At 41.0% G+C, this 47,592-nt stretch carries 44 protein-coding genes; 9 read left to right on the forward strand and 35 right to left on the reverse strand.

The window, feature by feature from the left end; genetic code table 11:
* Positions 1-71: 71 nt before the first annotated feature.
* Genes hemG through pepQ form a run of 4 tightly spaced genes read right to left on the reverse strand, consistent with a single transcriptional unit; the run spans position 72 to position 4,085 of the window.
* Positions 72-596 (reverse strand): menaquinone-dependent protoporphyrinogen IX dehydrogenase, encoded by a 525-nt coding sequence (gene hemG, locus PR725_RS17935; protein WP_109912565.1) that lies wholly within the window; start codon positions 594-596, stop codon positions 72-74.
* A 60-nt stretch (positions 597-656) separates the two neighbouring features.
* Positions 657-2,108, reverse strand: a complete 1,452-nt coding sequence (gene trkH, locus PR725_RS17940; RefSeq protein WP_004914863.1) for a Trk system potassium transporter TrkH — start codon at positions 2,106-2,108, stop codon at positions 657-659.
* 28 nt (positions 2,109-2,136) lie between these two features.
* Positions 2,137-2,751, reverse strand: a complete 615-nt coding sequence (locus PR725_RS17945; protein ID WP_109912567.1) for an IMPACT family protein — start codon at positions 2,749-2,751, stop codon at positions 2,137-2,139.
* A complete protein-coding gene (gene pepQ / locus PR725_RS17950; RefSeq protein WP_272569926.1) occupies positions 2,751-4,085 on the reverse strand; it encodes a Xaa-Pro dipeptidase in 1,335 nt (444 codons plus the stop codon). The genes PR725_RS17945 and pepQ overlap by 1 nt, the downstream gene beginning before the upstream one ends.
* Before the next feature lie 257 nt (positions 4,086-4,342).
* Between pepQ and fadB the strand changes: the two genes are divergently transcribed.
* Both fadB and fadA read left to right on the forward strand, forming a co-directional pair.
* On the forward strand, positions 4,343-6,535 hold the full coding sequence (gene fadB / locus PR725_RS17955; protein WP_109912569.1) for a fatty acid oxidation complex subunit alpha FadB: 2,193 nt from the start codon (positions 4,343-4,345) through the stop codon (positions 6,533-6,535).
* A 4-nt stretch (positions 6,536-6,539) separates the two neighbouring features.
* Complete coding sequence (fadA, locus tag PR725_RS17960; RefSeq protein WP_004914870.1) at positions 6,540-7,706, forward strand: acetyl-CoA C-acyltransferase FadA; 1,167 nt, start codon at positions 6,540-6,542, stop codon at positions 7,704-7,706.
* Positions 7,707-7,919: 213 nt separating this feature from the next.
* Here the strand turns inward: fadA and fre are convergent, their stop codons facing one another.
* From fre to pepE, 3 genes are all read right to left on the reverse strand, one after another.
* On the reverse strand, positions 7,920-8,621 hold the full coding sequence (gene fre, locus PR725_RS17965; RefSeq protein WP_004914872.1) for an NAD(P)H-flavin reductase: 702 nt from the start codon (positions 8,619-8,621) through the stop codon (positions 7,920-7,922).
* Positions 8,622-8,631: 10 nt separating this feature from the next.
* Positions 8,632-10,107 carry a 4-hydroxy-3-polyprenylbenzoate decarboxylase gene (gene ubiD, locus PR725_RS17970; protein ID WP_004914873.1) on the reverse strand — a complete coding sequence of 492 codons (1,476 nt, stop codon included), beginning with the start codon at positions 10,105-10,107 and terminating at the stop codon, positions 8,632-8,634.
* 112 nt (positions 10,108-10,219) lie between these two features.
* Entirely contained in the window at positions 10,220-10,945 is a 726-nt protein-coding gene (pepE, locus tag PR725_RS17975) for a dipeptidase PepE (RefSeq protein ID WP_109912570.1), read from the reverse strand.
* Positions 10,946-11,110: 165 nt separating this feature from the next.
* Here pepE and rfaH point away from each other — a divergent pair, with 165 nt between their 5' ends.
* The gene (rfaH, locus tag PR725_RS17980) at positions 11,111-11,605 is read left to right on the forward strand and encodes a transcription/translation regulatory transformer protein RfaH (RefSeq protein WP_272569927.1); all 495 of its coding nucleotides are present in this window, start codon (positions 11,111-11,113) and stop codon (positions 11,603-11,605) included.
* 76 nt (positions 11,606-11,681) lie between these two features.
* Here the strand turns inward: rfaH and tatC are convergent, their stop codons facing one another.
* From tatC to ltnD, 17 genes are all read right to left on the reverse strand, one after another.
* Complete coding sequence (gene tatC, locus PR725_RS17985; protein WP_109912571.1) at positions 11,682-12,449, reverse strand: Sec-independent protein translocase subunit TatC; 768 nt, start codon at positions 12,447-12,449, stop codon at positions 11,682-11,684.
* 3 nt (positions 12,450-12,452) lie between these two features.
* Positions 12,453-12,998, reverse strand: coding sequence for a Sec-independent protein translocase protein TatB (gene tatB, locus PR725_RS17990; RefSeq protein ID WP_004914882.1), 546 nt, complete (start codon positions 12,996-12,998; stop codon positions 12,453-12,455).
* A gap of 3 nt (positions 12,999-13,001) precedes the next feature.
* Entirely contained in the window at positions 13,002-13,283 is a 282-nt protein-coding gene (gene tatA / locus PR725_RS17995) for a twin-arginine translocase TatA/TatE family subunit (RefSeq protein ID WP_004260812.1), read from the reverse strand.
* Between the two features lie 113 nt (positions 13,284-13,396).
* Complete coding sequence (gene ubiB / locus PR725_RS18000; RefSeq protein WP_272569928.1) at positions 13,397-15,031, reverse strand: ubiquinone biosynthesis regulatory protein kinase UbiB; 1,635 nt, start codon at positions 15,029-15,031, stop codon at positions 13,397-13,399.
* Positions 15,018-15,671 (reverse strand): ubiquinone biosynthesis accessory factor UbiJ, encoded by a 654-nt coding sequence (locus tag PR725_RS18005; protein ID WP_004914888.1) that lies wholly within the window; start codon positions 15,669-15,671, stop codon positions 15,018-15,020. The genes ubiB and PR725_RS18005 overlap by 14 nt, the downstream gene beginning before the upstream one ends.
* Before the next feature lies 1 nt (position 15,672).
* Positions 15,673-16,428, reverse strand: coding sequence for a bifunctional demethylmenaquinone methyltransferase/2-methoxy-6-polyprenyl-1,4-benzoquinol methylase UbiE (ubiE, locus tag PR725_RS18010; RefSeq protein ID WP_047756010.1), 756 nt, complete (start codon positions 16,426-16,428; stop codon positions 15,673-15,675).
* A gap of 75 nt (positions 16,429-16,503) precedes the next feature.
* On the reverse strand, positions 16,504-17,859 hold the full coding sequence (gene rmuC, locus PR725_RS18015) for a DNA recombination protein RmuC (RefSeq protein ID WP_109912573.1): 1,356 nt from the start codon (positions 17,857-17,859) through the stop codon (positions 16,504-16,506).
* 107 nt (positions 17,860-17,966) lie between these two features.
* Positions 17,967-18,497, reverse strand: coding sequence for a DedA family protein (locus tag PR725_RS18020; protein WP_004914898.1), 531 nt, complete (start codon positions 18,495-18,497; stop codon positions 17,967-17,969).
* Between the two features lie 150 nt (positions 18,498-18,647).
* Positions 18,648-19,430: a tyrosine-protein phosphatase gene (locus tag PR725_RS18025; RefSeq protein ID WP_109912574.1), complete on the reverse strand. Its 783-nt coding sequence runs from the start codon at positions 19,428-19,430 to the stop codon at positions 18,648-18,650.
* A gap of 274 nt (positions 19,431-19,704) precedes the next feature.
* Positions 19,705-20,463, reverse strand: coding sequence for a uridine phosphorylase (gene udp, locus PR725_RS18030; RefSeq protein ID WP_004914901.1), 759 nt, complete (start codon positions 20,461-20,463; stop codon positions 19,705-19,707).
* A gap of 289 nt (positions 20,464-20,752) precedes the next feature.
* Entirely contained in the window at positions 20,753-22,129 is a 1,377-nt protein-coding gene (locus PR725_RS18035; protein WP_272569929.1) for a GntP family permease, read from the reverse strand.
* Positions 22,130-22,139: 10 nt separating this feature from the next.
* Positions 22,140-23,099: a D-erythronate dehydrogenase gene (denD, locus tag PR725_RS18040; RefSeq protein WP_004260834.1), complete on the reverse strand. Its 960-nt coding sequence runs from the start codon at positions 23,097-23,099 to the stop codon at positions 22,140-22,142.
* 63 nt (positions 23,100-23,162) lie between these two features.
* Positions 23,163-23,930, reverse strand: coding sequence for a DeoR/GlpR family DNA-binding transcription regulator (locus tag PR725_RS18045; protein ID WP_004914906.1), 768 nt, complete (start codon positions 23,928-23,930; stop codon positions 23,163-23,165).
* A gap of 12 nt (positions 23,931-23,942) precedes the next feature.
* A complete protein-coding gene (gene otnI / locus PR725_RS18050; RefSeq protein WP_272569930.1) occupies positions 23,943-24,722 on the reverse strand; it encodes a 2-oxo-tetronate isomerase in 780 nt (259 codons plus the stop codon).
* Between the two features lie 10 nt (positions 24,723-24,732).
* The gene (gene otnC / locus PR725_RS18055; protein WP_109912576.1) at positions 24,733-25,374 is read right to left on the reverse strand and encodes a 3-oxo-tetronate 4-phosphate decarboxylase; all 642 of its coding nucleotides are present in this window, start codon (positions 25,372-25,374) and stop codon (positions 24,733-24,735) included.
* Positions 25,367-26,644: a 3-oxo-tetronate kinase gene (gene otnK / locus PR725_RS18060; protein WP_110731420.1), complete on the reverse strand. Its 1,278-nt coding sequence runs from the start codon at positions 26,642-26,644 to the stop codon at positions 25,367-25,369. Before otnK ends, otnC begins: the two co-directional genes overlap by 8 nt.
* A complete protein-coding gene (ltnD, locus tag PR725_RS18065; protein WP_272569931.1) occupies positions 26,641-27,549 on the reverse strand; it encodes an L-threonate dehydrogenase in 909 nt (302 codons plus the stop codon). Before ltnD ends, otnK begins: the two co-directional genes overlap by 4 nt.
* A 382-nt stretch (positions 27,550-27,931) precedes the next feature.
* On the opposite strand from ltnD, the gene PR725_RS18070 reads away from it, so the two are divergent.
* Positions 27,932-28,321, forward strand: coding sequence for a YidB family protein (locus PR725_RS18070; protein WP_117163036.1), 390 nt, complete (start codon positions 27,932-27,934; stop codon positions 28,319-28,321).
* Positions 28,322-28,535: 214 nt separating this feature from the next.
* Here PR725_RS18070 and metE read toward each other — a convergent pair whose 3' ends face one another.
* The gene (gene metE, locus PR725_RS18075) at positions 28,536-30,809 is read right to left on the reverse strand and encodes a 5-methyltetrahydropteroyltriglutamate--homocysteine S-methyltransferase (protein ID WP_109912579.1); all 2,274 of its coding nucleotides are present in this window, start codon (positions 30,807-30,809) and stop codon (positions 28,536-28,538) included.
* A gap of 108 nt (positions 30,810-30,917) precedes the next feature.
* Between metE and metR the strand changes: the two genes are divergently transcribed.
* Complete coding sequence (metR, locus tag PR725_RS18080) at positions 30,918-31,874, forward strand: HTH-type transcriptional regulator MetR (protein ID WP_109912580.1); 957 nt, start codon at positions 30,918-30,920, stop codon at positions 31,872-31,874.
* Here metR and PR725_RS18085 read toward each other — a convergent pair.
* The 3 genes from PR725_RS18085 to PR725_RS18095 form a co-directional block, all read right to left on the reverse strand.
* Positions 31,759-32,658: a carboxylate/amino acid/amine transporter gene (locus PR725_RS18085; RefSeq protein WP_117163035.1), complete on the reverse strand. Its 900-nt coding sequence runs from the start codon at positions 32,656-32,658 to the stop codon at positions 31,759-31,761. The genes metR and PR725_RS18085 overlap by 116 nt on opposite strands.
* Positions 32,659-32,715: 57 nt before the next feature.
* On the reverse strand, positions 32,716-34,365 hold the full coding sequence (locus PR725_RS18090; RefSeq protein WP_004914931.1) for a Na+/H+ antiporter: 1,650 nt from the start codon (positions 34,363-34,365) through the stop codon (positions 32,716-32,718).
* 263 nt (positions 34,366-34,628) lie between these two features.
* Positions 34,629-35,975 carry an NCS2 family permease gene (locus PR725_RS18095; protein WP_004914933.1) on the reverse strand — a complete coding sequence of 449 codons (1,347 nt, stop codon included), beginning with the start codon at positions 35,973-35,975 and terminating at the stop codon, positions 34,629-34,631.
* Positions 35,976-36,589: 614 nt separating this feature from the next.
* On the opposite strand from PR725_RS18095, the gene PR725_RS18100 reads away from it, so the two are divergent.
* Positions 36,590-38,278, forward strand: coding sequence for a hypothetical protein (locus tag PR725_RS18100; RefSeq protein ID WP_211889431.1), 1,689 nt, complete (start codon positions 36,590-36,592; stop codon positions 38,276-38,278).
* 47 nt (positions 38,279-38,325) lie between these two features.
* Here the strand turns inward: PR725_RS18100 and PR725_RS18105 are convergent, their stop codons facing one another.
* Both PR725_RS18105 and PR725_RS18110 read right to left on the reverse strand, forming a co-directional pair.
* On the reverse strand, positions 38,326-39,609 hold the full coding sequence (locus PR725_RS18105) for an MFS transporter (RefSeq protein WP_109912624.1): 1,284 nt from the start codon (positions 39,607-39,609) through the stop codon (positions 38,326-38,328).
* Positions 39,610-39,703: 94 nt separating this feature from the next.
* Positions 39,704-40,456, reverse strand: coding sequence for a sulfite exporter TauE/SafE family protein (locus PR725_RS18110; RefSeq protein WP_004914942.1), 753 nt, complete (start codon positions 40,454-40,456; stop codon positions 39,704-39,706).
* Between the two features lie 211 nt (positions 40,457-40,667).
* Here PR725_RS18110 and PR725_RS18115 point away from each other — a divergent pair, with 211 nt between their 5' ends.
* Entirely contained in the window at positions 40,668-41,225 is a 558-nt protein-coding gene (locus PR725_RS18115; RefSeq protein ID WP_109912583.1) for a helix-turn-helix domain-containing protein, read from the forward strand.
* On the opposite strand, the gene PR725_RS18120 is transcribed toward PR725_RS18115, so the two are convergent.
* The 4 genes from PR725_RS18120 to ivbL all read right to left on the reverse strand — a co-directional run bounded on the left by PR725_RS18120 (position 41,222) and on the right by ivbL (position 44,255).
* Positions 41,222-41,884 carry a hypothetical protein gene (locus tag PR725_RS18120; RefSeq protein WP_272569932.1) on the reverse strand — a complete coding sequence of 221 codons (663 nt, stop codon included), beginning with the start codon at positions 41,882-41,884 and terminating at the stop codon, positions 41,222-41,224. The genes PR725_RS18115 and PR725_RS18120 overlap by 4 nt on opposite strands.
* 193 nt (positions 41,885-42,077) lie before the next feature.
* The gene (gene ilvN, locus PR725_RS18125; RefSeq protein WP_070927583.1) at positions 42,078-42,362 is read right to left on the reverse strand and encodes an acetolactate synthase small subunit; all 285 of its coding nucleotides are present in this window, start codon (positions 42,360-42,362) and stop codon (positions 42,078-42,080) included.
* 2 nt (positions 42,363-42,364) lie between these two features.
* Positions 42,365-44,062 (reverse strand): acetolactate synthase large subunit, encoded by a 1,698-nt coding sequence (ilvB, locus tag PR725_RS18130; protein WP_109912585.1) that lies wholly within the window; start codon positions 44,060-44,062, stop codon positions 42,365-42,367.
* A 103-nt stretch (positions 44,063-44,165) separates the two neighbouring features.
* Complete coding sequence (gene ivbL, locus PR725_RS18135) at positions 44,166-44,255, reverse strand: ilvB operon leader peptide IvbL (protein WP_109912586.1); 90 nt, start codon at positions 44,253-44,255, stop codon at positions 44,166-44,168.
* A gap of 333 nt (positions 44,256-44,588) precedes the next feature.
* Between ivbL and PR725_RS18140 the strand changes: the two genes are divergently transcribed.
* Both PR725_RS18140 and PR725_RS18145 read left to right on the forward strand, forming a co-directional pair.
* The gene (locus PR725_RS18140) at positions 44,589-45,761 is read left to right on the forward strand and encodes an MFS transporter (RefSeq protein ID WP_109912587.1); all 1,173 of its coding nucleotides are present in this window, start codon (positions 44,589-44,591) and stop codon (positions 45,759-45,761) included.
* Positions 45,762-46,000: 239 nt separating this feature from the next.
* On the forward strand, positions 46,001-46,408 hold the full coding sequence (locus tag PR725_RS18145; protein ID WP_117163030.1) for a helix-turn-helix domain-containing protein: 408 nt from the start codon (positions 46,001-46,003) through the stop codon (positions 46,406-46,408).
* Between the two features lie 273 nt (positions 46,409-46,681).
* On the opposite strand, the gene PR725_RS18150 is transcribed toward PR725_RS18145, so the two are convergent.
* Positions 46,682-47,203: a single-stranded DNA-binding protein gene (locus PR725_RS18150; protein ID WP_109912589.1), complete on the reverse strand. Its 522-nt coding sequence runs from the start codon at positions 47,201-47,203 to the stop codon at positions 46,682-46,684.
* Positions 47,204-47,592 lie beyond the last annotated feature (389 nt).

The raw sequence follows: 47,592 nt of genomic DNA on the forward strand, positions 1-47,592 counted from the left end.
GATTTATTTCATCAAGCGATGATTTATTAAACAAATCACACAAAATAACTACGTTTTGTTGAAATTGTGAACTACAAATCATCAAATTCAACTGTGAATTCAGCAACCTTTTCCCAGTTAGTATATTCAATCTCTGTTTTTGGATCGGTTGGGCCATCTGTCATTTTCATTATTAGACGAATCATCATTCTATCAAACCATGTATAACGTGGATAAAACAGCGCTCCGGCAAAAACAGACTTCAATGTAGGCTTCCAAGGACATGCTTCTAAAAATTTTCGCGTATATGCGTTGGTTTCTACCGTATTCTTGCCTTCTTTTCTTGCCGTCAAATTTACAGCAAAAAAACCCGTCTTCATTGAGTTCAATTGATTTTGATGAGAAAGCACGAAGCGTTGTAGTTTTTTATTGAAATGCCCATAACGAATGGATGCCCCTACTAATACTTTATCGTAGCCTGATAAATTAAGCTGTTGGTCAGTATTTAAATCACGAATATCACACTCACGACCTGAGTTTCTCAGTTGCTCCGCCATTTTTAGAATAATTTTTTTAGTTTGCCCATCCGTACTGGAGTGTAAAAGTAAGTAGCTCATTATTGTTCCTAAATTAATATCATTTCTATATAGGTAATATTATTTATTAATTGTACCCAACTATTCACGCCAAAAAGTGGGAGTCAGTAGCACTAATAAAGTGAAAACTTCCAAACGCCCAAATAACATCGTGACAACTAATATCCATTTGCCTGTAGGGTTCATCGTTGTGAAATTATCAGCCACAGTCCCTAACCCTGGCCCTAAGTTATTCAGTGTCGTTGCAATTGCTGAAAAAGCAGAGAATTCATCAACTCCTGTAGCAATCAGTAATAATAAGCTGACGACAAAGACCAGTGCATATGCAGAAAAGAAGCCCCAAACAGCTTCGATGATCCTTTCAGGTAATGCGCGTTGTCCTAATTTGATTGTGTAGACTGCATTTGGGTGAACTAGGCGCTTTAACTCACGCGAGCCTTGTAAGAAAAGTAACAATATACGAATAACTTTTAACCCACCACCTGTCGAGCCTGCACATCCACCAACGAATGCGGCGCACAATAGCAGCATAGGTAAAAAAAGAGGCCAACCAGAAAAGCTATCTGTCGTAAATCCAGCCGTTGTCGCCATGGACACGACTTGGAAGAATGCCTGATCAAGTGTTTGACCAAAGCTACTATAAACAGAATGGAACATAAGTACTAAGGTACAAATAACCACCAAGACAAACTGGAAGCTAATAAACATTCTAAATTCAGGATCGCGCCAATAAATCCCTAAACTACGTCCAGTTAATACTGCAAAGTGCAAACCGAAGTTACAACCAGAGATAATCAGGAAAATACCAATGATAGTGTTAATCGCAGGACTATTGAAATAACCAATACTAGCATCATGAGTTGAAAACCCACCAATAGCGATAGTCGAAAAGCTGTGAGAAATAGCATCAAAAACATCCATACCGGCTATCCATAGAGCAACCGCACAGGCAATGGTTAGCAGTACATAGATAAGCCATAATGTTTTTGCTGTTTCTGCAATACGAGGCCGCATTTTATTGTCTTTCAAAGGACCCGGCATTTCTGCACGATATAGCTGCATTCCCCCGACACCCAAAAGTGGTAAAATTGCAACGGCAAGTACAATAATCCCCATCCCCCCAAGCCATTGAAGCATCTGCCGATAAAATAAAATAGCTTTGGGTAGGGAATCAAGCCCTGTTAACGTTGTCGCACCTGTAGTCGTCAATCCTGAGAACGATTCAAAAAAAGCATCAGTTACCGAAAGATTAGGTCTTTCAGAAAAAATAAAAGGTAATGCCCCTACGCTTCCCAGTACCGTCCAAAATAAAACAACGATAAGAAAGCCTTCTTTTGCTTTCAGTTCGTGCCGGCTATTACGGGTTGGTAGCCACAAAAAAAGGCCAATTAGCAAAGCAGTAACAAAAGTCTGGCTAAAAGCTCGCCCTGCACCATCACGATAAATTAGCGCGACAATACCAGGAATAACCATGGTAAAAGAAAAGATGATGACAAGCAGCCCGACTATACGGGTTATTGCACGAAAATGCATTCGGCAGGTTCCTTGATAAAACTGTTTACTATTGTGATTCTGACGTGAGCGTTAAGGCTCCACGGCTTATATCGCGTAATTTATCATTGACTTCCTGCTCAAGAGTGGCAGGAATTGCAATTTGTAAAGAGACAGTTTCATTATAATCACTGTGTAAAACTGTGCCATTCACTTGGACAAGCAGTTGTTCAATCGCATTAATCAATGAATAGTCGCACACTAAATTAAAGATTTTTTGTGGTACTTTTGTCTTTGTTGGTAATATTTTTAATGCTTGCTGGGCACCATTTCCATAAGCTTTAACTAGCCCACCAGTGCCTAGTTTTATCCCACCAAAATAACGTACAACAACACAGGTAACCTCCCCTAGATTGCTACCTAATAGTTGCGCCATGATGGGTTTTCCTGCTGTTCCTGTCGGCTCTCCGTCATCAGAGAACCCCAATTTTTGTGAATCATCAGGCCGACCAGCAACAAATGCCCAGCAATGGTGCCGGGCATCTGGGTATTGAGCTTTAATCGATTGAATGTAATCTTTTGCCGCTTCAATACCATCTGTATGAGCTAAATACGTAATAAATTGGCTTTTTTTGATTTCTTCTGTAAAAGAAATGGTTTCAGCCGGTATTAAATAAGGTTTCATTAACGTAAATGTAAGTCTCGAGTCATATTCTCAATACGATTTGCATGGATCACGATATTATCTTCAATGCGGATTCCACCGTAAGGTTTGAAGAACTCGATTTTATCCCAATTAAAGTGTTGGCTGAACTCCCCATTTCTCCATTCAGATAACAGAGATTCAATAAAGTAGAGCCCAGGCTCAATAGTTAACACCATTTTAGGTTCTAAAACACGAGTACAACGCAAGAATGGATACATTTTAGGAGCTGCGAGATGAGTACCACTATCATCTTGCATAAAACCTGCAGCATCATGAACTTGTAACCCAAGTGGATGGCCTAAACCATGAGGTAAAAATGGCGTTGTTAAGCCACTTTCCACCATCGACCCTTCGCTAATATCTTTAACAATATCATGTTTAATCAGTATCTTAGCAATCCTATGATGCATATCCACGTGATAATCAGTATAGCGGACACCTGCCTTAATCGTATCAATTAAAGCAAGCTGCTCTGTGTTGACATCTGCAACCAATTCAGCAAATTCGTCTTTACCTTTCGCCGCATAAGTTCTCGTAATATCAGCAGCATAGCCATTATATTCAGCGCCTGCATCAATAAGAAAACTGCGTAATTCGTTCGGCACAGTTTGCTGTAGTTTCGTGTAATGTAATACCGCCGCATTTTCATTCAGCGCAACAATATTACCATAAGGCACATTGGTATCTCGATGACCGGTAGATTGTAAGTAACTGACATTAATATCAAATTCGCTCATACCTGCACGGAATGCTTCGAGAGCAGCGAGGTGCCCATTTACAGCCATTTTTTGAGCTTCTCGCATACAGTAAAGCTCATAATCTGTCTTATAAGAACGATGATAATGATAGTAATCTAAAACCGATTTGGGATTGATATTATGCAAAGAAATCCCTAAAGATTCTGCTCGTGCTGTTGCTGAGCCTATATAGGCAACATTTTCTTTTGATAAGCTTGCGAGAAGCGTTTTGATGTCATCCGCATTTTTTAAGTGGATTAGCTCAATATCTTTGGTCCAAAAACTGTTCGGTAGTGGCTCAACACTATGCCAATAGTCAACGGGGGAATAAAACCATAGCTTAGGCTTATTTATGCCATCAACTAATAACCATGAATGTGGAACATCGATAACAGGTACCCACGCTTTGAAATGAGGGTTAACTTTAAACGGATAGTCGCTATCATCAAGAAAGATGCGTAGGGGTTCACCTGAATGAATCAATATGGCATCTAATTTGCTGCGCTGTAAAACTTGCTGAGTTCTGTTTTGTAACGTTTTAATGTGTTCAGCGTAGAGTGCAGTCAGTTTTTCCATTTCCTTCAACCTTTCAGCATTAATTAGAAAAATTAAGCTTACCACGTTCTGTTATTAACGGATATGCACTCTGTTGCAAACCCTAATTAATTAATTGATATATAATACATTTATCATTTAAATCATTAATTATTTCACTTAATTGCTGTGACCAACCTTCCATTTTTGTCATTAATCATTTGCAATTAATTAACATTCTAGTCACACTCTTTTCATCTGGTCGTACCAGATAACACTACCACGTAGAGGAGAGCAGAATGCTTTATCAAAGTGACACTATCTATATTCAATGGTTGAAACAAGGGATTGCAGAACTGGTTTTTAACTCACCAGGGCCAATTAATAAATTGGACACCCACACCGTTGCTTCACTTGATGAAGCCGTGTCTGTTCTTGAGCAACAAACCGAGCTGCAAGGTGTAATTTTCCGTTCTGATAAACCCGCTTTTATTGTTGGCGCTGATATCAAAGAGTTTCTGTCACTCTTTGAAGCATCAAAAGAAACACTAAGTGATTGGTTACACTACGCTAACAGTATATTTAATCGTATTGAAGACCTGCCTGTTCCAACGATTTGCGCCATTAATGGCTATGCACTAGGTGGTGGTTGTGAATGTGTTTTATCCACTGATTTTCGTATCGCCTCCCCTGATGCCCGAATTGGGCTTCCTGAAACGAAACTTGGGATCATGCCTGGCTTTGGTGGGTCTGTTCGGCTACCTCGATTAATTGGTTTGGATAGCGCATTAGAAATTATTACTGCGGGTAAAGATATCGATGCCTCTCAAGCTTTAAAACTTGGCCTTATTGATGCCGTTGTTAATACAGAAGCTCTCGCACAATCAGCGCTACAACTCATTGAATCTGCAATCACCGGAGCCTTCAATTGGCAGCAAAAACGCCAACCTAAACTTAGCCCTCTGCAATTGAAACCTATTGAGCAAACGATGAGTTTCAATGTCGCTAAGGGAATGGTGTATAAGGTTGCAGGCAAACACTATCCAGCCCCTATGGCGGCTGTGAATACAATAGAAAAGGCAGCAAATTGTACCCGCGATGAGGCCCTGAAGCATGAAACAGCCGCATTTGTTCCTCTAGCGCATAGTGATGTTGCACGTGCGTTAGTGAGTATTTTTCTAAATGACCAACAAGTTAAGTCAAATAGTAAAAAGATCGCACAACGTATTGAGATTCCAACACATGCCACCGTATTAGGCGCAGGAATTATGGGCGGAGGCATTGCTTATCAGTCTGCCAGCAAAGGCGTACCTGTTTTAATGAAAGATATTAATGTTAAGTCATTAGAATTAGGGATTGAAGAGGCACAAAAGCTATTAAATAACCAATTTGAGCGTGGAAAAATTACAGCTGTAAAAATGGCGGCGACCTTATCATCTATTCATCCTTCATTATCTTACAATGGCATAGAAGATAGCCAAATCGTCGTTGAAGCCGTTGTTGAGAACCCTAAAGTCAAAGCTGCTGTATTAGCTGAAGTTGAGTCCTTAGTAACAAGTGAAACTATACTGGCTTCAAATACATCAACTATTCCAATTTCAACCCTCGCTAAATCACTAAAGCGCCCAGAAAACTTCTGCGGAATGCACTTTTTTAACCCTGTGCATCGAATGCCATTAGTCGAAATTATTCGCGGAGAACAAACTTCTGATAACACTGTTGCTAAGGTTGTTGCCTACGCCAATAAAATGGGGAAAACCCCTATTGTTGTCAATGACTGCCCTGGCTTCTTTGTTAACCGAGTACTTTTTCCTTACTTTGCTGGCTTTAACTTACTGTTACAAGATGGGGCTGACTTTAGAGAAATAGATAAAGTCATGGAAAAAGAGTTTGGCTGGCCAATGGGGCCCGCTTATCTTCTTGATGTGGTTGGTATTGATACTGCTTTTCATGCAGAACAAGTTATGGCTCAAGGTTTTCCTGAACGAATGGGAAAAAAAGGCAAAAATGCCATTGATGTGATGTATGAACAACAACGTTTTGGCCAAAAAAATGGCCACGGGTTTTATCAATATGAAAAAGATAAAAAAGGGAAACCGAAAAAAGTTGATGATCCGCGGACGGATGAACTACTTGCTACTATTTGCTCAACAAGACGCTCATTCACCAAAGAAGAAATTATTGCTCGAATGATGGCTCCAATGATCAACGAAGTTGTTCGTTGCTTAGAGGAAGGCATTATCCAAAGCCCTTCGGATGCAGATATTGCTTTAGTTTACGGTTTAGGCTTTCCACCATTTAGAGGGGGAGTATTCTGCTATTTAGATACCTTAGGTAGTCAATCTTACTTAAAAACAACGGAATCTTTGCAGCACTTGAGTCCTCTATATCACGCGCCTAGCGGCTTAAAAGAAAAAGCGGCTACCAATGCAAGATATTACCCACAGCCACCAGTAGTGGCGATTGATGTCAAAAAAGTTGCGAGAGGTTAATTCTATGGAAAATGTCGTCATTATTGATGGAATACGTACACCAATGGGCCGTTCAAAAGGTGGGGTATTTCGCCATGTTAGAGCTGAAGACCTTTCTGCGCACCTCATGAATGCGATTTTTGAACGTAATCCAAACTCAAGTAAAAAAGAATTGGATGACATCATCTGGGGTTGTGTTCAGCAAACACTAGAGCAAGGGTTTAATGTTGCTAAAAATGCAGCATTACTCACAGATATACCTCATACGGTTCCTGCCGTTACAGTAAATCGCCTTTGTGGTTCATCAATGCAAGCGATACATGATGCGAGCCGGTTAATTATGACAGGTGATGCAAAATCAGTACTCATTGGTGGAGTTGAGCATATGGGCCACGTCCCAATGACTCATGGTATAGATTTCAACCCTAAACTGACTTTACGTGTTGCTAAAGCCGCTGGAGCGATGGGATTAACCGCTGAAATGCTTGCCAAAATGTATAAAATTAGCCGAGAAGAGCAAGATGCATTTGCATTAAGGTCTCACCAACTTGCAGCTCTAGCAACGGAAAAAGGGAAGTTCAATAACGAGATCGTTCCAATTAGTGGCCATGATGCCACTGGTAACCTCATTTCGGTAAATTATGATGAAGTGATTCGCTTTGATGCAAGCCTTCAAGGTTTGGCTGCTCTTCGCCCCGCCTTCGATCCTGCTAGTGGTACAGTGACCGCAGGTAATTCATCTGCTCTATCTGATGGTGCATCTGCGATGCTGCTAGCCAGCGAAAGTTATGCCACACAGCAAGGCATTAAGCCTCGAGCTAAAATACGCTCAATGGCAGTTGTTGGCTGCGATCCATCGATCATGGGATTTGGCCCGGTGCCAGCAAGTGAACTCGCTTTAAAGCGCGCAGGACTAACTTTAAATGATATTGATATTATTGAATTAAATGAAGCTTTTGCAGCGCAATCTATTGCATGCTTAAAAGGCTTAAAGCTATCAGAAAATCAACTAGATGATAAAGTAAATCTCAGTGGTGGGGCCATTGCGCTAGGCCACCCTTTGGGATGCTCAGGAGCAAGAATTTCAACAGCATTGCTTAATCAATTAGAACAAAACGATAAACAATTTGGTTTAGCCACCATGTGCATCGGGTTCGGCCAAGGTATTGCTACAATTATTGAGCGTGTTTAACAATTTAGTTTTAGTTTTCGCAAACATTGTATTTTGTCGATGTTCCCGCCTAGTCAGGGGCGGTTTTTTTTTGCCTTTTTCTGGCCAAATAGCCACGAAAAATTTAAAGATTATCGATAGGCGGTAAGTGAATGAGACCCTAGGAGCATACAAAAGTATGTGACTAGGGCGAATGAGCGAAATCAACACCCCTACAATTTGAAGTAGGACGGGTTAAATGAATTCGTAAGCATCTCCAAAGAGTTGTTCTGCCTTAGCTCCTCGCTCACTACAAAACCGCTCTCTCGCTATTTTAGCCATTTCAAAGCGGCCTGCGATATAGATATCATGACTGGACAAATCACCAAAATCTTCTAATACTGCGCTCAGGACTGTTCCTGTTCTACCACGCCATAGTTCGTCTGGTTGCTCTACAACTGGAGTGATCTTCAAATTAGGGTAATTTTCACTGAGGGCCTGCAATTCACCAAGGTCATATAAGTGTTCCAATTGGCGCCCCCCCCAATAGAAAGTGATATCACGATCCGAGTTTTCAGCTAAAGCTGCAAGTAATACAGAGTGGGTATAGGAAAAACCGGTCCCACCTGCAATTAAGATCATTGCGTTACTGCTATTTTCCCGAAACCAAGCTTTACCGTGAGGAATGTCAATATTTATACGTTTCTGGTCTAAAATTCTATCCATGACAGCCATTGCGTATAAATTAATCTCAGAAGCACCAATATGTAATTCAATAGTTTCTTTATTATTCGGTGTAGAAGCCATTGAAAATGGTCGCTTATCTCTCTCATCCATCACGACCATTAAATATTGACCTGCTTTAAAATGAAAAGGACCATCTGGCAACAAAATCACCCGATAAACCGTATCCGTGATAGATTCAACAGATGTTACTTTACAGCTTAAAGTTGCCATGGTTTCCCTCTTATTTTGTGTCAAAAATATTTAACTGTTCCCAAATATCATCAATGCGAGATTTAACGCTCTCTGTCATTACAATAGGACGCCCCCACTCACGATCTGTCTCACCCGGCCATTTGTTGGTGGCATCAAGCCCCATTTTTGAGCCTAATCCTGATACAGGAGAAGCGAAGTCGAGATAATCTATGGGCGTATTTTCCATCATTACTGTGTCACGAGCAGGATCCATACGGGTTGTAATTGCCCAGATGACATCTTTCCAGTCTCGTGCATTAATATCATCATCACAAACAATAACAAACTTAGTGTACATGAATTGGCGCAGGTATGACCAGACTCCCATCATGACTCTTTTAGCATGTCCTGCATATTGTTTTTTCATTGTCACAACGGCAAGACGATACGAGCACCCTTCAGGAGGAAGATAAAAATCAACAATTTCAGGGAATTGTTTTTGAAGAATGGGAACAAGGACTTCGTTTAAGGCTTCCCCTAATACTGCGGGCTCATCTGGTGGCCTTCCCGTATAAGTTGAATGATAAATTGCATCACGACGCTGAGTCACATGAGTTACAGTAAATACTGGGAAATTATCTATTTCATTATAATAACCAGTATGGTCACCATAAGGGCCTTCAGGGGCCATTTCACCCGGTTCAATATACCCTTCTAAAATAATTTCAGCGCCAGCAGGAACTTCGAGGTCATTCGATATGCATTTAACAACCTCGGTTTTATTACCACGCAACAACCCCGCAAAAGCGTACTCTGATAATGTGTCAGGAACTGGTGTTACCGCACCTAAAATGGTCGCAGGATCTGCACCAAGGGCAACTGCAACAGGAAATTTTTCACCGGGATGTGCTTGGCACCATTCTTGAAAATCCAAAGCACCACCGCGATGAGATAGCCAACGCATAATAACTTTATTTTTTCCAAGAACTTGCTGACGATAAATACCTAAGTTTTGCCTTTCTTTATGTGGGCCTTTAGTCACCGTCAGACCCCATGTAATTAGAGGGGCAGCATCTTCTGGCCAACAATGCATAACAGGTATTTTTGTGAGATCAACGTCTTCACCTGCCCAAATTTGTTCCTGACAAGCCGCTGAGCTTAACCGTTTAGCTGGCATATTCAACACTTGTTTAAATTTTGGAAGCTTATCAAAAAGGTCACGGAAACCTTTCGGTGGATCAGGCTCTTTCAGAAACGCCAGTAATTTGCCTACTTCATGTAAAGCTTTTATATCTTCTTGCCCCATCCCCATCGCAACACGTTTAGTTGTTCCAAACAGGTTACACAAGACAGGCATGTTATAGCCTTTGGGATTTTCAAATAATAGGGCCGGTCCCCCTGCTCTTAGTGTACGATCTGCAATTTCTGTCATTTCCAAATAGGGGTCGACTTCCATTGTAATGCGTTTTAGCTCGCCTTGTTTTTCAAGTTGCGAGATGAAATCTCTAAGGTCACGGTATTTCATTATCTTCTTTTACTGTTACAGAGGGAGTCCCATTATAAGACGTCCGGCCAAGGTTACAAGTTACTGTCTAAAGCACTTAAAAATCAATCTTTTTCTGGTTTAGTATACCATTTTACTGGCAATCAAAAGGGACTAATTTTTCTAATAGTAATGTATTAAATTGCTCTGAGAATGTTTTATTATGCTGAAATAGTTTAAAACCTTCATCTTTTCCACTGAAATAATGAAGTTCATTACCTTTAATTTGTAACCCACTTCCTTCCCTGAGCGCAACAACAACTTCATGAGGATTAATCACACAAAATTCTTGTAATCGCTCATCACGAGTTTCTCCCATATGACCAGAGATGTGAGCATCAATATAATGAGGATTAATTTGTAATGGGAATAGCCCTAAAGATGGCATAATTGCTGCGTTACTCACAGGCATATCATTCGTAGTACGAATACTTGGTGTCGCTACATTACATCCTGCGCTCCAGCCGATATATGGCACGCCACGTTCACGAACTGCGCGTTGAATCGCAACGATCAACCCATTCTCATGTAGGCATTTATTCAACCACCAAGTATTGCCGCCACTTACAAGAATGCATTCTGCCTGCTCAATCGCGTCCACTGGACTAGAAAAATGCTCAATTGATGTAACTTTTATTCCCAACGCTTCGGAAAGCTGCTCTGCTCTTTCGTCATGTGAGCCACGAAGAACTGCATAAGGAACCAAAACCGCTGACTTTATGTTCTTACGAGCAATCATTTCTTTGATTCGAGGTAAAGCGTAGCTTAGCCATACAGGGTTGCCTGGTAGCTTGCCGTTACTCAACAAAAAGATATCCATTATGTCTCCTACTGATTTGGTTTTTGCATTACAGTTATCATAAGACTATATTCGATTAATATAGACTGATGAATATCAATGATATGGTGCTGTTATTCATTAGTCACATTGTTATGTCGTAATTTGTTATCATAAACATAGTTTTGTCAGATGGAATTCAAAAAAATGGAAAAATGGTATTTGCTTTATTGCAAACGAGGCCAAATTGAACGCGCTATGGAGCATTTAAATCGACAGAATGTTGTTTGTATGACGCCCATGACTGAAATGGAAAAAGTGGTTAGAGGAAAAAGAACGACTGTGCAAGAAGCTCTGTTTCCAAATTACTTATTTGTGAAATTTGATCATAATGAAATTCATACGACAACAATCCAGTCAACGAGAGGGGTCAGCCATTTTATTCGTTTTGGCAAATTGCCGACGGAAGTCCCTGAAGAGATTATTGAACTCCTACAACAAACCCCTATTAGTTATTCTGTCGCGCCAGATATACCAAAGCATGGTGACCAAGTGACTATTACCGAAGGTATTTTTGCGGGGGTGCAAGCTATTTTTGCTGAACCTAATGGTGAGTACCGTTCTATTCTTTTGCTGAATATTTTAAATAAAAGCGTCCCCAAAGTAGTTGATAATACACAGTTTAAAAAAAATACAGATTAAGCATTGAAGTAATAAAAAAGCCCTTCTTAGAGGGCTTTTCATCATTCTGTATTGAATAACGATAGGTTAACGCAAATTAGGACTCTTCTTTTTCTTCTTCCTCTACGCCTTCTTGTCGATTTCTACCTTTGCCAACATAGAAATTGGATAGTAAAACACCGAGCTCAAAGAGCAAATACATAGGAACAGCAAGTAAAGTTTGAGAGAGAACATCAGGCGGCGTTAAAAACATCCCAACGATAAATGCCCCGACTAAAATATAAGGACGTTTACGTTTTAGGGCTTCAGGTGTAGTGACGCCTGTCCAACACAGTAAAATAATTGCAATAGGGACTTCAAATGCAGCACCAAAAGCCATGAATAATGTCATGACGAAACTAAGGTATTTACTGATATCTGGGATAAAGTTAACGCTATCTGGGGTTGTTTTAACAAAGAAACCAAATGCGAGCGGAAAAACAACGAAGTAGGCAAATGCCATTCCCAAATAAAACAAGAAACTACTTGAAACAAGCAAAGGCAACATGAGTTTACGTTCATGCTTGTATAAGGCAGGTGCAATGAAAGCCCATATTTGATAGAGAATAACTGGGATCGATACAAAAACCGAAACCATCATTGTCAATTTAATTGGGGTAAAGAATGTAGACGCCACATCCGTCGCACTCATTTGCGAACCTACTGGCAGCTTATCAATCAAAGGAGCTGCAACCAGCCGATAGATATCATTTGAAAAATAAGCAAGCGCAGCAAAAACAATTAAAACTGTAATTAAACAGTTGAGTAGCCGTTTACGAAGTTCAATGAGGTGGCTAATAAGTGGTTGTGTATCATTTACAGCCATGTGTTATTTTTCACTTTCAGTTTGATTAGAGTTTTTTACATTAGCATCGAGTGATTCTACTGTTTTCACAGCGGCTGAATCTTCCGGTTTCTGCTCCTCCTCAACAACTGCCGCCATTTTAGCTGCATGTTCAGGGTTTGGATCAGACTCTTCAGGTTGCTGAGTATTATCTTTCGCTTCCTTTACAGCACTATCGTAACTGTCAGTGATCTCTTTTGCTTTGTTTAACTCTGTTTCAATATCATTAGTTGTCGCTTGGTAATCGCTTTTAAGCGATTGTGCCGCTGTACGCAGTTCTTCCATAGACTGCTTAAGTTCCGGAGAAAGCGCTTCTAAATTAGCTTTTTCTTCCACCTTTTTCAGCGTTTCTTGTAGCTCCTGCAGCTTTAATTCTTGCGATAACTCGTTTTGTACATTTGCAGCCATAGAGCGCATCGCACGGATCCACCCAGCGACAGTTCTCACTGCCACTGGTAACCGCTCAGGGCCTAATACAACGAGACCAATAACTGCAACAAGCAACAGTTCACTAAAACCTATGTCAAACACGGTTTAACCCTGCTCTTTGTTTTTGCTCTCAACTGGGCTTTCTTTCTTTTCAGCAGCCTGTTGTTCAGTAATATTTTTAGGTGCGAAGTCAGCATCTTGCTTTTCTTGTTCTGCTTTTGCTTTTTCGTCATCATTCATTGCTTTTTTAAAGCCTTTGAGTGACTCCCCCAAATCCGAGCCTAAAGAACGCAATTTTTTGGTGCCGAAAATTAAAATAATAAGCAAAGCAATGATAATGAGTTGCCAAGGACTACCGAAAGCAGCCATTGCAATAGTTGATTCCATTGTTAATACCTCTATAGTTTTGGGATCAATTGTTGTTAGATCTATTATATACAACCAACACAAAATACGGAAATGTTCACAGCCTTATAAACTTGTCGCAAAACAAAGTTTACTTAATTTCCGCCAGTTTTACACCAACCAAACAACCAAGACAGTGCTCCTGCCACCATAAACACAATACCAAACGGGGTGAGATTCGAAATAAGGAACATACTCCCACAGAGAATAAATGTGGCACCTATACCTAAAAGGTACTGAGATTTACGTTGTTTATTACGCTGACTTTTCAGTTGTTGCGTTAGTTGGTCTATGTTTGATTGTAAGTACTTATGTTGCCGTAATGCACCATAAATTAAATCAGGAATTTCAGGCATTTTTTCTGCCCAATACGGTGCCTTTTCTTTTAATGCTTGAGTAATTGCAGGTATCCCTACTTGGCTATGAACCCAATCCTCAAGGAATGGTTTTGCTGTTTTCCAGAGATCAAGCTGCGGGTAAAGCTGCCGACCTAACCCTTCAACATACAATAATGTTTTTTGTAATAATACCAACTGTGGCTGAACTTCCATGTTGAAACGACGTGCTGTATTAAATAAATTCAATAACACTTGCCCAAATGAAATTTCAGCCAATGGTTTTTCAAAAATAGGTTCACATACCGTACGGATAGCAAACTCAAAGTCTTCCACATTCGTGTCTGAAGGAACCCAGCCTGAGTCAACGTGTAGTTCTGCTACTTTGCGGTAATCACGATTAAAAAACGCAATAAAGTTTTCTGCCAAATAACGTTTGTCTTCTTTGTTCAATGAACCGACTATTCCACAGTCTATCCCTATGTATTGAGGATCTTCTGGATGATCGTAGCTAACAAAGATATTTCCTGGATGCATATCTGCATGGAAAAAACTGTCGCGAAAAACTTGTGTAAAGAAGACTTTAACACCACGCTCTGCCAGCAGTTTCATATTGGTTCCTTGCGCTTTAAGCGCAGCAATATCAGAAACTGGGATCCCGTAGATACGCTCCATGACCATCACATTTTCACGACAATAATCTGGATAGACCTCTGGCACATACAGCATGGCGCTGTTTTCAAAATTACGACGAAGCTGAATGGCATTTGCTGATTCACGGAGCAAATTAAGCTCATCAATCAACGTTTTTTCGTATTCACGCACGACTTCTTTTGGTCTTAACCGCCGCCCATCTGGCAACAACGGAACCCAATTGGCAATGCGGTACATTAATTTAATGTCAGCTTTAATAACTGGCAGAATATCAGGGCGAATAACTTTGATGACAACATCGTTGCCATTTTCTTTTAACGTTGCGGTATGAACCTGAGCAATAGATGCAGAAGCTAAAGCTTGTTCATCAAAATCATCAAACCATTGTTCTAAAGGGCCTTCGAGGGATTCTTCAATATAGCTTCGTGCCAGTTTGCCATCAAAACTCGCCACTTTGTCTTGCAATAGCGAAAGTTGATCTGCGATTGCGGGTGGGAAAAGATCTCGACGAGTCGATAGCATTTGGCCAAATTTGATCCAAACCGGCCCGAGTTCTTGTAGGGCGAGACGAAGCCTTTCACCTAATGCTTTGTCTTTATGCTTATTTCTGATCCAAAAGAAACCTAAGCGACCAATTCTTAATGGTAACGTTAGTTTAATTTTGGGGATTAACTCATCTAATCCGTAAGAGAGAAAAACCCGAATAATGAAGTAAAGTCGTTTTATTTCACCGGGTGTCATGCTTCTCCTCCAACTGGCTTAACCGTTGCTCAAGCGCACTCATTGAATATTCCACTTGCTCAACCTCATCACTAAAATGAGCGAGTTCAAGCTGGCTAGGTGCCATTTTCCATTCTTCAACAATGGCGTCTTTGATATACGTTTTTTGCCGTTTTACTAAATGAGATGCAAGACAAACACCTTTATTCAGGAACTTACTAAGGCCCTCTGCTGCAACATCACCAATGTAAGGAGACAGATAATGAGCAGGGTTCCAAATAGCTAAGTCAAGCAAAGAAGACCAGTGCTGTACAATTTGCATATCCCCTTCAATCACGATATCACCACGATTGATAAGTTGAGATAATTGCTGTTTGTCTTTCAATTTAACGAGCGTGAAGATGGATGTTTTAATGGTACAGTCCGCAGGCTCAACCCACTGGCTTAACACATCAACATGATTTTCAGCAAAAACGAGCGTCAACGTTTTATTCAGTTCTTTAAGTTCAATTGCCATAACTTTGCCTGCCAAACGCATCCTAGCTGGCTGTAGAACTTTTTCTTTGAACAACATGTGGTTAAGAGAGGTTTCCATCAATGCTGTGATCAAAGAATACAAAACTGTATTTTGGTTTTCGGTATGTGTTGATGGTGCTTCCATCTTAGAATTTAAACCCTTTATGCAATGCGACAATTCCACCTGTCATATTGGTGTAGGAAACCTGTTCAAACCCTGCATTTTCCATCATACCTTTTAGTGTTTCTTGGTTTGGATGCATGCGGATTGATTCAGCTAAATAGCGATAGCTATCGGGATCATTAACGATCGCTTGACCAATACGAGGGAGTATATGGAATGAATAGGCATCATAAGCTTTATTCAGTGGCTCAATAACTGGTTTTGAGAACTCTAATACCAATAAACGCCCACCTGGCTTCAACACTCGGAACATAGAGCGTAGCGCTTTGTCTTTATCAGTGACATTACGCAGACCAAAAGAGATAGTAATGCAGTCAAAATAGTTATCAGGGAATGGCAGCTCTTCCGCATTGGCTTGCACGTAATTAACATTACCGACAATACCAAGATCACGTAATTTCTCACGCCCCATTTTTAGCATTGAATCATTAATGTCTGCGAGTATGACTTCGCCTTTTTCGCCCACTAAACGTGAAAATTTAGCGGTTAAGTCACCCGTTCCACCCGCAAGGTCAAGTACTCGCTGATTACGACGTACTCCGCTCGCCTCAATGGTAAAACGCTTCCAAATACGATGAATACCAAATGACATCAAATCATTCATTAAGTCATATTTTGATGCTACTGAGTGAAAAACATTCGCTACTAGGCCAGCTTTATCTTCTTTGCCGACAGTACGGAAACCGAAATCAATGGTTTCTTTAGTTGGTTCAGTCATTTCTCTTATGCCTGCTTATCATTCAAACTTTTGTAGGAAGTGTAACAGTCTTTGAGCCAAAACCCTATCAGAAGTCTAAGATTCCGCACAATTAGGCGTCTCAGACCGCTCAACCAATTGAGGCGGGATAGGTTGCTTAATTTCGACCCCTAGCTCTTTAAAACTTTCCGCCTGGCTAATTAAATTTCCACGCCCTTGAGCAAGACGCTTCATTGCCGATAGGTAAGTATTATTTGCTTTATCAAGACTGGTGCCTAAAACCTGCATATCATCTACAAACAAACGCAGCTTGTCATACATTTTTGCTGCTCTATTTGCTATCTCCTGAGCATTTTGCCCTTGGCGTTCATACCGCCAAATATTATTAATCGTTCTCACTGCGACTAGCAATGTTGAAGGACAAACTAACATAATATTCTGTTTAATTCCTTCATCAAGTAACTCGGGAGCTTCTTTCAAAGCCAGTAAATACGCAGGTTCAATAGGGATAAACATTAAAACGTAATCCAGTGAACGAATTCCCGGTAACTGGTGGTAATCTTTACGACTCAACATACGCATGTGATTACGGATAGATGCCACATGATTTTTTAACGCTTGTTGCTGTTCATGTGGATCTTCGCTATTGAAGTAATGTTCATAGGAAACCAGCGACATTTTTGCATCAACAACCACATCTTTCCCTTCTGGAAGATGAATAATCACATCAGGTTGATAGCGGCTATTATAGCTTGTATTGATACTAACTTGAGTTTCAAATTCACTTCCCTCACGTAAACCTGAGACTTCGAGGATCCGAGTAAGAATGGTTTCCCCCCAGTTCCCTTGAATTTTGTTATCCCCTTTCAGTGCTCGTGTCAAGTTAACTGCCTCTTTGGTCATTTGATTATTGAGCTGCTGTAATTGCCGAATTTCATAGGCTAAAGTGTGACGCTCTTTGGCTTCCTCGCCAAAACTTTGTTGAACTTGCTGACGAAAACCTTCTAATTGCTCGCGAAAAGGTGACAACATCGCCAATAGGCTTTTTTGTTGTTGCTCAGATGCACGACGCTCATTTTGCTCAAAAATACGATTGGCTAAGTTTTCAAATTGTGCCGTCAGCCGTTGTTCACTATTTTGTAAAATACGCTGTTTTTCTTCGTTGGCTAGCTGGTTCTGTTCAAAACGAGTGATTACCTCGCGAAGCTCTGCTTCTTGTTCTCGGTTAATATCCCTTTGAGTACGCAGCTCTTGATCTAGCCTTTCGTATTCTTCTTTCCATTGCGCAAGGTGAATATTTTTTTCGTCACTTGCCGCAAGTTGGCGGTTGAGTTGTTGCAGTTCCTGATCTTTTTGCGTAATTTTTTGGGCAATAGAGAACCACGTTGCCAAGCCACCAACTAAAACGCCACTCAACGCACCAATAACAGCATATAAAAGAGAGGTATCCACGGTTAAATCCTTACTTTACAAAGTCTAGTGTAAGGTAATGGGATACTGTATAAGTGTCCAGAGGTAATTTAGCCATGGAAGAAAATTTTGCGAAGCGCTTCGCAAGCTTAGCCTATCCAGCTCGCAAACCATTTCAAGCCTAATGCCCCAGGCGCTAGAATACCAAATGCCCAAATCATCGCAGAAGCGATATTAGCGAGTTGGAAATGCCGTTGTGGCATGGCGCAAATCCCTGCAACCAAGGGAACAATGGCTCGCAAAGGCCCGAAGAAGCGCCCAAAGAAAATGCCCCAAATACCCCATCGGTCAAAGAAACGCTGCCCTTTATCAATCATTTGCGGGTTACGAGAAATCGGCCACATATGGCGTACATTTTCTTTGTAATGATAACCAAACCAATAAGAAAGCCAGTCCCCAAAGAAAGCGCCGAGTGCTGCTGCTAGCCATATTGGCCAGAAAGTAATATTACTTTCACCAATCAAAGCACCGAGCGCAAGTAAAATAACCGTTGCAGGTAACAGAAGCGACAAAAATGCCAGAGATTCCCCAAAAGCCAGAAAGAAAATAATAGGAAGCGCCCATACTTCATGTTCGCGTGTAAAGTCCGTCACTATGGTGACAATTTCATTGAGTGTCACGGTCAGTTCCTTTCATTAGGGGATAATCAGAATACTGTAACGAAAAAGTGGTAAATCAAAGTTAAACAAAGCAAAAACACCTTTGGGAAAACCGAGTTGTGGATAAAGAAAAACGGATTATCCGACAACTCATATTCCAATTAGAGCAACTTAGTCCAGAAACTGGCTTTGCAGTACTTCTCGTTGCTGCCTTCCTAAACCAAAATCTTTTTCTAGCCATTGGTCAACATTGCCATACTGGCTTTCAATACTGTTTAGTGCTGTTCTCAAGAAGTCTTCACGTACCGAATAGACATACTCAAATTTTTTCACGATGCTTTCGTCCATCGTTTTTGCATGCTCTTCAAGTAAGTGTTTGCGGTAAGGTGCAAGTGTTTCATTAGTCAGTAAGTAATCTTCCATTACGGTGTCTAAATCTGCACCTAAAGCAAATAACACCAATGCGGACCCGACGCCCGTACGGTCTTTTCCTACAGCACAGTGTTGTACTATGCCACCTTTTTCTGGTTGTTTGAGTAAATTGACCAATTGATGATAAGCGGGGTTGTTCAGTGGTAACAATTCATATAAACGAAACATAAAGGCTTGCGGATCAAATTGTTCCAATATCTCTGGCGTTAATTTATCTAAATTTGCGGTGACTTCTTTGGCTAACGGATTTGCTGGCGCATGCACATAATGCGCTCCTTGCCAAATGACATCAGGCTTATCTAAGATTTCAGCTTCATCACGATAGTCAATGATTTGGAAAAGATTTTGTGAACGCAAAACCGCTTCGTCTTCCTGTGTTAATCGGTCTAACGCACCGGAACGAAACAGGACACCGGGCTTAATTTTGCCACCGTTAGCAAGTTTTTTACCACCGAGATCACGAAAGTTAATACCGCCCTTCAAAGGCAGAACAGAAGGATGAAGATAAGGTGTTGTTGACATAATAATTCCTTTTCGCCCTATAGCTTTCATTCCAGTTAGCCATAAAATAAACGTAACCTGAATAATTTAAGGGCACATAATATTGATAATTGTTTTTATGACAATAACAGATCTAGCAAATAAGAGGATCAGAATATTTCCTGTAAATTGATTAGTAATTGCCAAATCTATCGAGGAAATAAAGAGAAATGAAAAGTGGATAAAGGGACTAAGCCCGCTTACTTTTTGTCCACAACCGAGTGAAAGTCAAGTAAACGGGCCAGTAAATCAGGGACTACAGTAAGCGGCGAGCAGCTTCAACCACAATACTTAATACGTTACCTTCCGTTTTCTTCAGTAACGCTTCATTTGGAATTTCTTGTTGGGTACGATTCACGATAACACCCGCAACCATACCAGCACGTAACCCTTTACTACTAGAACACATAGTCAGCAATGTGGCTGATTCCATTTCATAGTTCATTACGCCCATGTCTTGCCACTCTTTCATCGAACCTCTGAAATGACGCATCACACGGCCAGTATAGGTATCATAACGCTCTTGACCTGGGTAGAAGGTATCAGATGATGCAGTAACACCAACATGAACGGTCGCACCTGCATCTTTCGCTGCGGCATAAAGCGCATTAGTACAGTCAAAATCAGCAACAGCTGGGTATTCTAATGGTGCGAAGTGTTGGCTAGCACCGTCTAGGCGCACTGCCCCTGTTGTCACCAGAACATCACCGACATTGATATCTTCTTGGATTGCACCTGTTGTACCAATACGTAAGAAAGTACGGATACCAAGCTGTGCAAGTTCTTCAACTGCAATTGACGTTGATGGACCACCGATACCGGTTGAACAAACAATGACAGCTTTTCCGTCAAGCTCACCACGCCAAGAGGTGTATTCACGTAATGACGCAAGGTGTACAGGGTTATCCATCAGACGTGCAATTTTTTCAACACGGTTAGGATCCCCAGGAACAATCGCTACGGTCGCACCCTGTAAGTCACTTTTCTTTAAACCTAAGTGGAAAACGTCAGACATTTCAAACTCCTTTACACAATGGCATCATTAAATCAGTCAATACTGATTAATCGTTATTTGTAATATAGCGAGAAAACGATATTTTTTTAGTGATGAATATCACTTTTAATGAAAACAATAAAGGATTGATTTCATTATTTAGTGACTTGCATCACATAAATTCATGAATTTTATTTCTCTTTGAATTCCATTGCCATCAGTATAGATGAAAGTTTGGCATAACGACAAAAGCGCCCCTAATTGCTGGGCGCTTTGATTATTTGGCAGAACTAAAACTGATAACGCTATGTTAGAGAATTACATCAAGAACAAGGACACCAACTAGGCCTATCGCCCACGCAATGGTGGTCGGAATAGACCAAACAATCATTTGTTGTTTAACGTCCTTAATTCCCATCATTCTGTTCACCACCCAATACAGGCTGTCGTTGAAGTAACCGAAGAACAGAGACCCCATGGTTGCCGCTTGCGCCGCGACCAATAAGTTAATATCCGGTATTTGGCTAATGATTGGCGCAGAAATAGATGCTGCGGTAATCATTGCTACCGTACCTGAACCTTGAATCAAACGAACCAATGTCGCGATGATAAACGGAATCAATACTGGTGTAATCGGCAGATTTGCAACATGTTCAGCAAGAATATTTCCTGTGCCACTATCACGCAGTACCGCACCTAATGCACCACCCGCTCCCGTAACTAGCAGGATAATACCCGCTGCTTGTAAGCCTTCTTCCATACGGTCGATGACTTCTTCTTTTGTTGCTTTTGGCATTAATGTGTAAACAGAGATCAACACACTAATTGATAATGCAATAATTGGTGCGCCTAAGAATTCAAATGTTTGGAAATACCAATTACTTTCCATACCTTGGAAAGATTCTGTTTTGAGAATTAATCCATTGATAGCATTGATAAAAATTAACAAAATAGGTGTGATAATCGGTAAAAGCGATAAGAACAGGCTTGGTAATGGCTTATTCGCTTTTTCTTCCATATAACGAGCGTGAACTTCTTTCAGGTCTTCACTGCCCGTTTCATCTGGCATAAATTCAGGGTACTTAGTCCCTAACCATTTTGCGTAAAACACGATACCGATAACACAAGGGATAGCCAGACTCATACCCGCTAGGATCATGGCGCCAACATCGACACCAAAAATCCCTGCCACGCCTAAAGGCCCTGGTGTTGGTGGAACGGTATGGTGTGTCACCACTAGCCCACCAGCGAGTGCAACGCCTAAAGTTAGTATGCTACGTTTACCATTTTTGGCTAATGCTTTTGCCAATGGATATAAAATCACAAAAGCAGAGTCAACGAAGATAGGAATACTGACAATATAACCGGTAATTGCCAGAGCCCATTCTTCACGCTTTTTACCTAACCATTTGATAAAGCTATAAGCGATTTGTTCAGCAGCACCTGAAACTTCCAGCACCCTTCCCATCATTACCCCGAGTCCGATAACGATACCGATGCTACCGAGTGTTGACCCAAAGCCTTTTGTAATGACTGTCACTGTCTCTGCGGCAGTCAAACCACCAGATACACCAGCGATTACCGCAGCAATTAGCATAGCTAATAACGCATGAACACGCGTTCGTAATACTAAAAAGATCAGGACAAATATGGCCACTGCGAGGCCAATAACAGGAATATAGGACATAGGCTATCTCCTACTTAGACGAGCCGTGGTGAGTGATAAACGAACGGATCGCATCACCAAATGAGCCATCTGCACGGAAACCGAGATCCAATGCACGGCTAATATCAAATTTACCCGGCCAACTCGCCACAATGCGGTTAATAGCTTCATCTGGTTCAAAACGAATAAGATCCACCGCTTCTTGGCCTGCAACATCACGCAGGGCATCAATCATGCCTTGAACAGTAACCGTAATACCTGGTAGGTTCACAGTGCGAGATTTACCGAATTTCTCAGCAGGGATACTGACCGCATGAATAAAGTTGTTAATCACGGTTTCAGGGCTAGATAACCATAGCGCAAGGTCAGGGGAGACAGGGCAAACACTTTCAACCCCATTTAATGGCTCACGAATAATGCCACTTGCGAATGAAGACGCCGCTTTATTGGGTACACCAGGACGAATACTAATGGTGGGTAAACGCATCACACGGCCATCAACAAAGCCTTTACGTGAATAGTCATTGACCATCAGTTCACACATCGCTTTTTGAGCGCCATAGGATGACTGTGGGTTAACGACACACAAGTCTGTGATGACATCCGGTAGCTCACCACCAAACACGGCAAGAGAACTGGTGAACATAAATTTGATTGCTGGGTTCTTGGCTCGAGCGACTTCCAATAATTGGCGAGTAGCTTCGAAGTTAACCTTCATACCCAAGTCAAAGTCACTTTCAGCGTGACTACTTACGATAGCGGCAAGGTGGAAAACCACATCGGTTTGTGCATCGATCAGTTTATCAGCCGCGCCTGCTTGCGTTAAATCTAACGCAACGCAACTGACTCTGGCATCTTCAACCGGTGATGTAGGGCATTGAATATCGGCTAAAACAAGGTGGTCAAATTTTAAACCCTGGCTATTTTTAAGCAAAGCAGCGGCTAGCTGCTGGCCCAGAAAGCCTGCGCCACCAGTAATAATAACTTTCATTGTAATTCTCCTTGCTATAGCCTTTTAGCTGGCTATGCAGTTTTAGGTAAGATTATTTATGTTTTATGTCTTGATTAAATGAAGTTTTATGTTTTGTTCTGTTATCCGCTGCACCACATCAGCTGGCAACTGGTCATCGCAAATGATGTCGTGCAATTGATTCAATGGGCAAACACGAAACATGCCATATTTGCCGAATTTGCTACTGTCTGAAACCAGTACACAGCGACGGGCAACATCCAATAGCGTTTGTTTTATCTGAACTTTTTCTTCATGTGGGGTAGAAACCCCGTGCTGTAAATCCCATGAGCTAGTGCTGATAAAAGCAATATCAACATTGAGTGTTTTCAGCATCATCGCAGCCGTATTTCCTACACTAGAATGGTTACGTTTATCCACCAATCCCCCGGTGTGGTATAGGTTTAGCTGCGACTTATTCATTAAGTACTGCATAATCGAAAAATCATTAGTGACAATCGTTAAATTAAAACGCTCACCGAGTACGCGCGCTATCTCAAAAGTGGTGGTTCCTGCATCGAGATACACCACTTGCCCATCTTCAACTAATGAGCTGGCAAACTGACCAATTTCACGCTTATGGCGATGATGCAACCGCGCCTTTTCACTCCAAGGTAGCTCTTGGCGCAACACATCATTTAACTTAACGCCACCACTGATACTGAGTACCTTCCCTTCTTCTTCTAACATCCGAATATCACGTCGCACTGTCATATGAGAGACATTCATTAGCTCAACCAAATCACTGATCGATACGGTTTGATGTTCATGCACGTAACGGTAAATAAAATCACGACGCTCAGAAGGGAGCATAGGTTCTCCTAATTATGAATTTGCTTGTTTAAGCCAGCCTAATCCATCTTCGGTGCGGCCTGCAGGATGGTATTCACATCCTAACCAACCCTCATAACCCATTTCATCCAACTGCTTAAAAATCCATGGGTAATTGACTTCACCGCTATCCGGTTCATGACGATATGGGACTGACGCTATCTGAATGTGACTAAATTTACCCCATAAACGCTCAATTGTTTTCAATAAATCACCTTCCATAATTTGGCAGTGATATAAATCCAACTGGATAAATACATTTTCACGATTAATTTCAGGTAGTAATGCTTCCGCTTGTTTTTGCGTCGTCAAAAAATATCCAGGCATATCGCGGGTATTGATGGGTTCGATAAGCACACGAATACCGTGCTCAGCCATCACATCTGCCGCATATTGAATATTTTTGATATAGTACGCAGTTTGCTGTTCAAGTGTATAATTTTCATTCACTTTCCCCGCCATCGCATGAACTTGTTTACAGCCTAATGCTTTTGCGTATTTCAATGCAGTTTGTACGCCCTCGGCAAATTGGCTCTCACGACCCGGGAGCGAAGCCATACCACGCTCTCCCTGAGCCCAATTTCCCGCAGGCATATTAAACAGGGCCTGTGTTAAATGGTGTTTGCTCAGTTCACCCGCAATGACATTGGCATCTTCTTCATAAGGGAAGAGATATTCAACACCGTTAAACCCCGCATTCGCAGCACGTTCAAAGCGCTGTATAAAAGGCACTTCGGTAAACATCATGCTTAAATTTGCAGCAAATTTAGCCATTTTCGCCTCGCTACTTTTGTGGATAACGACTTTCGAGCTGTTCAACTTGCTCTTGCGTTAATGTTGTAAAGCCATGTGGGCGTAATGTGATATATAAACGAGCGGTATCTTCTAACTCTTCTGCATTGAAGAACGCTTGTCTTAACGTTTTGCCACCCACGACCGGACCATGATTCGACAGCAATACCGCATTATGTGTCGGTGCTAATTTTGCAATTTCCTCACCAATTCGGTCATCCCCCGGTGGCAAGTATTCAATCAATGGCAGTTTCCCCACTCGCATCACATAATAAGGTGTGATTGGAGGTAAACAATTTTTTGTATCTAACCCCGGCAAGCAAGACAACGCCGTTAACCAAGGTGAGTGAAGATGAACAACCGCTTGGCAATCAGGGCGTTGCAAATACATCGCCATATGCATAGAAACTTCTTTTGTCGGTTTATCTCCCCCAATCCAATTTCCTTGTGCATCGAGTTTACTCAGTTTGCTAGGGTCTAAATCACCAAAACTAGAATTTGTCGGTGTCACAATAATCGAACCATCAGGTAACCGAGCACTAATATTTCCTGCACCACCGCTGCTGTAACCACGGTTAAACATTGATTTAGCCCAATCGACTAACTCTTGGCGCAGCGCCTTTTCATCACTCATTAAACATCTCCTGTGCAAACTGGAAGAAATTTTCTTGGCCGAAATTACCTGATTTCAACGCTAACCAGTTACCGCTTGCTAAGTCCTGTACCCATGGCACACCTGGGGCGATTGGTGAGCCAATACTTAATTGTTCTGTCCCAAGGCTTTGAACCACTTTTCCGGAGGTTTCACCACCCGCAATAATAAAGGTGTCATACCCTTTCGCTTGCAACAGCGCGACGACCTCACCAAATACCTTCTCGACCGCGAAACTCGACTCCGCAGCACCGTATTTCTCTTGTGTTTTTTTCAGTAATTCAGGTGATTGAGTGGCATAAAGCATTGGCGCCAAACCCGTTAGTTGCTGTGCTTGCACCCAATCTGCCAATGTTTTGGCATACTCAGGGTTATTTAAACACTCACCCACATCCAACATTTTTACAGGAGCAACTTGCTGATAAGCCTGAACTTGTTTGTTAGTCATTACCGAGCAACTTCCCGATAAAACAACTGTTTTCCTGTTTTTCCCTGTTGGCTTTTCACCTCGTTGCGTTGTACCGCCCCATGGACATTGGCTATCCACATTGGCCAGTGCAGCACCGAGACCGGAACCCCCTGTCAACAATGGCATCGCTTTAACCGCTTGTGCGATAGGGAGCAAATCATCCATTGTTAAGCTATCAACAACCGCGTAACTCACACCTTGTTGGGCTAACTCGGTCAGTTTTTGGCTAACAACCTCACTGCCTTTTTGAATATCTTCAAGTTTGATTAGACCGGCTTGACCTTTTGATTGTTTTTCCATCACACGCAATAAATTTGCGTCGGTCATTGGCGTTACAGGATGGTGCTGCATGCCACTTTCATTAAGTAGCTGGCCATTCACAAATAAATGTCCATGAATCACCGTTCTACCGTTAACGGGTAGCGCGGGGCAAACTAATGCTAAGTTTGTACCCAGTTGCGCCATTAATGCATCCGTAACGGGGCCAATATTGCCTTTTTCGGTTGAATCAAACGTCGAACAATATTTAAAGAAAATTTGCTGGCAATGCGCTTTTTGTTTCAGCCAATTACCTGCATTGGTCGATGCACTGACGGCTTCATCGACAGGACAAGAGCGGCTTTTTAAACTAATCACTATCGCATCAACATCTTGTGGTACTGGTGTGCTCTCATTGGGTTCATTCAATAACTGAACAACCTTCCAACCGTTTTGCACCATAAAGCCTGCAATATCTGTCGCACCGGTAAAATCATCTGCTATTACGCCTAACTTCACTGTCATGCTTTTTTCTCCGGTAAAGTAATACCTTTAAATGTTTTAATCACCGCGCTGTCATCCTGTTGACCAAAGCCTTCATTGCTCGCTGAAATAAACATTTGATGAGCTGTTGAAGCAAGTGGTAATGGGAAATTTAGTGCTTTTCCAGTTTCCATCACTAGCCCTAAGTCTTTGACAAAAATATCTACTGAGGATTTTGGCGTATAATCACCGTCTAAGACATGTTGCATACGGTTTTCAAACATCCATGAATTTCCAGCTGCATGAGTGACAATGTCGTACATCACGTCAAGCTCAATACCCGCTTTGGCGGCTAAAGCCATACTTTCTGCCGCAACAGCAATGTGTACCCCAGCTAATAACTGGTGAATCGTTTTGACGGTTGAACCTAAGCCAACTTCATTCCCTACTCGATACAAGCGCTCAGAAATAGCGTTAAATACGGGTGAAAGCTGCTCAAATAGAGCTGGTTCACCTGAAGCCATGATGGTCAACTTCCCTTCAGCGGCTTTAATTGAGCCACCTGAAATAGGCGCATCTACAAGGGGTAATTGATATACAGCAAGTCGCTGAGCGATATTTTTAGTTTGTACCGCAGCCAAGGTACTGTGCAGCACAATAACTGTGCCGGGGCGTAATTGTTCAACTAAAGGCTGTTCACCCGAAAACAAAATGGCTTCAACTTGACGACCATTAACCACTACCAGCAACAAAGCATCAATTTCATGGGCAAATTCCGCTGCATTTTGCCCCACTGCAATTGCTCCTGCATTAAATAGGCTTTTGCATGCATCTTGGTTTAAATCAAATCCATAGGTGGGAATGTTATTTTTTATAAGAGATTTTGCGATCCCCATCCCCATAGAACCTAGGCCAATCACGCCAATTTTATTAACGAAATTTCCCATAATGACCCCTGATGTTGTTAATCTTCGTGACTGTTGTGAATTTTCACACAATAAAATTCACAAACACATGACTAATATCACATTTGAGATAATATAAAAAACCAACAAATAAAGCATAATTAGTTGAATTAAAACAAAATAAAAAACACCGCACCTCAAACACACTTTCACAGGATAATGTGATAAAAAATGTGATGCACATTATGTTTATTCACGTTTAATTCACAAATGCCAAACCGTGGTTTTTTTACTGGGCTATATTCAATGCATCATTTCTATTGACCTAAAACTTAAATTGCTGAAAATAGCCGACTACAATTTTTTGAATAATGCTCCATACTATGAATGAGAGCATAAATTGGCAGATTGCCTAGGAGATAACATGGGGTTGTTTGAGCAAATGATGGGTATGGTTGCAGGCGATAAAATGCAACAGTTTCAATCAGTAATAAACTGGATTGAGAATCAAGGTGGCCTTCAAGGTGTTATCGAAAAATTTAATGAACAAGGCTTAGGTGGTGTTATTGCCTCGTGGATCAGTGAAGGGAATAATTTACCTATCGATGCCAGCCAATTAATGCAAGTTTTTGGAAATGCGAATATCCAAGAATTGGCTCAACAGGTAGGCTTAGAACCTCAAGCAACCTCAGAAATGATTGCTAAATATCTTCCTCAGTTAGTTGACAGCGCCACACCAAATGGCGAAGTTCCAGAAAACCTCGATTTGGCTTCTATCGGTATGAACTTACTGAAATCCAAATTATTTGGTTAATATTTTCTAAAAAGGCAGGTTTCCCTGCCTCAGACTGCTGAAAACATATTATGTTTGGCGACAAGTCGAATAGGTTTTGAAAATAAACGAGGAAAATCAATTTATTGATTTTCGGCTGATAACACAAAGCGGGAAAAACCACGCTTTTATCCCGCTTTGTCAACAACCTCAGGCAGGTTTCCCTGCCTTTTTGACACACTAACTAGTCGCCATTTTACTGCTCATTTCTAAGCTGTTTCGCTGCCTCAACCATGTTGGCTAATGCTTGGCGAGTTTCTGGCCAGCCGCGAGTTTTCAAGCCACAATCTGGGTTTACCCATAAGCGCTCAACCGGAACACGCTTCGCTGCCTTTCTTAATAGCGCAACAATCCATTCCACATTAGGTACATTTGGTGAGTGAATATCGTACACTCCTGGACCAATTTCATTTGGATAATCAAAATCTTCGAATGCATCTAACAAATCCATATCTGAACGTGATGTTTCAATCGTGATCACGTCGGCATCCAATGCCGCAATGGAATCCATGATGTCATTGAATTCGCAATAGCACATATGGGTGTGAATTTGTGTGTCGTCATCCGCAATCGCAGCACTGAGTTTGAAAGCATCAACCGCCCATTTGAGGTAAGCCGCCCACTCGTCTCGACGCAATGGTAACCCTTCACGCAGTGCAGGCTCATCGATTTGAATAATACCGATACCTGCTTTTTGTAAGTCGTCGACTTCATCACGCAAGGCTAGCGCAATTTGTTTCGCAATCGTTTCACGGCTCACATCTTCACGCGGGAATGACCAACATAGAATAGTGACTGGGCCGGTTAACATCCCTTTGACCGGTTTTTCCGTTAAGGACTGAGCATATTTTGCCCACTCTACTGTAATCGCTTCTGGGCGACTAATGTCACCAATGATCACTGGGGGTTTTACACAACGCGAACCATAACTTTGCACCCAACCATTTTGGGTAAATACATAACCATCAAAGTGCTCACCGAAGTATTCCACCATGTCATTACGTTCAGCTTCACCATGCACAAGGACATCGATATCTAAAATTTCTTGTTCTTTAATGGCTTGCTTAATATGCTCACTAATATTGGTGCGATAGTAGGTTTTATCCACATTCCCTTTTTTGAAGTCTAAACGTAATGTTCTGATTTCACTTGTTTGAGGAAATGAGCCAATCGTGGTTGTCGGCCATAATGGTAAGTTAAAGCGTTGACGTTGGCGTGCTGCTCGCTGTGGATAGGGGCTATAACGTTCTGTATCCCCTTCGCTGATTGCTGCTAAACGCTGAGCTACTGATGCATTATTCACACGAGCTGATGTTCTACGCGCTCGAATAGGTGCACTGTATGTATCTAATTCAGCAATATGGCTGTCTGTTGGCTGATTTAACGCTTTTGTTAACAGAGCAAGTTCTTCACATTTTTGGATAGCAAAAGCAAACCAGCTTTTCACCTCAGCATCTAAACGTGTCTCATCATTTAAGTCAATTGGGCTGTGTAGTAATGAACATGACGTTCCTACCCATATATCACGCTGGCCTAAGAACGGCTTCACCTGTAAGAATTTTTCCCCTAAGTCAGCCTTCCATACGTTACGACCATTAATAATTCCTAGTGATAATACCCAGTCTGCTGGCAGTATTTGGTGTAATTTTTCAATATCATCAGCGCCTGCAACCACATCAACATGTAGACCTTGCACAGGGAGTTGCTTAATCAAGTCTACATGGTGACTAATGCCATCGAAATAGGTGGTTAGCAGTAATTTTATTTGGCCTGACAGCGCTTGGTAAGCCTGCTGATAAGCTTGCTGCCATTGCTCTGGTAAATCTAACACTAATGCAGGCTCATCAATTTGCACCCACTCAAGACCTTTTTCTGCTAAGCGCGACAGGATCTCCTGATAAACAGGTAATATTTCATTCAATAATGATAAGCGGTCAAACGGTTCACCTTTCACTTTACCTAACCAAAGGTAAGTAATAGGACCAATGATAACCGGTTTCACATTATGGCCTAATGCTAATGCCTCATCGACTTCATCAAACAGTTGTGTCCAAGACAGCGAAAATTGTTGCCCTTTTTGAAATTCAGGCACGATGTAGTGGTAGTTAGTATTAAACCATTTCGTCATCTCGCCTGCTGGAGCAGGTTTACCCGTTGGTGCGCGACCGCGAGCAACACGAAATAAAGTATCCAAATCAATCGAACCATCTTCATTTTGATGGCGTGGCGGTACATTGCCCAATAGCAAACTGGTTGTCAGCACTTGGTCATACCAAGCGAAATCACCAACAGGTAATAGCTCAACGCCCGCATTTTTTTGTTGCTGCCAATGGCGCACACGTAACTGATAACCGGTTTCTAATAGTGTGGCCTGATCAATTTTACCTGCCCAATAATCTTCTTGTGCACGCTTGAGCTCTCTTTTTAGACCGACACGTGGAAATCCAAGTGTATGATTTATAACAGACATATTGACCCCTTAAAATATTTAGCCGTCTAGATGTTTACACATCCATAATCAACAGGTACTGTATAAAGCACAAGCGCAAATTATTCATTGTCACCGTGAAGGTTTCTCATGATCGAATTAAAACATCTAAAAACATTGCAAGCGCTCAGCCAATACGGTTCATTAGCGGCAACAGCAACACACTTGCACCAGACACAATCTGCTCTATCACACCAATTTAGTGATTTAGAGCATCGATTAGGTTTCCGGTTATTTGTTCGTAAAAGCCAACCATTGCGCTTTACGCCACAAGGAGAAGTCTTATTACAATTAGCACAACAAGTTCTGCCATTAGTAAAAGATGCCATTCGAGTATGTAATGAGCCTGGGGTTTGTGCGTTACGCATCGCTATTGAATGCCATAGCTGCATTCAGTGGTTGACCCCTGCATTACAGCAATTCAGACAAACTTGGCCTCAAGTTAGCATCGATTTTAAATCTGGGGTGACGTTCGACCCACAGCCTGAGTTACTTTCAAGGGAATTGGATATTGTGATGACCTCTGACATTTTGCCAGATCAAGGCATCCACTATACGCCAATGTTTGATTATGAAGTGAAGCTGATTGTGGCGAATGACCATCCGCTAGCCAAAAGACCGCATATTGAGCCCCATGATTTGGCGGATGAAACGTTGTTTATCTACCCGGTACAACGGGATCGCTTCGATGTTTGGCGCCATTTTCTGCAACCTGCAGGCGTGTCACCTAATGTGAAAAATGTTGATAACACATTAATTTTAATTCAAATGGTCGCAGCTAAAATGGGCATTGCCGCACTGCCTCACTGGGCAGTTGATTCATTTGAAAAACAAGGGTTGATCAAAACCAAAACCTTGGGTAGCGGTTTGTGGAGCCGGCTGTATGCCGCTTGCCGTGAAGGAGAGCAGCGCCAGCCAGCTATTGAGGCGTTTACTGAGACGACGACGGATCACGCTGTGGAGAACTTGTCTTATGTGAAGGCCGCGAAAGGATCCAACGCTTATGCACCCAAAGAGAAGCAACTATTAGGCTCGATCCTATGGTAAAACTCAGCCAATCCGGATGTTGTTGCCAGATAGCAAAATTAACTAATAACCCCGCTGGGACCATCATGTTATTCATAATAGCAAGGGTTCCAGCATCCACTTTGGTTGCGCCATAGTTCCACATAAAGTAGCCAATGCCTGAAGCTGCAATCCCCAACCACAGTAAGACACCCCACTGGAGAGTTGTTGTCGGCATCATCGATTTATTACCAAATAGCAACCACCCTAGTAATGCAATTAACGTTGCACCAAGGTAAAACCATGAGAAAGCCTGATGTTGAGGGATTGGATGCACCTCCATCAGACGCTTATACCCCACCTGCCCAATCGCAAAAAAGATATTTGCTAGCTGCACAAAAAGCAAACCTAACCAAAAAGATTCGCTCAAGTGGTCATAACGAATAATTGCCGCGCCAATTACCGCCAATAGTGAGCTAAACAAATAACCTTTACGCAACTTTTGCCGTTCTAGTAAGTCATAAATTAACGTGACATATAGTGGTGTTAATACTGTAAAAAGCAAAAATTCGGCAACGGTAAGGTATTGATAAGCATGGAATACAAATAGGTACATGATGCCAAGTTGGCAAGCGCCCACTAGCATATAAAGTGCAATCACTTTAGCGCTAAACTGGCGCCAACGTAGGAAAGGTAAAAAAACTAGCGAAGCCAGTGCCACCCTTACAAGTACTGAAAACCAACTATCTACTTGGCCCGCAAGGTATTCGCCGATAAGACTAAACGACGCTGCCCAAAGCAGCGTCGTGATAACAAGTAACCACATAATGCTGTATTTCGCCCCAAACTTTACAATGTCGGCTAGAATACTCGCTTTTTGGTTTTAATGCTCTTTTTCGATCAAAACGGCTTCTAATAAATCCAGATCAACCAACAGCGTTTGTAACGTTTCATTACTGATTTTCTTGGTTGCACGTAAGTGATAAAGCTCACCACGCTCCGCACGTAATGCCGTCAAACGAAAACGTCGTTCAAGGTCTTCAACCAGCAAATTATGATCAATTTCATCTTGCCCTGCCGTACGTCGTCTTAGATAACCTGTCACACGGGAAGCGACTTCACTGATATCTTCTGAATCGAGTTTTTCATCAACGTCAGCAGATAAACGTTCCTGCATCTTATTTAAGCTAACAATCGCCACTTCTGCCATTGCGGCTTTTGCCATTCGAATTTCATTGGCATCGGCTTCTTTGTCTCCCACGGTAAAATTACGCAGCAGAAGCGGTAAAGCGACCACACCTGCAAAAATGGAAAATAAGATAACCCCTGCGGCAATAAATACTAGCTGATAACGCGCTGGGAATGGTGAACCATCGGTTAAAAATAACGGAATAGAAAGCACACCCGCTAAGGTAATCGCACCGCGTACCCCTGCAAAAGAGGCTAGCCAAAGCTCACGTACGGTATAGTTAGCAAATTGCAGTGGTTTTTTCTTTAAGAATAAACGGCTAAACCTTTTCATCAGCCATAGCCAACAGAAACGCAATAGCAGTAGAGCAAAATAGATAATGGCTACTGCCGCAAATAGCATCCAAGTTTCTACGCTTGGGTCGAGATCCGCTTGGATAACAGACGTTTCCCAAATACCGGGCAATTGAAGCCCTAACATGATGAAAACCAACCCGTTAAAGACAAATTCAAGCATAGACCAAACGCTATCAGCGCGTAGTCTCATCGCTAATGGAGCGTTACGGATAACCCCAGACTTTGTGATAGTCATACCGGCCGCAACAGCGGCTAAAATACCTGAAAAACCAATATGTTCCGCTATCATGTATGAAGCAAATGGTAGCAATAACATAAACACAATTTGGGTTGCTGGGTCATCACCGCTCCAACGGCTCATTAGACGTAATGATTTACTGTATAACCAAGTCACGATAATACCCGCGAGTAGCCCACCAATCGCGACCTTGAAAAATTCAATGGTGACGCCAGAGGCACTAAATACCATCGTCCCCATGGCAATTGCTACTGCAAATTTTAATGCTACCAGACCAGAGGCATCATTCATCAATGCCTCCCCTTCTAGCACACTCATCATTCGTTTAGGGATACGCCCCTTTCCGACAATGGATGATAAGGCAACGGCATCGGTTGGTGATAACACCGCCGCTAGAGCAAATGCTGCAATCAATGGAATACCTGGCATCAGCCAGTAAATTAAATAACCAATCCCAATCACTGTAACCAGTACAAGAACCAATACTAAAATAAAAATTTCTCGACCGTTTTGAAAGAATTCGCGTGTTGGCGTTTTCCACCCATCAACAAACAACAAAGGTGGAATTAACAGAACCATAAAAAGTTCTGGGTCAAAGGTGACATGTAGGCCGAATTGAGGCCATGCTAATAGCGCACCAATAGCAATTTGAATGAGAGGAAGAGGAATACGAATAGGAAGAATTTTAGCGGCAACCCCTGAAACAGAGACAGCTAAAATCAAAATAAGAATAGTAAAGAAAATTTCCATGTTGCCCTTACTGAATTAACCTAGCGACTAGAACCTAAAATATTGCCTGCCGCCGCATAGTAAGAGATAGCACCGTCCAGACCATGATTATTAAAACCCAGCCATTCACCAGTGGAAATCATGCACATCCACTTGATTAACCGCCTTCTCTCTATTTTATCCTTAGCCATCCATTTTCGGGGAAAAAATTGAGACTTTACGATTAATTAATACAATAAGTTAAAAAGGTGGCAACATTAGCCACCCTATTGAAATAATATACTTTAGATTGCCAATCCTGAAGCGTAAAACGCCACTAAAAGTACCGCAATAATGACTGTGCCAATATTCAATTTGCGCCATTCACCTGCACAAATACGGCCGATAACCAAAGCAGCAAAGCCCAACATGATACCCGTGACGATATTACAAGTCAGAACAATGAATACCGCACACAATAAACCAGACATTGAATCTACAAAGTCATCGAAATCAAGCTTAGAGACATTACTTAACATTAAAAGCCCAACATACATCAATGCCGGCGCCGTTGCATAGGCAGGCACCAAATAAGAAAGTGGCGATAAAAAGAGAATGAGTAAAAACAGTACGCCGACAACCACTGCGGTTAAGCCTGTACGACCACCAGCAGCGGTACCCGCTGCAGATTCAATATACACAGCAGCAGGAGATGCGCCAATCGCCCCCGCAAAGATACTGCTCACGGAGTCTGCGGTTAACGCTTTACCACCATCAATAATTTGGCCGTCTTTATCCAATAAATTGGCTTGTCCCGCCACCGCGCGAATAGTCCCCGTTGCATCAAAAACAGCGGTCATCACTAATGCAAGTAAGCTTGGCAATACCATTGGCTGTAATGCGCCCATGATATCCATATTGAAAACTAATGAAAGCCCATCATCACCCAATGAAGGCAACTTGAAAAAGCCTTGATATTTAACCGCAGGATCAAAAATTAAACCAATAATTGAAATTGCAATAATAACAAGTAATACGCCACCCGGAACGCGGCGTTTTTCTAAACCAAAAATGACCGCTAACCCAGCTAATGACATTAATACAGGGAAAGATGTAAATTCACCTAGAGCAACAGGCAGGCCTGCATTTGGGTTTTTGATCACTAAACCCACCCCATTAGCAGCTATTAACAGTAAAAATAAGCCGATACCAATACCTGTGCCATGAGCAATACCCATTGGCATATTGCGTAAAATCCAACTACGAATACCTGTCACAGAAATGATGGTGAACAAACACCCCATTAAAAAGACAGCGCCCAATGCCACAGGAATACTAATTTGCTGCCCTAATACCAAACTAAATGCGGTAAATGCAGTCAGTGAAATAGCACAACCAATCGCCATCGGTAGATTGGCCCATAACCCCATCAATAAAGAACCAAAACCAGCCACTAAGCAAGTTGCAATAAAGACCGCTGTTGGTGGGAACCCTGCTTGCCCTAACATGCCAGGTACAACGATGACAGAATAAACCATCGCTAAGAATGTGGTTAATCCTGCAATGATTTCACGGCGAACTGAAGAGCCGCGCGCTGTTATCTTGAAAAATGAATCCAATTTGCAACTGGATGAAGCCTGTTGGCCTGACATGGTATACCTCTGCTGTTTAATGGAAAACGACGACTTTCAAATACTGCTAACGACTAATTTATACGTTGACGTAAACGATTACGTTTTTAAGAAAAAACAAACTGGCTGAGAAAAAATCCCAATAAAAACAGTTGCGCAATCGTTTGGTTTTTAAAATAGAATAAAACGTATCGTGAGGGGAGCAATTATCATTCTAAACAGGGGGAATGATCAAGCATTTTTAGCATTTCTTACCCGTTTGTTCTTTCCCCCCCTCCCAGATATATAGTCTCTTAAGCAATGAACATTATTTTCAAATAATGATTCTTTTTAGTTACATTTATTTTACGTAAAAATAGCTAAATACCTTTCATATAATGTCTGTTTAAAGTGGAAGGTTATTTCTTTGATACAATCCAAGAATATTTGCTTACAAAACCAATAGCTAAAAACTTATTTACTGGTGGTAACATGCGTCTGTTAAAAATGTGGCTAAAAATACATTTCTTATTGTTTTTCATTAAAAAAATATCATTCACTGAGTAAATATATATTTAAGTACATAAGCTCAATTATTATCAACCGCAGTTATAGTTTCAATTTAATCAAGTAAAAAACACATAAAACGTATTAAAATGTCAAATAAGAATGCACCATTAATCATATTACAGCGGAGTATTTTACTGCTTTTTATTAGTTTTCTTGCTCTGTATTTATTACCAGGAATATATAGCCATAGCCCTTGGAAGCAAGATGAAAATTATAGTTTTGGTATTATTCAAACTATGTATGAAACTGGTAAATGGTTAGTTCCCACAAATGCGGGTGAACCATTTATGGAAAAACCTCCGCTTTATTATTGGGTTGCTACGATTACCTCTCATTGGTTATCAAGCTTGATGCCACTTTATGATGCAGCCCGTAGTGCAAGCTTAATTTTTTCGGTTATTAATTTTTCATTTTTTATCCTTTTGGCGCGTCGTTTTTTCCGTGCTACAGATTTCACTGATACTCGGATTTGGGTCGCTTTTGCACTGTATGCCTGTGCTCCCGGTATTATCAGGCATAGCCATGATATGTTTACCGATGTTGCACTAATGGCAGGAACAACTATTGGCTTATATGGGTTATTGGGGCTGATACAACAACAAAAAATGCGCATGTCTGCACTTTGGTTATCTCTTGGGACCATCGTCACCATGTTGTCAAAAGGCGTTTTTATTCCTGGCGTTCTCTGGATTTGCCTTTTTTTATCACCTATTTTTCTTGCTCAATGCCGAACTAAGCAGTTTTGGTTATACAGTTTAACGGCGGGGTTAATCGCGCTTATCGCCATTTTACCTTGGCCTATCCAACTGTATCTTCAGCATCCCGATTTATTTCTTGTGTGGTTTTGGGAAAACAATATCGGCCGCTTCTTTGGTTTTTCGGTTGAAAAATTAGGGGCAAAAGCTAATTTAACTCGCATTCCAGCGGCAGTTTCCTTATTTGCCTTTCCTTCCGGTTTACTGGCTGTCGCTTATTTTCTAAGGCACCCGATTAAACGTTTATTTAATTCAAATGAGTTTCTGCTGGCGCTATTTCCTTTATTAGGTATCATTTTTTTACAGATTTCAGCGTCTGGTCGCGCGCTATATTTACTCCCTTTTGTTGCCCCCATGGCCATATTAGGAACCCTAACACTACTCAGTTTCCCTGAAAAAATTCTTAATGGTATCGCTCGCTTTGCGGCTATTTTATGGACTGTACTCATTCTGTTTTTATGGCTCTGCTATTTCATCACCTTGGCTGGCCACCAACAAGAATGGCTAGCTCCATTTAGCCGCTGGCTTCCTATGAGCTACCAAATGCCCTTTTCTTCCATTGCATTTATCAGTGGTCTGTTGATTACATTAGTGTGGTTTTTACGCAATAAAATTATTCCAAACTTTATCTCACCGGCTTTTCACATGATGAAAAATTGGTTATTAGGCCTATGTGCCGCTTGGGGGATAATTTTAACCTTGTTTTTGGGCTGGATAGACTACGCAAAAGGTTTCGAAGGGGTTTTTGTCGATTTAAACCAGCATTTAGCAGGCCAATTTACAAAAAACGATTGTATGGCTTCTGATAATATTGGCGAATCTGAAGCACCGATGCTCTACTATTACACTGGCGTATTACACCAACGCCAAGACCGCTTTGAAAAACCTGAACAATGCCGCTGGTTAATTGTACTCTCGAAAACAATCAAACCTGCACCGCAAGGCATGGAATTATTCTGGCACAATCATCGGCCAGATGAATTCCGAGAAAACCTTGTTGTGTATAAAGTTATTGAATAATCTATTTGTGGTGCTCTCTAGCTTAAGTAGGGCACCACAAATGCGCTTTATGGGCTGACTTGTTCAACCATTTGAGCGCTATATTTTTCTCGTGTGAACCATAAAAATACTGCCACAGACAGAACCAATAGCACCGGTAAGCCCACTGGTGAGATTGAAGTCGCCACTCCCGCCAATAATGGCCCTGATAAATTACCAATTCCCCATAGCATGGCCGCCGCTGCATTAGCGATGATCAATTCATTCCCTTTGAAATATTGGCCAATTTGTACCAAGGCAATCGTATAAATTGCCCCTGCCGTGGCTCCTAAGATAAATAACAGAACCCAAATCAGATAAGGTTGAGTAATAAGGAAGGGTAATAATAAGCTAGCTGCGAGTGTGATAATACCACAAATTCGGTACAGTTTTTCTCTATTCATATGGTCTGCAAGCCAGCCAAAAGGTAACTGCATAATGGCATCTCCAGCAAGGATGGCGCTAATCATTAATGCAGCAACCGCCTCTGTATGCCCCATTCCCATACCATAAATTGGGAACATCGATAAAATGGTTCCGTCAAAAAAAGCAAAAAATAAAATTCCACCACAAATACCCGGTGCAATTTTTACAAATTGAATAATTGAAAAATTAGATTGCGCGGCATTTTCAGCTAAACGGTCACCAACTTTTTGATCCATTAAAATAAATAGCACTACAGAGATTAAATGGATCAACGTACAAATCAATAAAGGCGATTTATCTTCCACACCATAATAAGCAATAAATGAAGGCCCAAGTAGCTGACTTACTGTGAACACGGTAGTATAGATTGCTAAGATCCGACCCCGCTTATTTTCAGGGGATAATTCATTAATCCACGTTTCTCCCAAGCAAATCATCACGCCACTCGCTAAACCCGTAACTAACCGTAATGGAAATAACAGCCAAAGTGGTAACGTACTCAATAATGGCAATAGGCTAATGGCAGAAACGAGGGTTGCCAATAGCATTGCCTTTCGCTTACCTGACCAACGCACAATACGTTGAACCATAGGGGCAATTAAAAACATACCTAATGCAGGAGCCGCAGAAATAATGCCAATATACAACTCATTGAAACCATAATTATTTAGCCTAAGAGCCACCATTGGAATACTTAGCCCAATAACGATACCAATGACAGCAATACTCATTGTAATGGTAAAAATAGCAAAAGATGGGGAACGTCGAAAATTTTGTAAACGCTGATTATCAGAGCTCATGTTGAAATTAACCCGTTTCTTTTTAGCAAAAGAACAGATTTTAACTCCATAAAATAGATTATTATGAAAAATAAAAAACCGCATCATTACTAGTAAAACTAATAATGTTCGTGGTGATTGTAACACGACTCATATATTCTGCTATTTATCTTTATAAAACTATTTTTAATATTCTAAATACTTAAAGGACGAAAAAATATCGATAAAGCAGCACAATACCTGATAATAAAATTATGACGTTAATAACTTTTAAAAAACTTTCACGTGAAATTTTTAATGTTATATGCCGACCAACCCACGTACCAATTAACATGGCAGGGGAAAATGCTAAAGCAATCAATAAAATATCTAGATTGAGATACACACCCATTACTAAAAATATCACCACTCGAGTCAGCGTACTAAAGCCAATTAACGTCATTTGAGTGACACGAAAACGCTGTTTATCTTCAATTCGGCTAGATAAATACATGGCATAGATAAAACCACCACTGCCAAATAAAGCACTAAAAACACCGCCCACTAAACTAAATGGGACAACCAACGCTTTTGAAAAAGGTGATTTTGATTTTTTAGAAAAAAAAGCATGTAAGACATAACCGACAACAAATAACCCAAGTAATAATACGAGTATATCGGGACGCGTTTTTAATAAAATCGCAGCACCAACTAAACTCCCGATTATCATTAATGGAATTATCCATTTAATTTCCTGATAATCCGCATTTTTACCATCTTTAAGTAAATTTAAAACTGCAGCGGTTAGATCTATTAATGCAAGGATTGGAACAATCATGTTTAACGGCAAATACATGGCTAATACAGGGGTTGCAATAAGAGCAGAACCAAAACCCGCCATGCCAAAAACCAAATAAGCAAACAACAATGTCGAGAAACAAATCGCCATTTCTGGTGATAACAATTCAAACGGCATGACCTTAACTCCAGAAGTTTTTTAACGTCCTCACTATAGATTTTTTCAAATACAGAAAATAGTTTTATTTTTGTAGGGTTTTAAATTTCAAATCTATATCAAAAAACAAAATAGCCACTTTAAATACAATATACAACTAAGAGTGTATAATTTACTTCTCTGAGTGATACAGAACTAGCACAATAAATTAAAATTCAGGTAAAGACACATTGTGGATAAAAAAATTAATTTAAAAATAGGGCAGAAAATTCGTTTACTTAGGCAAGCAAGGGATCTCTCGCTAAACGAACTATCTCGTTTATCAGGGATTTCGAAAGCCGCTTTATCCAAACTGGAATCTGGTGATTCAAACCCGCGCATCGACACATTAGAGTCGATCGCCATTGCTCTACGCTTTCCTCTCAGCGATTTGTTTACCCGGCAACATGAAGCTTATCCCTACTTGCTTAAAGCCACTCCCAGTGAAAAAGAGTATTCACAACAGTTTAAATTTCGCATTAGCATGGGAAATATCTCTGAAATCTGGCAATTAACCATGAAAAGAGGCGCTATCATTAATAGCCCCGCCCATATGAGTGGAACTCACGAGCACATTATGGTGAATTCTGGCTCACTCATGTTGCGGTTGCATAACGACCAAAATATCCTTTTGGAGGCGGGGGATTTCTATGCTTTCAGTGGTGATTTCCCACACAGTTATCTATGCATGGAAGGGGAGCTCCAAGCCACCGTCGTCATGACTTACTCTCATCTTAGTGATAGTGTTTAAATTAAGGCATGTTGTGCATCATAACTAATGCGCAATGTTCCCTTTTTAAATTTCATCGACTTAATTGAAAAATGCTGAATATTATCTAGCGAAGAAACATGCGTTCCACCACAAGGCATTTCTTCAGTTTGGTCGATATAACTGATCCGCAAATCACCCTTTTGCTTTATTGCAACGGACCGCCCACTGCGAATGCTTTGGTTAACAATATCTTCGATATATTGGCTATCAAGTTTATCAAAAGGAGTGACATCCCCTTCCATCATGCTAAATTCCACTCGAGATTCATCAGGAAAATGATGGCCTTTTTGTGCCAGCCAGCCAAAGCGACGTAATTCCCAATTCAGCAAATGACCTGCGGTATGTAGCGCAGCGTAACGCTGACGTTTTTCCTTATCTACCCTTGCAACCACATTATTTTCTTGACTAAAAGTAACGCCTTCAGGAAGGTATCCTACAATTAAACCATTCGGTTGTTTCCTAATGCGAACAGCAATATCATTCACCCAAGCTGTATCCATGGGTTGCCCACCACCTTGTGGGTGGAAAATATTGTCTTTTAGAGCCACCCAATGACCTTCATCATCATTCCCTTGTGCTAGTAGGGTAGTTTCAATTTCATATTGATAAGTGTTCGACAAATAGATGTTGTTTTGCATACATTTATACCTATTTATTATTCAATTCACCAAATACAAACCTGTAATGCGTTCAAAAAATCATTATTCAGTAACTGAACTTATACCACCATTGTTCGCTTTAAGAAACCCTAATTATCACTATAATTAAACATAAAAGAAAATAGCCCATACTGTTGGTATGGGCTACTAGGTCATAAAATTTACCTCAGAATTACTGCAAATAATTTTGCATTGTTTCGAAAAGACGCAAATCATCACTAAAGCGTACTTCCCGAACATCTTCTAATTTTTCAACTTGGTTAATCATTTGCGACAAACGCTCATCTTTTTGTACTAATAGCCATATACGGCTTTCATCTTTATCTTTAATCGGCATACATAGAATGCCATCAACATTAAATGCTCTACGCGCAAATAAACCACAAATATGTGACATTACACCTGGGTGATTACGAACAATTAGCTCTAAAGCAATCGGATGATGTTCAAATACCATAATTACGCTCCAATCATATCAATGTTAGCTGCACCCGGTGGAACCATTGGATATACCTTCTGATTCACATCAATCAAGGCATGGATCAAACATGGACCTTTGGTATTCATTATCGCTTCTAATGCCATTTCTGGATCTGCTTCATTATTTAAATCGCAAGTTTGCAAACCAAACCCTGCCGCAATCTTGATAAAATCGGTTTGATACGGATAAGCTGCAGCAAATATGCGATTTTCAAAAAATAAATCTTGTTGTTGATGTACCATCCCTAATGCTTGGTTATTCATTAAGATAATTTTGATATTCAGTTGGTGCTCCGCTGCCGTTGCCAGTTCTTGAATATTCATCATCAAACTGCCATCACCGGAAAAACACACAATGGTTTTTTCGGGTTTTGCCAACGCTGCACCAATGGCAGCAGGCAGCCCAAAGCCCATGGTACCTAACCCACCTGATGTCAGCCATTGACGTGGTCGAGACAAGGGGTATGCTTGAGCCGCCCACATTTGGTGTTGCCCAACATCCGTTGTCACAATCGCATCTTCACCAGCCGCACGTGCCGTAGACAGAACCAAGCCATAATGGTTCAGCGGGTTATCAGCCTCGCTAAAATTCAATGGATATTGCTCTTTTAATTGATTCACTTTCGCCATCCAATCTGTGCGTTCATTGCGTTCTACTAAAGGCAATAATAATTCCAATATTTGCCCTGCATCTGCATGAATAGCGATATCTGGACGCTTAATTTTGCTGATTTCTGCTTTATCAATATCCACATGGATAATTTTTGCGTTAGGGCAAAATTTCTCTGCTTTACCTATCGCTCTATCATCAAACCGTGCACCAATCACAATCAATAGATCCGATTCTTCCATGATCATATTAGTACTTGCGGCAGCGTGCATACCCAACATTCCTAAATATAATGGATGGCGCATTGGAATAGTGCCAAGTGCCATTAATGTCATGGTTGTCGGTAATGAAGCCTTTTCCGCGAATGCGATCGCTGTTTCTGTCGAATCAGAACTAATTACCCCACCACCAAAATACAGTACTGGACGTTTCGCCTTATTAATCATTTCAGCCGCTTGCAGAACTTTTTCCACATCAAATGCAGGTGCTTTATCTTTCGGTAATACTTCTGGTATTTCAGTTAGTTCAATTGTGGCAGTTTGCACATCTTTTGGAATATCAATCCAAACAGGCCCAGGGCGGCCTGACTCTGCAATACGAAAAGCATCACAAATCACTTGTGGCAATTCATTGATATTACGGACCAAATAATTATGTTTGGTGACTGGAATCGAAATACCATAGGTATCAACCTCTTGGAAAGCATCTGTGCCAATCATTGACGAAGAAACTTGAGCCGTAATACAAACCAGCGGGATAGAATCCAGTTTTGCATCAGCGATAGCGGTCACTAAGTTTGTTGCCCCAGGACCACTTGAAGAGATACAAACCGCGGCTTTCCCCGTGGTACGTGCAATTCCCTGAGCAATAAAACCTGCACCTTGCTCATGGCGAGCCAATATATGGCGGATTTTCTGGCTTTGACCTAATGCGTCATAAAAGGGTAAAGCCGCTCCACCTGGAATGCCAGAAACGATGGTAATACCGTGTTTTTCCAGTAAATATACAATTAATTCTGCGCCCGTAAAGCGGGTTTTATGTGGTGTTGTGGTGCCCGATTCGCTCATCATAATTATCCTTTGCTAGCCTGCGGATCCGAGCGAGAGGTGATAAAAAACCCCGCTCGGTTTGCGCCGGCGGGGTTTCTAAATCTGCGTTGATTTGTACCCGTTACGGCGCTAAGCCCACGACCACCACCACACGCACGACCACCGCGGCACGTGGCGCGGTTAGTAGTAGGTTTAAGTGATTAGTCGTCATGTTCACGGGTTCTTCCTGTTTAGTCTGTCTAATTTATTGATTATTGTTTTTCAGTTTCTTTTATTAAAAGAACATAAATTTCCCAGCATGACAATCATTTTTTCTTGTTTTATCCCAAAGGAATAGTAATTGCGACACTCATCACATCTCGCACCAGCAGCGACATTATCCATTAAAATAAAAAAATATAGCATTAATCACTACTTAAAATACCATCGCAGACCTTGACTTAAAGTCAACTTTAAGTTGTATCCTTTGCCGCATTCAGAGGGATTATTCCCTCAATGTAAGAAATATAACCAATTGATTTTTAATTAATAGACAGAGGGATATATGCCAAAATCCGTTTGGTGGTTAACTATCACACTTGCATTATTTATCACAGGAAATGCGATTGTCCTTTCTGTAGCAGTAGTTATTGGCGAAAAATTGGCTACCAACCCAACTTATGCAACTATTCCACTGGTAAGTCAGTACGTTGGCTTAATCTTAGCAACTATTCCGATCGCATTTTTAATGCAAAAATATTCGAGAAGGGTGGGCTTTATTATTGGTAACATCGGTGGGTTAATCGGTGCAGGCTTCTCTATTCTTGGTGTGATAGAAAGTCATTTAGTGTATTTTTCCATCGGGTTGTTTTTCACTGGGATTGCTATTGGTACTGCACAACAATTCCGTTTTGCCGCAATTGAAGAAGCACCTATTTCTTTACGAGCAAAAGCTATTGGCCTTATTATGAGTGGAGGCATTGCTGCGGCCTTAATCGGACCAACATTAGCCATTACCACCCAACGCTTTTTTACAGAATACCCGTTTGCAGGGCCGTTCATCACGTTAGCCGCCATTTATGTGATCGCATTTATTCTATTACTCGTTGTGCCTTTAAAGAAAATAGTGAAAACGCCATCGGATGAAGTGTTAGTCAAACGCAACTACAGTGCATTGTATTCACAACCTATTTTAAAATTAATCGCTATTGTCAGTGCCGCTGGGTATGCCATTGTAGTTTTTACTTTTGCCTCGATACCGTTATCTATGAAACAACATGACTTCGCCTTTTCCTCTATTGCGATTGTATTTCAATTCCATGTATTAGGTATGTTTGCACCGTCATTCTTCACTGGAACATTAATTCATCTTTTAGGGGCAAAACGCATTATTTTCTGCGGTATCGTACTGTTAATTTTATCAGCAACGATGAACCTGCTAGGTAACCATTTTTACAATTATTTGTTGGCGGGTATATTTGTGGGTGTTGCTTGGAATTTGCTTTTAATCAGTACCACCAACCTACTGCCCCATACATATAAAATGCATGAGCGAGCTAAAGTACAAGGCATGACTGATTTTCTTATCTATTTTTTCGGTGGAATAGGCAGTTTAGGAGCAGGCGTTCTTTTCTTCACTCTCGGATGGCAAGCGATGAATATTCTATCTGTAATCATTTCCGCTACAATTTTAATGAGTTTTTGGAAGCTAAAAAAATATATCCCCAAACACCAATGAAAAGTTATATCACTGTGCGATGGTTTTATATTCAGAGAGCGTAATAATTTCATCTATTGTTAATCGATATGATGAATATATCTCCTTAAGATAAACTCTACTGGCTATAAACTAATTAAAAATCGGTATTTTGTCTGTTTTGCCAATTAACAAACTGAATTCAACTTTGTTTACTATTTATTTATTGGCTATTAACTGAATGAGGGATAAGATTAAAAAGTAACTAATAGGAAGATATTATGTATAAAGAAATCCCTGTTCCCTATAATGGGAAGTACACAGAATTTCAATCTACAGTTGTTAATGAAATATTAGTTTGGATTGAAATGAACTTAACCAGTCGTCTATTACTTGATGATATTGCACTAAAATCAGGATATACAAAATGGCATTTACAAAGAGTATTTAGAAAAGTTGTTGGTATGCCTTTAGGTGAATATATTCGCCGAAGAAGGATCTGTGAAGCTGCTAAAGACCTATGCTCCACTGAACTTCAAGTTATTGATATTGCATTAAAATACCAATTTGACTCCCAGCAATCTTTTGCAAAGCGATTTAGAGCTTATTTAGGTACGTCACCGTCAATCTACCGCCTGTCCGGTGAAAGCCAAAATGACCCATTACTACTGGAACCTAAAGTAGCTTGATACGCTAATATGAAAATAAAATTTATATTTCTTTTTTTATAACACTACCAATACAAATCCCCATGTAATTTAATTGCTGGGGATTTTTTATTTATTTAAGAAATTCTTAATTTAGAATTAATAAACTCTTAATGTTTCGGTTCTGTATTTGTTTTATCATTCCAATAAAAAATAATATTTTCTAGATATATATTATTAGCATTTATATTTATTAAAAAATAAAGACTTCACAAGGAAGCCTTTATTTTATTTATACATTCTAATCAGTAAGAATTAGAACGGAATATCGTCATCAAAATCCATTGGTGGTTCATTGGTTTGTGGTGCAGGTGCTGATGGGCGTGCGGCTGGCGCTCCACCACCACTGAATTGTTGTGCCGCTTGAGGCTGCTGTGGTTGGCCCCAACCACCTTGACCGCCTTGACCTTGTGATGGTGCATCACCACCACGGCCACCTAACATTTGCATTGAGCCACCGATATTCACAACAACTTCTGTCGTATAACGATCTTGACCACTTTGATCTTGCCATTTACGTGTTTGCAGAGAACCTTCGATATAGACTTGTGAACCTTTTTTTAGGTATTCACCTGCTACTTCAGCAAGTTTGCCGAAAATAACGACTCGGTGCCATTCGGTTTTTTCACGCATCTCACCGGTTTGCTTGTCACGCCAACTTTCAGAAGTTGCCAGAGTCAGGTTTGCCACAGCTCCGCCGTTAGGCATATAACGGATTTCTGGATCTTGTCCTAGGTTACCGATAAGAATTACTTTGTTTACGCCTCTGCTGGCCATTTATTACTCCTGATGCATTGAATTTTAATCTCTGGATTAGCCGTGAAGTTTACCACGACAGAGCTGATTTGCACCAATATTTGAAATTGAGCTTGTTAATTTGCGAAACGCTTTCCAGCTTTTAGTGAAATTTCATAGTGCTTTTGTCAGTATAGACACAAAATAATGCATACCGCATCTATCTTTTCCTTTTCGATAAATTCAGATCGTTGTTTTTCTGTTTTTCTGTTTTTCTGTTTTTCTGTTTTTCTGTTTCACCATTAAAATCTTACTCTAAATAATTCAAGTTGTGGCTAGGCGGCAAGCGAAGATATCGTAGGGAGCATACAAAAGTATGTGACCTGCGTAGCTGAGAGAAGCCAACAACGCCACGGTTTGAAATATGACGA

This window comes from Providencia sp. PROV255, from assembly GCF_028478065.1.
GTDB classification, from domain to species: Bacteria; Pseudomonadota; Gammaproteobacteria; order Enterobacterales; family Enterobacteriaceae; genus Providencia; species Providencia rettgeri.

Excerpts from the sequence above, each read along its gene's own strand:
- fre (WP_004914872.1), bottom strand. The coding sequence starts at position 8,621 with ATGGCAACTTTAAGCTGTAAAGTAACATCTGTTGAATCTATCACGGAT.
- PR725_RS18105 (WP_109912624.1), bottom strand. The coding sequence starts at position 39,609 with ATGATGCGGTTTTTTATTTTTCATAATAATCTATTTTATGGAGTTAAA.
- pepQ (WP_272569926.1), bottom strand. The coding sequence starts at position 4,085 with ATGGAAAAACTGACTGCACTCTACGCTGAACACATTAAAACGTTACAA.
- udp (WP_004914901.1), bottom strand. The coding sequence starts at position 20,463 with ATGTCTGACGTTTTCCACTTAGGTTTAAAGAAAAGTGACTTACAGGGT.
- tatC (WP_109912571.1), bottom strand. The coding sequence starts at position 12,449 with ATGGCTGTAAATGATACACAACCACTTATTAGCCACCTCATTGAACTT.
- PR725_RS18045 (WP_004914906.1), bottom strand. The coding sequence starts at position 23,930 with ATGCTCCCTTCTGAGCGTCGTGATTTTATTTACCGTTACGTGCATGAA.
- ubiD (WP_004914873.1), bottom strand. The coding sequence starts at position 10,107 with ATGAAATACCGTGACCTTAGAGATTTCATCTCGCAACTTGAAAAACAA.
- PR725_RS18035 (WP_272569929.1), bottom strand. The coding sequence starts at position 22,129 with ATGTCCTATATTCCTGTTATTGGCCTCGCAGTGGCCATATTTGTCCTG.
- PR725_RS17945 (WP_109912567.1), bottom strand. The coding sequence starts at position 2,751 with ATGAAACCTTATTTAATACCGGCTGAAACCATTTCTTTTACAGAAGAA.
- fadB (WP_109912569.1), top strand. The coding sequence starts at position 4,343 with ATGCTTTATCAAAGTGACACTATCTATATTCAATGGTTGAAACAAGGG.
- hemG (WP_109912565.1), bottom strand. The coding sequence starts at position 596 with ATGAGCTACTTACTTTTACACTCCAGTACGGATGGGCAAACTAAAAAA.
- tatA (WP_004260812.1), bottom strand. The coding sequence starts at position 13,283 with ATGGAATCAACTATTGCAATGGCTGCTTTCGGTAGTCCTTGGCAACTC.
- otnK (WP_110731420.1), bottom strand. The coding sequence starts at position 26,644 with ATGACAGTGAAGTTAGGCGTAATAGCAGATGATTTTACCGGTGCGACA.
- PR725_RS18145 (WP_117163030.1), top strand. The coding sequence starts at position 46,001 with ATGTATAAAGAAATCCCTGTTCCCTATAATGGGAAGTACACAGAATTT.
- PR725_RS18070 (WP_117163036.1), top strand. The coding sequence starts at position 27,932 with ATGGGGTTGTTTGAGCAAATGATGGGTATGGTTGCAGGCGATAAAATG.
- otnI (WP_272569930.1), bottom strand. The coding sequence starts at position 24,722 with ATGGCTAAATTTGCTGCAAATTTAAGCATGATGTTTACCGAAGTGCCT.
- PR725_RS18005 (WP_004914888.1), bottom strand. The coding sequence starts at position 15,671 with ATGGAAGCACCATCAACACATACCGAAAACCAAAATACAGTTTTGTAT.
- otnC (WP_109912576.1), bottom strand. The coding sequence starts at position 25,374 with ATGAGTGATGAAAAGGCGCTGCGCCAAGAGTTAGTCGATTGGGCTAAA.
- ilvB (WP_109912585.1), bottom strand. The coding sequence starts at position 44,062 with ATGAGCGAATCGGGCACCACAACACCACATAAAACCCGCTTTACGGGC.
- ubiE (WP_047756010.1), bottom strand. The coding sequence starts at position 16,428 with ATGACTGAACCAACTAAAGAAACCATTGATTTCGGTTTCCGTACTGTC.
- PR725_RS18100 (WP_211889431.1), top strand. The coding sequence starts at position 36,590 with ATGTCAAATAAGAATGCACCATTAATCATATTACAGCGGAGTATTTTA.
- PR725_RS18085 (WP_117163035.1), bottom strand. The coding sequence starts at position 32,658 with ATGTGGTTACTTGTTATCACGACGCTGCTTTGGGCAGCGTCGTTTAGT.
- PR725_RS18110 (WP_004914942.1), bottom strand. The coding sequence starts at position 40,456 with ATGCCGTTTGAATTGTTATCACCAGAAATGGCGATTTGTTTCTCGACA.
- fadA (WP_004914870.1), top strand. The coding sequence starts at position 6,540 with ATGGAAAATGTCGTCATTATTGATGGAATACGTACACCAATGGGCCGT.
- PR725_RS18095 (WP_004914933.1), bottom strand. The coding sequence starts at position 35,975 with ATGTCAGGCCAACAGGCTTCATCCAGTTGCAAATTGGATTCATTTTTC.
- metE (WP_109912579.1), bottom strand. The coding sequence starts at position 30,809 with ATGTCTGTTATAAATCATACACTTGGATTTCCACGTGTCGGTCTAAAA.
- ltnD (WP_272569931.1), bottom strand. The coding sequence starts at position 27,549 with ATGGGAAATTTCGTTAATAAAATTGGCGTGATTGGCCTAGGTTCTATG.
- rfaH (WP_272569927.1), top strand. The coding sequence starts at position 11,111 with ATGGAAAAATGGTATTTGCTTTATTGCAAACGAGGCCAAATTGAACGC.
- PR725_RS18120 (WP_272569932.1), bottom strand. The coding sequence starts at position 41,884 with ATGCAAAACAACATCTATTTGTCGAACACTTATCAATATGAAATTGAA.
- PR725_RS18090 (WP_004914931.1), bottom strand. The coding sequence starts at position 34,365 with ATGGAAATTTTCTTTACTATTCTTATTTTGATTTTAGCTGTCTCTGTT.
- denD (WP_004260834.1), bottom strand. The coding sequence starts at position 23,099 with ATGAAAGTTATTATTACTGGTGGCGCAGGCTTTCTGGGCCAGCAGCTA.
- PR725_RS18140 (WP_109912587.1), top strand. The coding sequence starts at position 44,589 with ATGCCAAAATCCGTTTGGTGGTTAACTATCACACTTGCATTATTTATC.
- ilvN (WP_070927583.1), bottom strand. The coding sequence starts at position 42,362 with ATGGTATTTGAACATCATCCGATTGCTTTAGAGCTAATTGTTCGTAAT.
- pepE (WP_109912570.1), bottom strand. The coding sequence starts at position 10,945 with ATGGATATCTTTTTGTTGAGTAACGGCAAGCTACCAGGCAACCCTGTA.
- trkH (WP_004914863.1), bottom strand. The coding sequence starts at position 2,108 with ATGCATTTTCGTGCAATAACCCGTATAGTCGGGCTGCTTGTCATCATC.
- PR725_RS18025 (WP_109912574.1), bottom strand. The coding sequence starts at position 19,430 with ATGTCAACAACACCTTATCTTCATCCTTCTGTTCTGCCTTTGAAGGGC.
- ubiB (WP_272569928.1), bottom strand. The coding sequence starts at position 15,031 with ATGACACCCGGTGAAATAAAACGACTTTACTTCATTATTCGGGTTTTT.
- ivbL (WP_109912586.1), bottom strand. The coding sequence starts at position 44,255 with ATGACGACTAATCACTTAAACCTACTACTAACCGCGCCACGTGCCGCG.
- PR725_RS18150 (WP_109912589.1), bottom strand. The coding sequence starts at position 47,203 with ATGGCCAGCAGAGGCGTAAACAAAGTAATTCTTATCGGTAACCTAGGA.
- metR (WP_109912580.1), top strand. The coding sequence starts at position 30,918 with ATGATCGAATTAAAACATCTAAAAACATTGCAAGCGCTCAGCCAATAC.